The sequence below is a fragment of the Acinetobacter sp. YH12094 genome (assembly GCF_013419295.1).
Lineage (GTDB): Bacteria > Pseudomonadota > Gammaproteobacteria > Pseudomonadales > Moraxellaceae > Acinetobacter > Acinetobacter amyesii.
This window is the reverse complement of the sequence record NZ_VPAK01000009.1, coordinates 1-57,671: the sequence shown is the minus strand read 5'-3', so window position 1 is coordinate 57,671 and position 57,671 is coordinate 1. Positions and strand designations below refer to the sequence as shown.

53 protein-coding genes and 1 other RNA gene (1 of these 54 running past the window's edge) are annotated in these 57,671 nt (G+C 40.4%); 33 read left to right on the top strand and 21 right to left on the bottom strand.

Annotated features, from left to right (window positions below):
• The 4 genes from FTU34_RS08770 to groL form a co-directional block, all read left to right on the top strand.
• On the top strand, positions 1 to 143 hold the 3' portion of the coding sequence (locus FTU34_RS08770; RefSeq protein WP_078192968.1) for a diacylglycerol kinase family protein. The gene continues 796 nt to the left of window position 1, outside the view; the window shows 143 of its 939 coding nt (coding positions 797–939); its start codon lies beyond the left edge, outside the window; the stop codon is at positions 141 to 143.
• Complete coding sequence (locus FTU34_RS08765) at positions 124 to 909, top strand: metallophosphoesterase (protein ID WP_180035378.1); 786 nt, start codon at positions 124 to 126, stop codon at positions 907 to 909. The genes FTU34_RS08770 and FTU34_RS08765 overlap by 20 nt, the downstream gene beginning before the upstream one ends.
• Before the next feature lie 183 nt (positions 910 to 1,092).
• Positions 1,093 to 1,383, top strand: coding sequence for a co-chaperone GroES (gene groES, locus FTU34_RS08760; protein ID WP_078192966.1), 291 nt, complete (start codon positions 1,093 to 1,095; stop codon positions 1,381 to 1,383).
• A gap of 73 nt (positions 1,384 to 1,456) precedes the next feature.
• Positions 1,457 to 3,091: a chaperonin GroEL gene (gene groL / locus FTU34_RS08755; RefSeq protein WP_078192965.1), complete on the top strand. Its 1,635-nt coding sequence runs from the start codon at positions 1,457 to 1,459 to the stop codon at positions 3,089 to 3,091.
• 79 nt (positions 3,092 to 3,170) lie between these two features.
• Here groL and FTU34_RS08750 read toward each other — a convergent pair whose 3' ends face one another.
• Positions 3,171 to 3,653, bottom strand: coding sequence for a copper resistance protein NlpE (locus FTU34_RS08750; RefSeq protein WP_180007485.1), 483 nt, complete (start codon positions 3,651 to 3,653; stop codon positions 3,171 to 3,173).
• A 280-nt stretch (positions 3,654 to 3,933) separates the two neighbouring features.
• On the opposite strand from FTU34_RS08750, the gene FTU34_RS08745 reads away from it, so the two are divergent.
• Entirely contained in the window at positions 3,934 to 4,512 is a 579-nt protein-coding gene (locus FTU34_RS08745; RefSeq protein ID WP_171262613.1) for a 1-acyl-sn-glycerol-3-phosphate acyltransferase, read from the top strand.
• Between the two features lie 81 nt (positions 4,513 to 4,593).
• Here FTU34_RS08745 and FTU34_RS08740 read toward each other — a convergent pair whose 3' ends face one another.
• Both FTU34_RS08740 and FTU34_RS08735 read right to left on the bottom strand, forming a co-directional pair.
• The gene (locus tag FTU34_RS08740; RefSeq protein ID WP_180024138.1) at positions 4,594 to 4,923 is read right to left on the bottom strand and encodes a hypothetical protein; all 330 of its coding nucleotides are present in this window, start codon (positions 4,921 to 4,923) and stop codon (positions 4,594 to 4,596) included.
• Between the two features lie 190 nt (positions 4,924 to 5,113).
• Positions 5,114 to 5,851 carry a sulfite exporter TauE/SafE family protein gene (locus FTU34_RS08735; protein ID WP_180035379.1) on the bottom strand — a complete coding sequence of 246 codons (738 nt, stop codon included), beginning with the start codon at positions 5,849 to 5,851 and terminating at the stop codon, positions 5,114 to 5,116.
• A 199-nt stretch (positions 5,852 to 6,050) separates the two neighbouring features.
• Here FTU34_RS08735 and FTU34_RS08730 point away from each other — a divergent pair, with 199 nt between their 5' ends.
• Positions 6,051 to 6,533, top strand: coding sequence for a hypothetical protein (locus FTU34_RS08730; RefSeq protein WP_180035380.1), 483 nt, complete (start codon positions 6,051 to 6,053; stop codon positions 6,531 to 6,533).
• A 56-nt stretch (positions 6,534 to 6,589) separates the two neighbouring features.
• Here the strand turns inward: FTU34_RS08730 and rsmD are convergent, their stop codons facing one another.
• On the bottom strand, positions 6,590 to 7,141 hold the full coding sequence (gene rsmD / locus FTU34_RS08725) for a 16S rRNA (guanine(966)-N(2))-methyltransferase RsmD (RefSeq protein ID WP_168378319.1): 552 nt from the start codon (positions 7,139 to 7,141) through the stop codon (positions 6,590 to 6,592).
• A gap of 3 nt (positions 7,142 to 7,144) precedes the next feature.
• Positions 7,145 to 9,187 (bottom strand): penicillin-binding protein 2, encoded by a 2,043-nt coding sequence (gene mrdA / locus FTU34_RS08720; RefSeq protein ID WP_180011847.1) that lies wholly within the window; start codon positions 9,185 to 9,187, stop codon positions 7,145 to 7,147.
• A gap of 234 nt (positions 9,188 to 9,421) precedes the next feature.
• On the opposite strand from mrdA, the gene FTU34_RS08715 reads away from it, so the two are divergent.
• From FTU34_RS08715 to FTU34_RS08700, 4 genes are all read left to right on the top strand, one after another.
• Positions 9,422 to 9,940 carry a hypothetical protein gene (locus tag FTU34_RS08715; RefSeq protein WP_078192958.1) on the top strand — a complete coding sequence of 173 codons (519 nt, stop codon included), beginning with the start codon at positions 9,422 to 9,424 and terminating at the stop codon, positions 9,938 to 9,940.
• A 64-nt stretch (positions 9,941 to 10,004) separates the two neighbouring features.
• Positions 10,005 to 11,321: a hypothetical protein gene (locus tag FTU34_RS08710; protein WP_218948322.1), complete on the top strand. Its 1,317-nt coding sequence runs from the start codon at positions 10,005 to 10,007 to the stop codon at positions 11,319 to 11,321.
• A gap of 84 nt (positions 11,322 to 11,405) precedes the next feature.
• Positions 11,406 to 12,065, top strand: a complete 660-nt coding sequence (gene adk / locus FTU34_RS08705; protein WP_078189866.1) for an adenylate kinase — start codon at positions 11,406 to 11,408, stop codon at positions 12,063 to 12,065.
• A gap of 85 nt (positions 12,066 to 12,150) precedes the next feature.
• On the top strand, positions 12,151 to 12,348 hold the full coding sequence (locus FTU34_RS08700) for a hypothetical protein (protein ID WP_111885664.1): 198 nt from the start codon (positions 12,151 to 12,153) through the stop codon (positions 12,346 to 12,348).
• A gap of 56 nt (positions 12,349 to 12,404) precedes the next feature.
• Here FTU34_RS08700 and nth read toward each other — a convergent pair whose 3' ends face one another.
• Together nth and FTU34_RS08690 are read right to left on the bottom strand one after the other, a co-directional pair.
• Positions 12,405 to 13,094 carry an endonuclease III gene (gene nth, locus FTU34_RS08695; RefSeq protein ID WP_180035381.1) on the bottom strand — a complete coding sequence of 230 codons (690 nt, stop codon included), beginning with the start codon at positions 13,092 to 13,094 and terminating at the stop codon, positions 12,405 to 12,407.
• 2 nt (positions 13,095 to 13,096) lie between these two features.
• Positions 13,097 to 13,891, bottom strand: a complete 795-nt coding sequence (locus tag FTU34_RS08690) for an RnfABCDGE type electron transport complex subunit B (protein WP_180035382.1) — start codon at positions 13,889 to 13,891, stop codon at positions 13,097 to 13,099.
• Between the two features lie 330 nt (positions 13,892 to 14,221).
• Between FTU34_RS08690 and gdhA the strand changes: the two genes are divergently transcribed.
• The gene (gene gdhA, locus FTU34_RS08685; protein WP_227591817.1) at positions 14,222 to 15,568 is read left to right on the top strand and encodes an NADP-specific glutamate dehydrogenase; all 1,347 of its coding nucleotides are present in this window, start codon (positions 14,222 to 14,224) and stop codon (positions 15,566 to 15,568) included.
• 584 nt (positions 15,569 to 16,152) lie between these two features.
• On the opposite strand, the gene FTU34_RS08680 is transcribed toward gdhA, so the two are convergent.
• The 3 genes from FTU34_RS08680 to rlmH form a co-directional block, all read right to left on the bottom strand.
• Positions 16,153 to 16,929, bottom strand: a complete 777-nt coding sequence (locus FTU34_RS08680; RefSeq protein ID WP_180035383.1) for an META and DUF4377 domain-containing protein — start codon at positions 16,927 to 16,929, stop codon at positions 16,153 to 16,155.
• A gap of 167 nt (positions 16,930 to 17,096) precedes the next feature.
• Entirely contained in the window at positions 17,097 to 17,873 is a 777-nt protein-coding gene (locus FTU34_RS08675; RefSeq protein ID WP_078192951.1) for a dioxygenase, read from the bottom strand.
• 137 nt (positions 17,874 to 18,010) lie between these two features.
• A complete protein-coding gene (rlmH, locus tag FTU34_RS08670) occupies positions 18,011 to 18,493 on the bottom strand; it encodes a 23S rRNA (pseudouridine(1915)-N(3))-methyltransferase RlmH (RefSeq protein WP_078189858.1) in 483 nt (160 codons plus the stop codon).
• Between the two features lie 152 nt (positions 18,494 to 18,645).
• On the opposite strand from rlmH, the gene FTU34_RS08665 reads away from it, so the two are divergent.
• Positions 18,646 to 19,608, top strand: a complete 963-nt coding sequence (locus tag FTU34_RS08665; protein WP_180035384.1) for a M20/M25/M40 family metallo-hydrolase — start codon at positions 18,646 to 18,648, stop codon at positions 19,606 to 19,608.
• A gap of 415 nt (positions 19,609 to 20,023) precedes the next feature.
• Here FTU34_RS08665 and lon read toward each other — a convergent pair whose 3' ends face one another.
• From lon to FTU34_RS08650, 3 genes are all read right to left on the bottom strand, one after another.
• A complete protein-coding gene (gene lon, locus FTU34_RS08660) occupies positions 20,024 to 22,450 on the bottom strand; it encodes an endopeptidase La (protein ID WP_180035385.1) in 2,427 nt (808 codons plus the stop codon).
• 147 nt (positions 22,451 to 22,597) lie between these two features.
• Positions 22,598 to 23,185: a 5-formyltetrahydrofolate cyclo-ligase gene (locus FTU34_RS08655; protein ID WP_180035386.1), complete on the bottom strand. Its 588-nt coding sequence runs from the start codon at positions 23,183 to 23,185 to the stop codon at positions 22,598 to 22,600.
• 137 nt (positions 23,186 to 23,322) lie between these two features.
• A complete protein-coding gene (locus tag FTU34_RS08650; RefSeq protein WP_180035387.1) occupies positions 23,323 to 23,850 on the bottom strand; it encodes an OmpA family protein in 528 nt (175 codons plus the stop codon).
• A gap of 337 nt (positions 23,851 to 24,187) precedes the next feature.
• Here FTU34_RS08650 and FTU34_RS08645 point away from each other — a divergent pair, with 337 nt between their 5' ends.
• From FTU34_RS08645 to FTU34_RS08625, 5 genes are all read left to right on the top strand, one after another.
• Positions 24,188 to 24,640: a hypothetical protein gene (locus FTU34_RS08645; protein ID WP_180035388.1), complete on the top strand. Its 453-nt coding sequence runs from the start codon at positions 24,188 to 24,190 to the stop codon at positions 24,638 to 24,640.
• On the top strand, positions 24,637 to 26,862 hold the full coding sequence (locus tag FTU34_RS08640) for a cadherin-like domain-containing protein (protein WP_180035389.1): 2,226 nt from the start codon (positions 24,637 to 24,639) through the stop codon (positions 26,860 to 26,862). The genes FTU34_RS08645 and FTU34_RS08640 overlap by 4 nt, the downstream gene beginning before the upstream one ends.
• Positions 26,863 to 26,931: 69 nt before the next feature.
• Entirely contained in the window at positions 26,932 to 27,816 is an 885-nt protein-coding gene (locus FTU34_RS08635; RefSeq protein ID WP_180035390.1) for a type I secretion C-terminal target domain-containing protein, read from the top strand.
• Between the two features lie 261 nt (positions 27,817 to 28,077).
• Complete coding sequence (locus FTU34_RS08630; protein WP_257226254.1) at positions 28,078 to 29,277, top strand: YncE family protein; 1,200 nt, start codon at positions 28,078 to 28,080, stop codon at positions 29,275 to 29,277.
• Between the two features lie 85 nt (positions 29,278 to 29,362).
• Complete coding sequence (locus tag FTU34_RS08625; protein WP_180035392.1) at positions 29,363 to 29,830, top strand: hypothetical protein; 468 nt, start codon at positions 29,363 to 29,365, stop codon at positions 29,828 to 29,830.
• Between the two features lie 145 nt (positions 29,831 to 29,975).
• Here FTU34_RS08625 and ssrS read toward each other — a convergent pair.
• From ssrS to FTU34_RS08610, 3 genes are all read right to left on the bottom strand, one after another.
• Positions 29,976 to 30,158: non-coding RNA, 6S RNA (gene ssrS, locus FTU34_RS08620), on the bottom strand.
• Between the two features lie 99 nt (positions 30,159 to 30,257).
• On the bottom strand, positions 30,258 to 30,545 hold the full coding sequence (locus FTU34_RS08615) for a cell division protein ZapA (protein WP_078192941.1): 288 nt from the start codon (positions 30,543 to 30,545) through the stop codon (positions 30,258 to 30,260).
• A 2-nt stretch (positions 30,546 to 30,547) separates the two neighbouring features.
• A complete protein-coding gene (locus FTU34_RS08610; protein ID WP_078192940.1) occupies positions 30,548 to 31,099 on the bottom strand; it encodes a hypothetical protein in 552 nt (183 codons plus the stop codon).
• A gap of 64 nt (positions 31,100 to 31,163) precedes the next feature.
• Here FTU34_RS08610 and FTU34_RS08605 point away from each other — a divergent pair, with 64 nt between their 5' ends.
• From FTU34_RS08605 to FTU34_RS08580, 6 genes are all read left to right on the top strand, one after another.
• Positions 31,164 to 31,781 carry a UPF0149 family protein gene (locus FTU34_RS08605; protein WP_078192939.1) on the top strand — a complete coding sequence of 206 codons (618 nt, stop codon included), beginning with the start codon at positions 31,164 to 31,166 and terminating at the stop codon, positions 31,779 to 31,781.
• Between the two features lie 131 nt (positions 31,782 to 31,912).
• Positions 31,913 to 33,247 carry a Xaa-Pro aminopeptidase gene (pepP, locus tag FTU34_RS08600; protein ID WP_180035393.1) on the top strand — a complete coding sequence of 445 codons (1,335 nt, stop codon included), beginning with the start codon at positions 31,913 to 31,915 and terminating at the stop codon, positions 33,245 to 33,247.
• 188 nt (positions 33,248 to 33,435) lie between these two features.
• Complete coding sequence (locus FTU34_RS08595) at positions 33,436 to 34,611, top strand: tetratricopeptide repeat protein (protein ID WP_180035394.1); 1,176 nt, start codon at positions 33,436 to 33,438, stop codon at positions 34,609 to 34,611.
• Between the two features lie 1,080 nt (positions 34,612 to 35,691).
• Entirely contained in the window at positions 35,692 to 36,900 is a 1,209-nt protein-coding gene (locus FTU34_RS08590; RefSeq protein ID WP_180035395.1) for an FAD-dependent monooxygenase, read from the top strand.
• Positions 36,897 to 38,141 carry an FAD-dependent monooxygenase gene (locus FTU34_RS08585; protein WP_180035396.1) on the top strand — a complete coding sequence of 415 codons (1,245 nt, stop codon included), beginning with the start codon at positions 36,897 to 36,899 and terminating at the stop codon, positions 38,139 to 38,141. Before FTU34_RS08590 ends, FTU34_RS08585 begins: the two co-directional genes overlap by 4 nt.
• A 174-nt stretch (positions 38,142 to 38,315) precedes the next feature.
• Positions 38,316 to 38,564: a hypothetical protein gene (locus FTU34_RS08580; RefSeq protein WP_078192934.1), complete on the top strand. Its 249-nt coding sequence runs from the start codon at positions 38,316 to 38,318 to the stop codon at positions 38,562 to 38,564.
• A gap of 260 nt (positions 38,565 to 38,824) precedes the next feature.
• Here the strand turns inward: FTU34_RS08580 and FTU34_RS08575 are convergent, their stop codons facing one another.
• A complete protein-coding gene (locus FTU34_RS08575) occupies positions 38,825 to 39,100 on the bottom strand; it encodes a hypothetical protein (protein WP_257226245.1) in 276 nt (91 codons plus the stop codon).
• 104 nt (positions 39,101 to 39,204) lie between these two features.
• Positions 39,205 to 40,047, bottom strand: a complete 843-nt coding sequence (gene rsmI / locus FTU34_RS08570) for a 16S rRNA (cytidine(1402)-2'-O)-methyltransferase (protein ID WP_180035397.1) — start codon at positions 40,045 to 40,047, stop codon at positions 39,205 to 39,207.
• A gap of 10 nt (positions 40,048 to 40,057) precedes the next feature.
• Between rsmI and FTU34_RS08565 the strand changes: the two genes are divergently transcribed.
• The 4 genes from FTU34_RS08565 to FTU34_RS08550 are packed head-to-tail and all read left to right on the top strand — an operon-like array spanning position 40,058 to position 43,113.
• Entirely contained in the window at positions 40,058 to 41,002 is a 945-nt protein-coding gene (locus tag FTU34_RS08565; RefSeq protein WP_180035398.1) for a penicillin-binding protein activator, read from the top strand.
• A gap of 46 nt (positions 41,003 to 41,048) precedes the next feature.
• Positions 41,049 to 41,456 (top strand): YraN family protein, encoded by a 408-nt coding sequence (locus FTU34_RS08560; protein ID WP_180035399.1) that lies wholly within the window; start codon positions 41,049 to 41,051, stop codon positions 41,454 to 41,456.
• A gap of 60 nt (positions 41,457 to 41,516) precedes the next feature.
• Positions 41,517 to 42,215 (top strand): BON domain-containing protein, encoded by a 699-nt coding sequence (locus FTU34_RS08555; RefSeq protein ID WP_180035400.1) that lies wholly within the window; start codon positions 41,517 to 41,519, stop codon positions 42,213 to 42,215.
• Between the two features lie 25 nt (positions 42,216 to 42,240).
• Positions 42,241 to 43,113, top strand: coding sequence for an alpha/beta hydrolase (locus FTU34_RS08550; protein ID WP_180024161.1), 873 nt, complete (start codon positions 42,241 to 42,243; stop codon positions 43,111 to 43,113).
• A gap of 82 nt (positions 43,114 to 43,195) precedes the next feature.
• Here the strand turns inward: FTU34_RS08550 and nudC are convergent, their stop codons facing one another.
• The 3 genes from nudC to dnaQ form a co-directional block, all read right to left on the bottom strand.
• Positions 43,196 to 43,969: an NAD(+) diphosphatase gene (gene nudC / locus FTU34_RS08545; RefSeq protein ID WP_180035401.1), complete on the bottom strand. Its 774-nt coding sequence runs from the start codon at positions 43,967 to 43,969 to the stop codon at positions 43,196 to 43,198.
• Positions 43,969 to 45,615, bottom strand: coding sequence for a chemotaxis protein (locus FTU34_RS08540; protein WP_180035402.1), 1,647 nt, complete (start codon positions 45,613 to 45,615; stop codon positions 43,969 to 43,971). The genes nudC and FTU34_RS08540 overlap by 1 nt, the downstream gene beginning before the upstream one ends.
• Before the next feature lie 128 nt (positions 45,616 to 45,743).
• On the bottom strand, positions 45,744 to 47,147 hold the full coding sequence (gene dnaQ, locus FTU34_RS08535) for a DNA polymerase III subunit epsilon (RefSeq protein WP_180024163.1): 1,404 nt from the start codon (positions 47,145 to 47,147) through the stop codon (positions 45,744 to 45,746).
• Positions 47,148 to 47,353: 206 nt separating this feature from the next.
• Here dnaQ and FTU34_RS08530 point away from each other — a divergent pair, with 206 nt between their 5' ends.
• The 6 genes from FTU34_RS08530 to FTU34_RS08505 all read left to right on the top strand — a co-directional run bounded on the left by FTU34_RS08530 (position 47,354) and on the right by FTU34_RS08505 (position 57,592).
• Positions 47,354 to 50,680, top strand: a complete 3,327-nt coding sequence (locus FTU34_RS08530; protein WP_180035403.1) for a LysM peptidoglycan-binding domain-containing protein — start codon at positions 47,354 to 47,356, stop codon at positions 50,678 to 50,680.
• 65 nt (positions 50,681 to 50,745) lie between these two features.
• Positions 50,746 to 52,551: an extracellular solute-binding protein gene (locus FTU34_RS08525; protein ID WP_257226252.1), complete on the top strand. Its 1,806-nt coding sequence runs from the start codon at positions 50,746 to 50,748 to the stop codon at positions 52,549 to 52,551.
• 33 nt (positions 52,552 to 52,584) lie between these two features.
• Positions 52,585 to 53,652 (top strand): microcin C ABC transporter permease YejB, encoded by a 1,068-nt coding sequence (locus tag FTU34_RS08520; protein ID WP_180035405.1) that lies wholly within the window; start codon positions 52,585 to 52,587, stop codon positions 53,650 to 53,652.
• On the top strand, positions 53,652 to 54,665 hold the full coding sequence (locus FTU34_RS08515) for an ABC transporter permease (RefSeq protein WP_180035406.1): 1,014 nt from the start codon (positions 53,652 to 53,654) through the stop codon (positions 54,663 to 54,665). The genes FTU34_RS08520 and FTU34_RS08515 overlap by 1 nt, the downstream gene beginning before the upstream one ends.
• Positions 54,640 to 56,241: an ABC transporter ATP-binding protein gene (locus tag FTU34_RS08510; RefSeq protein WP_180035411.1), complete on the top strand. Its 1,602-nt coding sequence runs from the start codon at positions 54,640 to 54,642 to the stop codon at positions 56,239 to 56,241. Before FTU34_RS08515 ends, FTU34_RS08510 begins: the two co-directional genes overlap by 26 nt.
• A gap of 112 nt (positions 56,242 to 56,353) precedes the next feature.
• Positions 56,354 to 57,592, top strand: coding sequence for an NADH:flavin oxidoreductase/NADH oxidase family protein (locus FTU34_RS08505; protein WP_180035407.1), 1,239 nt, complete (start codon positions 56,354 to 56,356; stop codon positions 57,590 to 57,592).
• Positions 57,593 to 57,671: the final 79 nt, after the last annotated feature.

Here is a 57,671-nt window from a genome sequence, read left to right as displayed (position 1 = left end):
ATGAAGTCACCATACATACCCAACGAAAAAAAATGACCGTTGCTGTGGATGGTGAGATTGTAGAAATGAAACCGCCGCTTAAAATTCGAGTGCAAAAACAAGCCTTAAAGATACGGGTGCCACATGATACTGCATCTGTCTGATCTGCATTTCGGCACTGAAAAGCCAGAGTGTATGCGCGCTATTCAGCAATTTTGTCACGAACAGCGTATCGAGGCCGTGGTTGCCAGTGGAGACTTAACCCAACGTGCGCGCTATCGTCAGTTTTATGCATGTAAGCAATTTTTAGAAAGCTTAAAGTTGCCATATATCGTTGTGCCGGGGAATCATGATATTCCGCTATATCATTTATGGAACCGTGTTTTTAGTCCTTTTGCACGTTATCAACTTTTTTTTGGTGCCATGGAAAATGTACTGGAAACCGAGCATTTTTATTTAATTGGGATCAATAGTATTCGCCGTCGTTACCATACGCGAGGGCATGTATCGCTGGAGCAAATACATCATGTCGATGAATTACTTAAACATGCGCCGCCCAATAAAGTAAAATTAATCATAGCGCATCAACCTTTTTATACGCCGCCCAATGACCCGCATGGTGTGAAAGATTGTCCTGTTCAAGGGCGTTTGGCACTCGAACAGTGGAGTCAACACGGTTTAAATGGTTTATTGCATGGACATTTACATGTTCCAGCCAGCTATGACCTCAATCAGATTTATGCTTTAGGTGCTGCGCATCCAGTTTGGGATATTCATGCTGGCACTGCAACGTCATATCGCCTACACGATAACCTTGCCAACAGTTTTAATGTCATTGATGAGCAGATGAATGTGCAGCATTATTTTTATCATTCAAAGTTAAAAATATTCGAAGAAAATCTTAGTACTCATATTTTGGATGAGCTTTAATCCTTTAAATTTAAATTTTGAAGAAAAAAAATACAAAAAAATGAAAAAAATTAAATTTTGCCCTTGAAGGGTTTTTTTCCATCCCCACAAAAGTGTCATCTAAATTATTTTTTGTCGATGGCTTATGGAAATCAAAATGTCATCGTCTTTTATCTAGTAAATAGACTTAGTCTGGAGTTAACTATGAGCAATATTCGTCCTTTGCATGACAACGTTGTGATTCGCCGTGTTGAAAAGGAAACTAAAACTGCTGGTGGTCTTATTTTAAGTACTTCAGCAGCTGAACAACCTGCTCAAGGCGAAGTAATCGCTGTAGGTAATGGCAAAGTAACTGACAATGGCGTACGTGCATTAGACGTTAAAGTTGGTGACAACGTATTGTTTGGCACTTATGCCGGTACAAAAGTAAAAGTAGCAGGCGAAGAGCTTCTTATTATGAAAGAGTCTGACATCTTAGCGGTACTTGAAGCTTAAGTTTCGTACACGCATTTAGACCCTTTTATTCATCATAAATTGTTAAAAATTTTAAAAAGATTCGGAGTTAGACATGTCAGCTAAAGACGTAAAATTTGGTGATTCAGCGCGTTCAAAAATGATCGCGGGTGTAAATGTACTTGCAGATGCTGTAAAAGTGACTTTAGGTCCTAAAGGCCGTAACGTTGTCATCGATCGTTCTTTCGGTGCACCGCACATCACTAAAGATGGTGTTTCTGTTGCTAAAGAAATCACGTTAAAAGACAAGTTTGAAAACATGGGCGCTCAGCTAGTTCGTGAAGTGTCTTCAAAAACCAACGACATCGCGGGTGACGGTACAACAACTGCAACTGTTCTTGCACAAGCAATCCTTAATGAAGGGATTAAATCAGTAACTGCGGGTATGAACCCAATGGATCTTAAACGCGGTATCGACATCGCGGTTAAAGCTGTAGTTGCTGAAATTAAAGCGACTGCAAAACCTGCATCTGACTCTAAAGCGATTGAACAAGTAGGTTCTATTTCTGCGAACTCTGACACCACTGTTGGTAAACTTATTGCTCAAGCAATGGAAAAAGTTGGTAAAGAGGGTGTAATTACAGTTGAAGAGGGTTCAGGCTTTGAAGATTCTCTAGATGTTGTAGAGGGTATGCAGTTTGACCGTGGTTACATCAGCCCGTACTTTGCAAACAAGCAAGATACACTAACAGCTGAACTTGAAAACCCATACATTCTTCTTGTTGATAAAAAAATCAGCAACATCCGCGAATTAATTGCTGTACTTGAAGCTGTTGCTAAAACAGGTAAACCGCTTCTTATCATTGCTGAAGATGTTGAAGGTGAAGCACTTGCAACTCTTGTTGTAAACAACATGCGTGGCATTATCAAAGTTTGTGCTGTTAAAGCACCTGGTTTTGGTGATCGTCGTAAAGCGATGCTTCAAGACATCGCGATTTTAACTGGCGCGACTGTAGTTTCTGAAGAGGTTGGTATGTCTTTAGACCAAACTACACTTGAGCACTTAGGTACAGCGCATAAAGTTACTGTTTCTAAAGAAAACACAGTAATTGTTGATGGTGCAGGTGTTGCAGAGCAAATTGCTGAACGTGTAACTCAAATTCGTGCTCAAATTGAAGAATCAACTTCAGAATACGACAAAGAAAAACTTCAAGAACGCGTTGCTAAATTGGCAGGCGGTGTTGCTGTAATCAAAATCGGCGCTGCAACTGAAGTTGAAATGAAAGAGAAGAAAGATCGCGTTGACGATGCACTTCATGCAACTCGTGCTGCAGTTGAAGAAGGTGTTGTAGCAGGTGGTGGTGTTGCACTTGTACGTGCTGCAAAAGCACTTGAAGGTGTGTCTGGTGCTAACGATGACCAAAATGTAGGTATTAACATTTTACGTCGTGCAATTGAAGCGCCACTTCGTCAAATCGTTGCAAACTCTGGTGATGAGCCATCAGTTGTAATCAATGCTGTGAAAAACGGTGAAGGTAACTTCGGTTATAACGCTGCGACTTCAGAGTATGGCGATATGTTAGAAATGGGTATTCTTGACCCAGCTAAAGTAACACGTTCTGCGCTTGAGCATGCTGCATCTGTTGCGGGCTTAATGCTTACAACTGAATGTATGATTACTGAAATCCCAGAAGATAAACCTGCTATGCCTGATATGGGCGGTATGGGTGGCATGGGCGGTATGATGTAATTCATACTGATCATCCGATCTAAAAAATCCCCGCTACTTGCGGGGATTTTTTTATAACAATCCTAGTTAGAGTAAAACACTAATCAAGCTTTTTGGTGAGTTTAAGATTTACTTCAGGCATTTCTAGTTTTTCACCTTTATCACCACGAAGCTCAATAAAGTTTTCACCTACAAAGTAAATTCGATTGTCGCCCTCGGCATCAAGTTGAATCATTCCAGGTTGATCTGGCAAGAACTTAAAACTGCCTTTCACTTTATTTTCAGTGTTCGCAGGTTTACCTAAAAATTCTTGGCTGAGTTCATAGCTCTTATCAAGTTTGAGTTCAAGTTCAGTTTCAATCCCTTTGCAATCATGGCAAGGCAGAATTCCTTTATATTCACCCGCCCAATCAAGTGCATTTTCGGTGTTATCACCTGTGGCAATCGGACTTTCTGAGGCTGCGTCTGTATTGGCAATGACATTATTATCTGGTGGTGTCGCAGTTTCAGATTCATTGCTGGTTTTTGAACATGCCGTTAAGGTTGCACTGACCATACAGAGAGCGAGCATTAGTTTTTTCATGAGATTTATACACCGTATGTACCCAATATAATGCTAAGCGTGACTTTTATTGCTCAAGAAAAATAGCCTATTCCTGTTAACAATTGTGTGTTTGGTTAATACATCAAAACAGACATTTGATTTTTAAAATTCGTAAATAGTGAAATATTGGTGATTTACCTAAAAGTGAACGCTAAAGGACATTTATATATTAATTGGTGAATAACTAAACAATATAGGCTTTTATAATTATTTTGCGTTGTTAAACTCTGCGGCATAGAAAAAACTGTCGGTGCAAATTGTGTTTGAAAAAACAGCGGAAAAAAGTCTGAACTTAATGGGGTGGCAAATTGATAACCATTGGGATTTAAATATCGACCAATGTGTCATGATTGCAGCGCCACATACCAGTAATTGGGATGCACTTTATGCACGCCTTGCCCTGAAAGCTTTAGGGGTAAATGTTCGTATCACGATTAAAGACAGTTATATGAAATTCCCGTTTGGGCCTTTTGTACGTGCTATGGGCGGAATAGGTATTAATCGTCGTCCAAAACAAGATGGTGAAGCACGTCAAAGTATGGTTGAGCTCATGGCTGACTTATTTAAGCATCATCCCAAATTAGTCATGTTGGTAACCCCTGAAGGGACACGCGCCAAACAAGAGAAGTGGAAAACCGGTTTTTATCATGTTGCTATGCAAGCGGGTGTGCCGATTGCTTTAGCCTATATGGACTATGCGCAGAAAAAAACGGGTGTGGGTAAAATTGTTTATCCTACAGGCGATTATGAAAAAGATATGGCTGAAATCATGGATTTTTACGCGCAAATTCATGCCAAATTTCCTGAAAAATTCAGTGTCGATACACGCTATCACTAATCCAACAAACCAATAAAAAAGGACAGCATCGGCTGTCCTTTTTTATGTTTAGATTCTTCTGTTTAGATTTTTATGTTGATTTTAATCATTAAAGTCGGGATGAATACCGCCCAGATTTTGACATGCCGCCTTATAAATAATGTATTGCTGGTCAACCACATCGATGAGCGGAATACGAAATAACTTTTCGCCTTGCTTATAGCTATCGATATAAGACACGACTTTTTGTTTGCTTGATGCTAGTTTTTCTTCATGGAAAGTTGTAATCGAGCTATGAGTCATATGTGAACTTTCAATATTATTGCATTGAAAATGGGAGAGTAGTTTTTCAGCTTTTTTAATTTCGCTGGACGTGCCAAACATACAGCCGCTAAGCAGAGTCACACCTGCAAGCAGGATGAACTTTTTCATGGTTTTATTTTAAGCAAAATTATGAGGTGCAATATTCTATTAATTTTCGACAAAAAAATTAATAACTTTTTTACCATTTGGCTAATTTTTATTTAAATGTGAACTGTGTCATTGTTACAAGATGTGAATGTCTAACTGAAAAGGCTTTTTGTTAGAACAATTTGGACAAATATCTTTAGGTTTGGAGTCATCAGGTTAAGATACTCATCGTCACCAAGAAGCAGCCTGAAGAGAATAGAAGACCTAATACAATATGTTTAAATTGGCGTTCTGAAATGCGATAAAAAAGTTTGGCACCAAAAATCACTGGAAAAGCCATAATCACCAAAAGCACGGCTAAATAGGGCAGATGTTCACGATGGATGATTCCTTGTAATAGGTAGCTAATGAGTGTGACGAGCTGAATAGCTAAATTGAAATGTCGCAAAATATAGCGTTGTTCTGCTTTGGGTGTATTTTTCAGCATGAGCCATGCAGAGGGTAATGCACCACAAAAGCCTCCAAGACCACCCAAGATTCCAGCAATATATCCGATACTAGAATCCGCCCATTTCCCTGTCTTTTGGATGAATGAAAATTTTGGATTAAAAAATAAAATTGGGCACCAAAACATTAAAAAAGCGCCCAAAACTAATTTAAATGTATCCGGATTAATGCTGTCTAATAAATAGGTACCGAGTGGCACACCTAAAATTCCTGCAATTAAATAGGGATAAATGATTTTTCTATTGATTGGAATGCTTTTACGTTCTGATGATAATGAAATGAAGTGGCTATAAACTGAAGCGCAGACCACCAAGGGTGCGGCTATTTGAGGGGGGAGTATCCAAACCCAAAATGACATTGCGATAAGGGCGAATGCAAACCCTGTTAATCCTTGTACGAATCCCGCAAAGATGGCACCAAGAATAAAAATCAGCCAAGTCATTAAATTACAGCTTTGAAATACGTGGCGCTATTGTAGTGAATTTTTCTATATAAATGTGGCTGACTGAGCAAATGTAGCAAAATTGGATGTCAAATGATGAATAAAACATGAATGTTTAAATACAGCAGATGTACACAGACTTCCGATTGAATTCATTTCGATAAGTGAAAATGCTCTTCATCAAAGAGGAGTGCTACACATGCTTAAACAAGTTGCTTTGCTATCTGTAGTTGCAGTTACATTTACAGGGTGTGTCGTGGCGCCATTTGATGATGGCCGATACCATTCGAATCAATATGGCTATGCAAATCAATATGGTTATTCAGGTCAATATAGGGGGTCATACGGACAGCGCTATGACTCAAGTCAGCGTTATGACCGTTCATATGGTCGAGTGAATAGCCCGCAACATCGACCAAACTCACCACGACCGAATTCGAATAGCCGTCCAGACGATATATATAAACCAAATGCGCATAAACCGAATGTACAGAAACCTTCATCTCAGCATCCGTCAAATGTGCATCGTCCAAGCACAAAGCCTCAGACGCCAGCTAAATCCAATACAAGCAAGCCTCAGCTGCAAAAAACACAGCAACAACGTCCAAAAGTGACGCTCGTGGATAAAGTTAAAACCCCGGGTGGATTTAACAGCCAGCGTCCACTTCGACCACAGGTTTAATGATTTTCAAGTAATAAAAAAGGACGCATTGACGTCCTTTTTTGTGTGCATTTACATTAAGCCTTTTTATATAAGCCTGCACGCACCGTCCCAGCTTTGGTTTGTTTGATTTGCTGCCAACTGCTCGGGAGTTTTAACTGAGCAAGATCACGATCAGCTTCGATATAAATTAAACCATTGTCTGCAATGCACGGATCGACCAACTCAGCAAGTTCCTGCCATAAATCAAGACTATAAGGGGGATCTAAGAAAATCAGATCAAATTGGTCTTTCAAGTTAGGAATGGCTTGTTGTGCCGTCATGTTTTTAAGTTGTACGCGTTGTTTACTGACTCTTAAAAGTTCTAAATTGTCCATGAGGAATTTCGCTTGGGTGCGATCAGGTTCAATTAAAACAGCTTCTGCTGCACCACGCGAGAGTGCTTCAAATGACAAAGCACCTGAACCTGTACAGAGGTCGAGGACTTTGGCATTTTGAACATCCCACATGAGCCAGTTAAATAATGTCTCGCGGACACGGTCAGGTGTAGGGCGTAAACCGTCAATACTGGCAAAAGGTAATTGACGACGCTTCCATTCACCACCAATGATTCTTAATTGATTTTTCATGAATTATTCCTCATCGGTTGCATGTGCGGCACTGGCAGCACGAGGTGTTGTATTTGCACTATTCGGTTGTTGAGTTGCACTATTGTTCTGCTGTGCAGTTGGGCTTGCATTTGGATCGGCAGATAAAATATTCGAGCCGCTTGGTAATTCACTCGGTTTTAGACCTGCAGTCATGAGACCACCGCTAATTTGATGGCCTGCAGGACGAATTGGATTCTTTTTACGTGTTAATAACCAGTAGTCAAACATTGGTTTAGCAATTTGAGCAGCAGAACCACCGTGACGACCATTTTCCCAAACGACGGCAATCGCAATTTCAGGTTTTTCCGCAGGGGCAAAACCAACAAATAAACCATGGTCAAGCTGACGTTCTGTCAATAAAGATTCGTTATAGCGTTTACCTTGGGCAATACTTTTAACCTGTGCGGTGCCTGTTTTACCTGCGATTTGATACATTGGGGTACGAATACCACGACCGGTCCCTGTTTGAACCACATCAATCATGGCATCACGCATTTTGATCCAATCATCTGGCTTACCATTAAATTGAATGCGACCATTCGGGGCGTTATGGACTTTGTGGACTTTAGCGCCTTTACTTTCACGCAAAACGTGAGGTGTAACATGAGAGCCTTGATTGGCGGTAATAGCAGTCGCCATCGCCAGTTGTAATGGTGTTGCTGTAAATGCACCTTGACCAATACTGACAGAAATGGTTTCACCTTTAAGCCAGTTGGACTTCCGTGTGCGGAGCTTCCATTCAGGATTTGGATATAGCCCCGTACTTTCACTTGGTAAATCTACACCGGTTTTTTCACCGAAACCAAACTGACGCATCCAAGTATTCATTTTTTCAATGCCCATGCGATAGGACAAGACATAGAAGTAGGTATCGCAGGAAATGACTTGAGCTTTGTGTAAATTAACTGAGCCATGACCAGTTTTTTTGTGGTCACGGAAACGATGGCTGTCACCCGGAAGCGTGAAATAGCCCGGATCTGAAATGGCAGTACTCCAGTCCACTAGACCATAATGAATACCACCTAGACCAAACATCGGTTTGATCGTTGAACCTGGAGGATAAGCCCCTTGCACAGCACGGTTATATAATGGCTGATCGAGGCTATCACGTAGTTCAGAATAATCTTTGCTGCTAATGCCAGTAACAAATAAATTGGGGTTAAAACTAGGACTGGACACAAGAGCAAGAATTTCCCCAGTACGTGGGTCAATCGCCACAATTGCACCACGTCGATCTGCAAGCTGCTCTGAAGCGACCATTTGCAGTCCATAATCTAGGGATAAATATAAGTCATTACCACGAATCGGATCTTTACGACCTAGATGTCGTAACACATTACCAAAGGCATCGGCTTCAACCGACTCATTTCCTGGCATACCATGTAAAAGTTCTTCGTATGATTTTTCAACGCCAATTTTACCGATCAGGTTTGAGCCAGCGTATAAATCTTTATCAATCGTTTTTAGTTCTTTGTCATTAATACGACCTACGTAGCCAATCACATGGGCAAACAGTTCACCATGTGGATAGTAGCGAGTCATTTGGGTCTCTATATTGACACCTGGGAATTGATATTTCACCTCACTAAAACGGGCGATATCATTTTCATTTAAATTCAGTTTAATCGAAACGCGTTCAGTCTTTTTAGAGGTTTTAATCCGACTTTTGAAACGTTCGATGTCTTCATCAGTCAGTTCTAACAGAGGCGTTAGGCGCTCTACCGTATCATCAATGTCTTCAACATCCGCACGGCTCATGGTTGCCGAGAAAACCGGATAATTATCCGCTAATAACACACCATTACGGTCATAGATATAACCACGAGAAGGTGCAAGTGGTTGCAATCGAATTCGGTTTTGATCGGCAGCAGTCGAAAAGGTCTCATAACTTTTGATTTGCAAATATGCATATCGTGCCACAAGCAACAGCATAAAGAAGGAGACAATCCCTATCGAAATCACCACGCGATTACGATAAATCCGCTTTTCTTGCTGGACATTTTTTAAAGGATAATGCTGCTTCATACGCGATCGACTTAAAGACTGAGAGCTAAAATAACGGAAGAGGCATATTCTAGCGCAACTGACATTTTTTTGATAAATAAAAACGACTCTGCTGTGATTGCAGTCTATATTTTGACTTTGCAGACATGAAAAATATGGGGCTTTGTGTATAACAGTTCATATTATTCTGCTAAAGTCGAAACGTATAAAAAAGGAATATTCCAAAAAATAATACTAAGGAAGTTTGTGAAAACAATGAATAAATTATATCCATTGCTTGCATTTATGATGCTCGGAAGCATCGCACATGCCAATGACAATTCATTTTTACCTGAGGCAAAGTTAACAGGTAAGGGTTATCAACCATGGAATGTTGGAGCAGGTTTTACTCAAAAAATTATTCACGTGAATGGTGAGTGGGTAAACCCATATGGCATTGCCTATGCAAAAGCTGGTGTTTTCTTGAACGATGATAAAACACCTGGTGGGCAAGTCGGCTTTCGTTACCCAGTTCATTTCACTGGCAAAGATAAAAATGGTTATTATATCGGAGCTTATGCGGGCCACATCGACTCCAAGAAAGTAGATGGTGAAGATGAAGCGCGTTTAGGTGGTGGTATCGATCTTGCTTATGTGATGTTGAGTGCCGAGCGTATTAGTACGTTTAGTGTAGGCTTGGGTGCGGGTGAAAAATTAGAAGACAAATCAGGTAATGTGATTGTGGAAACCGAACCGAGACTACAAATCTCATATACTTTAAGTTTCGGTTTGTAGTGAAAATAATCAACTTTATTTTATAACCGCACTCACTGAATAAAATTAAATATGGAAGTTATGCATGCTTGAGTACGTTAACGAATTGTGGCAAACCTTTTTGCAACGTCCCGATTTTTGGGCTGTGCTGAGTATTATCCCCGTTACCGCATTCGTTACCTGGGCACACGTTTGGATGGCACTGAAAATGGTGTTTTACCCGATTAATTTCTGGGGATTCCATTTAGGTCCATTACCCGTGGGATGGCAGGGGATTGTGCCAAGAAAAGCTGGACGTATTTCTGGCATTATTACGGATAACACATTGTCTAAATTGGGTTCCTTGCGCGAGTTTTTGGATGCAATGGATCCTGAGGATATGGCGCGCATCATTGGTGAACAAGTTGGCTTTGAACTTGAACATTTGATTGATGAAGTCATGCTAGACCGAAATGCGGTGCTTTGGGAAAACTTACCGTATTCGATTAAACGCCGTATTTATGCCCAAGCACATAAACAGCTGCCAAATACCTTAAAAGAACTCGTGACCGAACTGACCATGAACGTAGAGTCACTTGTTGACATGCGTGAAATGGTGGTGAGTCAAATGGAAGCGGATCGTCTCTTGATGGTGCGGATGTTCCTTAAAGTTGGCCAAAAAGAAATCAACTTTATTTGGCATATCAGTGCCTTGATTGGGATGTTCTTTGGTATCTTCCAAATGATCGTTTGGTTTGTGGTGCCTTGGCATTGGACGGTTCCATTTTGGGCAGCAATCTGGGGATTTTTGACCAACTGGATTGCCATCTGGATGGTATTTAATCCCATTGAGCCGCACCCCGTAAAGTATTTGCAATTGTTTGAATTAACTAAAGATCGTAAATTCCCTTGGATTAAACCTGTGATTCCACGTATTGGAACGTACAATGTTCAAGGGGCGTTTATGAAACGCCAAGAAGAAGTTTCGGATGTATTCGCAAGTGTAGTCACAGAAGACCTAATTACGTTAAAATCCATCATGACCGAAATGATGTATGGCGGGAAGAAAGATAAGACCCGTCGCATTGTGAAACGTCATATTAATGAAATTATGGAATCTCCACTGGTTCGTACCTCATTACAGTTGTCTTTAGGTCCAAAAGAGTACGCAAAACTCAAGACAGACTTGATCGATCGCTCAATTGAAATTACGATGGTGCCTGTATGCGACCCTGCGTTTAATGCGAGCCGTGCACAGAAAATCTTTCAAATGTTTAGAGACCGTATTCGTGAGCTAACACCGAAAGAATTTCAAAATCTATTACGTCCTGCATTTCAGGAAGACGAATGGATTTTAATTGTCTTGGGTGGTGTAACCGGTTTTATCGCGGGTACAATACATTTGTTTGTGGCTTTCTTATAATTAGATGCTGGAAGATGATCTGAATCTTGGGTTTAGATCACTACATAGCGTCATATACAATGTTTAAAATGAGGATGTTTTTTTATGCGCATTATATTACTCGGACCACCTGGAGCAGGTAAAGGGACACAAGCTCAGTTGATCTGTAAGCGCTACGATATCCCACAAATTTCAACCGGTGATATGCTCCGTGCTGCGATTCGTGAAGGTACTGAATTAGGTCTACAAGCTAAAAGCGTCATGGACAATGGCGGCCTTGTATCTGATGAGCTTATTATTGGTCTTGTAAAAGAACGCATTGCTCAACCTGACTGTGTCAACGGCTGCATTTTCGACGGTTTCCCGCGTACGATTCCACAAGCTGAAGCGCTTGAAAACGAAGGAATCAGCATCGATCACGTAATTGAAATCGATGTACCTGACGAAGAAATCGTTCAACGTTTATCTGGTCGTCGTCAACACCCAGCATCTGGTCGTGTATATCACACCGTTTACAACCCACCAAAAGTGGAAGGTAAAGATGACGAAACTGGTGAAGACCTTGTTCAACGTCCGGATGACCAAGAAGCAACAATTCGTAAGCGTTTAGGTTCTTACCACGCTGAAACTGAGCAATTGGTTGGTTTCTACCAAGGTCGTGCAGCTTCTGGAGAAAACGCACCAACTTATGACAAATTAAATGGTCTTCGTCCAATCGATCAAGTTCAAACTGATTTGTTCGCGATTTTAGATCAGTCTAAATAATTCAGTTTTTTTGAATTTTTGACAATCAAAGAGTCCTACTGCATAGTGGGGCTCTTTTTTATGTGGCTTTTAGGGCGAATCTGTTATGAAATTTGCTTTGGTTATAATGGTCATCATCGCTGTAGCGGTGTTATTGGGCTTATTATTTGTCAGCTTTAAAATGTTGCGTAAAGTGCAAGTGGAAGAAGTAGAGCAAGCTAAACTGAACCCGAAGCAATATCGCTTACATCCAAAGCTGCAGCAAGAGCTTAATAAAAAACACAAAAAACAAGATAAAAATTAAGCATCGACTCGATAAATTAATTCTTACAAATTTCATCAACTCCCAAATTGAAGAGATTAATCATCAATTTGGGTAGTTTTAATCGGTCTTAATGCGCCAAAGTCAAAACGGTCAGGCCAATTACATACATCAGACACGATACATTCATGACATTTGGGTTTGCGGGCAATGCAGCAATAGCGTCCATGTAAAATCAGCCAATGATGTGAATCAACAATAAACTCTTTGGGGATGACTTTGACGAGTCGGTGTTCGACTTCCAAAACATTTTTGCCGACAGCCAATCCTGTACGATTACCTAAACGAAAAATATGCGTATCAACGGCCATGGTTGGTTGTCCAAAAGCAGTATTCAGCACCACATTTGCAGTTTTACGACCGACACCGGGTAAGGCTTCCAAATCTGCACGATTATTCGGAACGATGCTGTTGTGCTTCTCAATGAGCATCTTGCAGGCTTTAATGACATTTTCCGCTTTTGAGTTATACAGGCCAATGGTCTTGATATATTCCTTCAGTCCGTCAACACCTAACGCATAAATAGCTTCAGGAGTATTTGCTACTGGAAAAAGTTTATCTGTGGCTTTGTTGACACTGACATCTGTGGCCTGAGCAGATAGGGTAACAGCCACTAAAAGTTCAAATGGACTACTATAATTGAGTTCAGTTTTCGGGTTGGGGCGTTGCTCACGTAAGCGTTCAAAAAAAGTTTGAATTTGCTTCTTAGTCATGTTTTTAACAGCCATGATTAAGCCCCTTGCAGTTGTGTTAGTTGTAGCGTGAGCGTATGGAGTAATTCACGTTTTTTTGCATCGTCTCGAACACTCAGTTGTTTTTCTAACTTTTTGATTTGTGTTCGAATTTTTGCAAGTTCAATGGTGGTTTTTGCATCGAGTTGAACGACTGGCGTAGCAGGTTTTTCCACGACTTCAATGACCGGTACTGAGTCTGTCTGGGTCGAAAATTGGGCAAAAAGTTCCGTATCAATTTCAGCACGTACGACTGGGCCTTTACGATGAATTCTGCGCTTTTCCTCACGTTGAATATGTGCATAGTAGCGGCGACGTAAATCATTCTGTTCTGCGATTCGAACGACTTCAGATGGCACTTGATCAAGCTCTTCGACAAGGTCGATACAATCCACTGGACAAGGTGGAATGCAGAGTTCGCAGCCCGTACATAAATCCGTCAAGACGGTATGCATCAATTTGCCTGAGCCAATAATGGCATCAACAGGGCAGGCACTAATACATTTGGTACAACCAATACATTCATCCTCACGAATCACAGCTTTAACCCGTTGCGGGCGTCCATCACTTTGGATTGGCCAAATGCTGGCTTCTGCTGTTAAGTGTGGACGATTTAATAACGCTGCTAGTGAATCTGCCACAGGTTGACCACCGGGTATACATTTATTGGCTTCTTCTCCTTCACTGATGGCTTTGGCATAGGGTAAGCAGCCGTCTCGGTGTCCACAAAGTCCACATTGAGTTTGTGGCAATAGGGCATCAATTTGTTGGATGAGGGAAATTTCAGAAGTCATGGGTAGTCGCGAGTACAAATGAAGGCAGAGAAAAACCAAAGAGGACGTTGAATTCTAGCATGTTTCAGTATGAATTGCTGTGCGCAAAAATGGGTCTATAGATGCATCATAAATGAGCAAAATAATTCATTAAAATATTCCTAAAAGTAATAGTATTTATAACTAAAATAACTGATTAATCAATTTAAATCGCTGTTCTATAAAGAATTTAAAGATTTTTTAAAAAAACTATTGCTGATTAGTTACAAAAGATATTTAATATTTTGCGCCAAAATATATCTTTGATCAAAATTGTGATCAATTTTGATCCATACATCTGCTGAGGATTAAGTGTTGAAATATAACAGCCTTAACGACTTCCTAGACTACGTTAAAACACGTGATGAACATCAACCTGAATTTCTTCAAGCTGTTGAAGAAGTGATGACGAGCCTTTGGCCATTCATCGAAAAGAACCCACAATATGCTGACTACGGTTTGCTAGAACGTCTTGTTGAGCCTGAGCGTGCAATTCAGTTCCGTGTTTCATGGGTAGATGACAAAGGTCAAACTCAAGTTAACCGTGCTTTCCGTGTTCAATACAACTCAGCAATTGGTCCATTCAAAGGTGGTATGCGTTTCCACCCATCAGTGAACCTTTCAATTCTTAAATTCTTAGGTTTTGAACAAACTTTCAAAAATGCCTTAACTACACTTCCTATGGGTGGTGGTAAAGGTGGTTCAGATTTTGACCCTAAAGGTAAATCTGAAGGCGAAATTATGCGTTTCTGTCAAGCATTAATGATCGAATTATACCGTCATCTTGGTTCTAACACTGACATCCCTGCGGGCGACATCGGTGTAGGTGGCCGTGAAGTGGGCTACATGGCTGGTATGATGAAAAAATTAAGCAACGACACAGCATGTGTGTTCACTGGTAAAGGTTTAACTTTCGGTGGTTCACTTGCACGTCCTGAAGCAACTGGTTACGGTACTGTGTATTTCGCTGAGGAAATGCTGAAAACTCGTGGCGACAGCTTTAAAGATAAAGTTGTAACGATTTCGGGTTCTGGTAACGTTGCACAATACGCTGCTGAAAAAGCAATGTACTTGGGTGCGAAAGTGGTTTCACTTTCAGACTCAGCAGGTACTGTATACGTAAAAGACGGTTTCACAACTGAACTTCTTGCTGAAGTAATGGAATTGAAAAACGTTAAGCGTGGCCGTATTTCTGAATTTGCATCTAAGCACGGTTTTGAATATTTAGAAGGTCAACGCCCTTGGTCAATCAAATGTGATATCGCGCTGCCATGTGCAACTCAAAATGAATTAGATGAAGCTGATGCCGAAGCTCTTCTTGCTAATGGCGTAATCTGTGTTGCTGAAGGCGCAAACATGCCATCTACTTTGGCTGCAGTTGAGAAATTCGTTGAAGCGAAAATTCTTTATGCACCAGGTAAAGCATCTAATGCGGGTGGTGTTGCAACTTCTGGTCTTGAAATGTCTCAAAACGCAATTCGTTTGGGTTGGACTTTCGAAGAAGTTGACGAGCGTCTACACGCGATCATGAAAGAAATTCACCGCAACTGCGTGAAATACGGTACTGAAGAAGATGGTACTGTGAACTATGTAAACGGTGCGAACATTGCAGGCTTCGTAAAAGTTGCTGACGCAATGCTTGCTCAAGGCGTTTACTAAGTTCTCCGTTAGTTTAACTGAAAACCGAGGCTCAAGCCTCGGTTTTTTTATGGCTGAATGGTTTGGAATATATTGGATTGTTAATTAGTGCTCATCAGGGTAAGTTGGATTTCGCTATCCATAACGTTGAAGTGAAAATTTAAGGGTTGGCTGAGCAAACGTTTAATATGAAGCTCTTGCTGATGTAATTGTGGGTAGAACTTCATTGTACTCCCTACATCATAATTGCGGCCAATGTGATTACAGCTGCTAAAAAATGTCACAGGGGTATTGTTGAATGTGAGTGTGGTTTGGGAGGTTAGAGCGTTATTCTCTACGAGAACCCACGTCTTTTGAGTTAATTGTTCTGCTTCAAAATCGTGTCAATGGGTAATTCGCTGTATGCTTAAAAATATCTGTCCGTTGATTGCGATTCGTCAGGATGAATTCAGTAATTTGCAAGAAGGAGCTTTAGATTAACATCGCTAAAGCGTTGGCTGAACAGTACATCGTGATTTCAATACTATGCATATCCAATCAGCGTTTGCGGTTGTGTAGATATAAAAAAACCGAGGCGATGACCTCGGTTTTTTATCGGCTGTAACTTACAAGGTACCTTTTACGGCTTCACGTTCGACTGACATATCAAAAATATAGGCATATTTTGATTGGTCAGCAGCAGGGTTTTTACGTTCAAAACGTTTTACGCGAATAATTTGGCGTTCTGCAGGAGTGTGCTTAAAGCCTTCAATTTGATCGTAAAATAAGGTCCAGTCTTTATCAACTTGTGTTTTTAGGCCTTTTTCATCGTACTTCACTTCACGTACTTGCAAACAAGTTTGTGGAGCAACGCCTGTACATTGTTTCGTTTCAGGACTGACTTCTAGGAAAATCGTTTCGCCTTGTGAGTTATATTGGGTTTCAGGTGTTAATTTTCCAGTGAACACCAGTTTCTCACCTGTTGCAGAGATAATGGTTAACGTTGGATTTTGTGGATCTGTGGTATTTAAAACAAAAGGTGCTTTACGGTCACTAAAGAGTGAAGATGCAAGTCCTTCTTGTTTCATCGCATTATCAGGACACGCCATCATGGTAGATGCAATGTTGCCTGTTACAAGTGTATTGTGTTCAACTTTCCATTGGGTTGACATGCTGTTACAGCTGGTTGAAATACCCAAAGTGCCATTTTCTAGAAAATTTAAAACTAAAGGTTTTGGTGCATTTTCAGTGGTGGTGCTCCATTGATATGAAGCTAAAGTTTTATCAGCATTTTGTTGTTGTAATACGCTCACGGCTAAATCTCCAGCTTTTTGGATATCGCTTGATTGACATGCTGCAAGGGCTAAAGGGAAGAGGGCGATTGCTAAATATTTTAATTTCATTACGCTAACTGTTCTAAGTGAATTTCAGCCTGTAGCATAACCCATTCATTTTAAAAAAATATGAATACATTCAGCTCAAATAAGTAGCAAAATGTATCCATAAATAATAATTTGTTAACTTATTAATATAGATTATGAATAAGTCAATCTATCTCATTTTTCCACGTTTAATCAAAACGATAAATATCCATACCCAGTGAACCCATACTAAAACTACTGTGAACAATAGAGAAGCGGGGGCCTGCACCCATCGCGAAGAAGATAGGTGCAAAATGTTCAATGGTCGGATGGTTGCGTTGTACAAACGGAATATTTTGCCAATCGAGAACTGCATCAAAATCTTGATGAGTGAGCTTATTGACCACAAAATTACGGAATGTAGACGCCCATTCAGGCACGGCTGCTGCACGTCCATCCCAAGCCAATTCACGTAAGTTATGAGTAATACTGCCCGATCCAATCAACAGGATTTGCTTGTCACGTAAAGGTGCAAGCGTTTGTCCAATTTTATAGATCTCTTGCGCAGACATGGTCATCGGCAGTGATATTTCAATTACAGGAATGTCGGCATCAGGATACATATGCAATAACGGCATCCAAACGCCATGATCGCGTGGACGGGTGCTGTTGGCATGTGCAGATAATCCTGCATTGGCAAGCAAATGAAGGATTTCTTCAGCAAGCGCTGGGTTACCCGGTGCTGGATAACGAATATCATAAAGTTCCGCAGGGAAACCACGGAAGTCATGCCAAGTTTCAGGACGGGCACTGGTACTTACTTCTAGTGCGTTACTTTCCCAATGTGCTGACATGATAACAATGGCTTCAGGTTTTGGAAGATTCAGGCTTAAACGTTCCAACGCAGGACCGACTTGCTCAGGATTGATGGCAAGCATAGGTGAGCCATGGGAAATAAATAAACCTGGAAGTGTTTGTAAATTCATCGCGGTCGCCGTTGGTTGTTTAAAGGAATATGATGATCATGCACTAAATTATTCAGCGTAACAATTCGGATAATTTCAACGGTTTGTTTCATTGTTGCAACGCTGTAATTGCTGTATACGCTGGATGTCATTTCGGATTAACCCGCACGATGGTAAGGGTGATTATGGTTAATACTCATTGCACGGTATAGCTGTTCGATGAGCATGACACGAACCATTGGATGCGGCAAAGTTAGTTTAGACAAAGACCAATGCCATGCTGCAGCTTTACGTACTGCTTCAGAATGTCCATCTGGCCCACCAATGGCTAAAACCACATCATTGCCTTCAAGCATCCAACCTTTCATGGTTTCAGCTAGTTTTTCCGTACTGAACTCTCGACCACCGACTTCTAAGGCGATCAGCACTTCATTCGATTTCATGGCATTTAAAATGCTGTCACCTTCAATTTGACGGTATTTTAAAATGTCGGCTTCTGAGTCGTTCTTGCCACGTTTAGCCATAGGCAGTTCAATGATCTGCGTTTGAACAAATGGCTGAATACGTTTGAAATAATCTTCAAAACCCGTCAGAACCCATGCTGGCATTTTTTGACCGATTGTCAGAATACGAATTTTCATACAGCGCCTGAAAGTATACAAAAGAGCATTATAACGGTTCGCTTGCGCTTTGTATGTTCAGACACAATTTGCAATTGAAATCGTGTTCTGCTTGCTGTTTAAATACGCAGCATAAACAGATTTGATCAAAGATGAAAATTGGAATAATAACAATGAAAAAAACATGGCAGGACGGTAAATTATTTTTGCTCAAGCAAGCAGCAATGCTTTCAATTTTTGCATTGTGTTCATTTGCGGCGTATGCCAACAATATTAGAACGGCTGAACCAGATAATTTAAAAGTCTATTTAGAACAAATTATTGGTAATGAAGCTGAATATCGTAACTATAAGAACATTCAAGAGTTAAACCGGGTGTCTGCTTGGATTCGTGAGCAGATGCGTTTATTTGGTGTGAATTGTCGTTTTCAAACCTATACCGTAAACAGCCAGCCATACCGTAATGTGGTCTGTCCCTTAAATGCAGGGCATAGCAACCGAGTGATCGTTGGTGCGCACTACGATGTATTTGAGGAGCAGCATGGCGCCGATGATAATGCTTCTGGCGTTGCAGGTGTACTCGAAGCTGCTCGGATTCTTTCGGCTGAAAAAGCGCGTTTAAAACAAAATATTGAGTTTGTATTTTATACCCTCGAAGAACCGCCATATTTTAGAACAGAGTCGATGGGCAGTTTTATCCATGCAAAATCGGTAGCAAAGGAAAAGGATAAAATTTCAGGTGTGTATATTCTGGAAATGATTGGTTATTTTGATCCCAAAGTCACTCAAGATTATCCAGTTGGACTGAAATGGATTTATCCATCTCATACGAATTTTATTGCATCGGTGGGGAATATTCAGTCTCGTGACTTAACCTCATCGTATTGTGCGGCGATGGAGTCTTTGAAGCAACTACAATGTGAACGCTTGATTTCACCGTCATTTATTCAGGGTGTGGATTTTTCAGACCATATGAATTATTGGCAATTTGATATGCCGGCGATGATGATCACCGATACTGCATTTTATCGTAATAAGCACTATCACACCGAGCAAGATACTATGGATAAATTAAACTTAGACAAGATGGCTCAAGTGATCGATGGTTTAGTGAAAACCATTTTAAATTTGAAATAGCATGTCTTTAAACACATGACATAAAAAACGCAGCCCCGAAAGCCTGTGGACTGCGATAAAAGGTCATCTACCTGGAGATGTAGATGACCATCTTGTTCCAATGATCATCACGCTTTTAGACGTGATTGGAACCAATAAAGAAACATACAGCGCGTATATCTCTCTACTATATATGTGGGATAGAGGGCGATATTTCAAGTAATAGCATTCAAATTTTGTAAGACTTTCTTATTGGCTATTCTTGATCTTGATGTCGAATTAGAAATAGTAATCCAATCAAAAGTTGTAGCTGTTTTCTTGAGTCTTATCATAGCGAAGGATTTGAATGAAATTTTTCGAATATTTAGTTGAAAGCATGAATAAAAAAAGCCCTGTCGAAACAGGGCTTTTTTCTTTTATTGCGAGTTGCTAGCGCTTAGTGACGAGCAGCTTTGCCACCTTCAGTTGCTTTGACAATCGGTGTCTTTGCAAGAGGTTTAGGCATATCAACCAAGGCTAGTGGTAAAATCTCATCAATCGATTTCACTGGTTTAATTTCTAGACCTTCTTTGACATTGTCTGGAATCTCAGTCAAGTCACGAACGTTATCTTGTGGGATAAAGACAAGCTTGATGCCACCACGGTGAGCAGCGAGAAGTTTCTCTTTTAAACCACCAATGCGCATTGCACGGCCACCAAGACTGGTTTCACCGGTCATCGCAATATCTGGACGAATCGCAATGCCTGTAAACGCTGAAACAAGTGCGGTAGTTAGGGCTAGACCAGCAGATGGGCCATCTTTCGGTGTTGCACCTTCTGGTAAATGCACGTGTACATCAGTTTCTTCAAAGCGAATCGCTTCAATACCTAGTTCATCTGCACGGGTACGTACAACAGTCATCGCTGCTGTGATCGATTCTTTCATAACATCGCCAAGAGAACCAGTGGTAATGAACTTGCCTTTACCTTTCACTGCTGCAACTTCAATCGTCAGTAGTTCACCACCAACAGATGTCCAAGCCAAGCCGTTTACACGACCCACTTCAGCTTCTTCTTCGGCCATACCGAAGTCGAATTTGTGTGGACCTAAGTAGTCAGGAAGATTTTTCGAATTCACTTCAATTTGAAGATTTTTCGCTTTCTTGCTCACCGCTTCTTTTACCACTTTACGCGCAATTTTCGACACTTCACGCTCTAAGCTACGGACACCGGCTTCACGTGTATAACGTTGTACGATATCGCGAATGGCTTCTTCGTGAACGGTTAATTCTTTTGCGCGTAGACCATTATTCTTGATGGCTTTTGGAACAAGGTAACGTTCAGCAATATTCACTTTTTCATCTTCGGTGTAACCCGGTAGACGAATCACTTCCATACGGTCAAGCAAAGCTTCTGGAATATTCATGCTGTTTGCAGTACAGATGAACATCACTTCAGAAAGGTCTAGATCAAGATCTAAGTAGTGATCATTGAACTTGCTGTTTTGTGATGGATCTAGGACTTCAAGCAATGCTGAAGCAGGGTCGCCACGATAGTCTTGCGCCATTTTGTCAATTTCATCGAGTAAGAACAGTGGGTTCTTTACTCCAACTTTAGTCAAAGACTGCACAATTTTACCCGGCATCGCACCGATATATGTACGACGGTGACCACGGATTTCAGCTTCGTCGCGCACGCCGCCAAGCGCCATACGGACAAATTCACGACCAGTTGCTTTGGCAACAGATTCACCGAGTGAAGTTTTACCTACACCTGGAGGACCAACTAAGCACAGGATTGGGCCACGAAGCTTTTTCACACGTGATTGAACAGCAAGGTATTCCACGATGCGGTCTTTCACGTCGTCTAAACCATAGTGATCGGCATCAAGAATATCTTGAGCTTTCGCAAGGTTAATGCTGACTTTGCTGGCTTTGTTCCAAGGCGTATCTAAAATAACTTCTAGATAGTTACGCACGACAGCAGCTTCGCTCGAAGCAGGTTGCATTGCTTTTAGCTTACGGAACTCATTTTCAGCTTTCTTGCGTACATGTTCAGGTAAATCGGCTTCAGCTAGACGTTTTTCAATTTCTGCAACGTCATCCTCACCACCGCCATTCATGTCAGAAAGTTCGCGTTGAATGACCTTCATTTTTTCATTTAAGAAGTATTCACGCTGATTCTTTTCCATTTGGCGTTTTACAGAATCATGTAAGGTTTGCTCAATTTGCTGTTCTTCTGACTGTTGTAATAAATACGTCATGAGCTCAGCTAAATGTGCTTCAAATTCATCATGCTCTAAGAATTTTTGCTTTACATCAATATTCAAAGGCACGCGTGTTGCTATGAAGAATAATAATTGTAGCAAATCATCAATTTTATTGGCTGCTGCAATCAATTCACGTGCGTTACGCAATTTTGCTTCTGCATATTGAGCAAATAAGGTGCGTAATTCTTCCACACGATTATTCTGAGTTTCTGAGTCAACAGAAACCGTCATTGGGCTTAATGAATGCTCGGCAGTCAGGTAATCATCGGTATCGATAATTTTTTCTAACTTGGCACGATATAAGCCTTCAATCAGTACTTTTATACAGTTTTCATCATTCTCATGATTCACAACTTGCACAATCTTCGCGACAGTACCGTATTGATATAAATTGTCGTGATCAATTTCTTCTGTAAGCGAATCTTTTTGTGCAACTACGAATACAAGATTGTCACTGTCACGTGCGACATTGACTGCATTGATCGACTTTTCACGACCCACAAACAGTGCAATTTGCATGTGAGGATATACAACCACATCTCGTAGCGCTAAGAGCGGTAATACGCTCGGAATTGTAGTTTCCAAGCTTTCTTCATTCATAATAATCTCAGACATGGGCACTCCTAATGAGTGACAACGGTGTTGCCATGTTTTTTATAGTGATGTGTATTTTTTAAATTACAAGGGTCATGCCAATTAAAATGTGTAAAAAATGACTAAATATGTGATTTTTAAGTGTAACTCAGTGTCAAAAATATCAAATTAACGCTTAAAACGTAAAAAATGGGAGGGGGTTAAAAGTGCATCTAAAGGCTGATCCCATGATTCTCTTTTTAGTGTTTCATTGATTAATTGAAAGTCATGTGCAAGACCTAGTCGGTAGGGCTTTGTTGGTGCAGTCGCGAGGGTTTTATCGTAAAAACCTCCACCCATCCCAATGCGCGTGCCGAAGTGATCACAAGCAAGTAAAGGTAAAATAAGTAGATCTAAATGGGCGACATGTTGACCACGACTGGCCATCGGTTCTTTCATGCCCAGTGGGTGATGGGAAAATCGTTGGTTGCAATATTGGTTGCGTGTAATTTCGACCCACACCAATTGTTGATTCATGTTGCAAATCATGGGTAAATACACGTGTTTTTGATGCGCAAAACAGTAGTGGATGATCTTTTGAGTGTGAATTTCACCGAATGCATGTAAATACACGCCTATATGCTGACTGCGCTGAAAATGACTGAGTCTGACTAAACGCTGTAGGACTTGTTGTTCAGCTTGTCGTTGGGTCCATAGGTTTAGGCTACGACGCTGCTTGCGGAGTTGTTTACGAAGGCTGGTGGTGCTGAAAGTCATGATTCATTTCAAAGTAGCACAAAATTCTCAAAGGCATTTTAACGCGTTCAAGCTTAAAAGTCCGAAGAAATAGATTTTATCTTTTTTATATAAAGCGTTCCTTAAAACACTAGTCGGCTTAAGGAACGCGGACTTATTTAAGGCTTTTTAATACCAAGAATTTGGACGTCAACACGACGATCTGCTTGTAAGCAAGCTTTTAAGGTATTTCGATCTTGAACATCAAAACAACTATTGGTTACAGGCTGAGTTTCACCTGCTGAAGCGAAACTTAATTTGTCAGCAGCAATCCCTTGGTTCATTAAGTAATTTTTGACAGTTAGTGCACGTTGCAATGCAAGTTGCTGATTATATTTTTCACTGCCTAAACGGTCGGTATGTCCGGTAAGCTTAATCATATCAATACGTGCATATTGGTTATTAAGTTTAGTTGCTAGTTCATTCAAACTTGATTTACCTGCAGGAAGTAAATCGGTTAATTTGCCACCATTAAATTTAAATAAAGAATCGGCAGCTAAGTTTATATTATCTAAAATCGGTTCAATTGGTTTTATCACATTTTTTAGAGCATTTTCTCTAATCGAGCAATTATTAATCGTAGTGCCATCATTATTTAATATAATGGTTTTTCCGTTATTATCAACTGTAAGAAATAAGTTATTCAAAAGTGACTTTTCGTTTACATAATAGCTAACTGAATAATTTTCACAATGATTTGTACAATTTTTCACCTTAAATTGGTATTCACCTTCTTTTAAATAAAAATCAGCAGAATTATTAATATAAAAATCACCGGCTTTAAAGTCATCTATATAGAGCTTAGTTGCACATTTTTGGTTCTTAGCTTAATCATCTGCGCATAATTTTTCATCACGTTGAACATGTATTTTATATGCATCAATCATATTGTTTTGAAACAATAAATTATCTGGTTTTGCATATTTATTTACGCCAGGAAAAGTTGAACATGCGACAACTGAGCGTCCACAAGTTGAAGTGACTGTGACACCGAATGGTGACATCGTACAGACTTACCCTGATGACACCGATCCATCCACAATTACGCCTGACCAAATTACGGTTAAAGATCCAAATGGCAAAGACATCGTGGTTGAGTTTGGTACACCTGAGACTCAACCAGACGGTTCAATTACGGTAACGGGTAAAGTGCCAGAGGACGTTGAAGGCAAAGTTACGGTTAATGTACCAGAAGGTTCATATGAAGACACTTCGGGTAACCTGGGTCTACCAGGTACAGGCAACGAAAACATCAATATGGTTCCGCTTGTAGCAGAAGTGACGATTACACCAGATGGTAAGATCACTGTGACTTATCCTGATGATGTTGATCCATCGACAATTACAGAAGATAAAATCATTGTTGAAGGTCCAAATGCTCCAATCGAAGTACCATTTACGCCGCCAGTGGAACAACCAGATGGCTCATATGTGTGACTGGTGAAGTACCTCCGGGTGTTGATGGTGACATTACAGTAACTGTCCCAACAGAAAGCTATGAAGATAAATCAGGTAATCCGGGTGAGGAAGTAGATAAAACTGTCCCAGTGGACAATATCGCTCCTGAAGTTGAAACAACCCAAGTGGTTACGACAGAAGATCAAAGTGTGACATTAACATGGGCGCATTTTGGTATTTCAGATGCAAATACAGCAAATGATCAGCTTGTTATTACGGTAACAAATCTGCCAAAAGACGGTGTATTGACAATCGTAGATGCTGCTGGGAATAAAACACCAATCATCGTGGGTCAAACACTATCTTATGCTGATATTAATGCCGGAAAAGTTGTATTTGCGCCAGATTTTAACGAAGCTTCAGTAACTGACGGCGGAGTATATGCAGGCCTAGAATTTAATGTTTCTGATGGTAAACATGTGACTTCAGGTGAATTGGAAATTGTTGTTGATGCAGTGGCAGATAAGCCTTCTTTAACATTAGATTTATTAGATTGGAGCCCAACGGCAGTTAATTTAAATATTCAAACTTGGAATAATCTTAAAACTGTTACTGTTGATGGAAAATCTTATAATTTATTGCAAGGTAATGGTAATGGCATGCCAGCAGATACCTTGAGAACGGTTTTTGAATACTTAACCAGTTCGAAAAATACAACTCTTCCACCTGCAAGCACTAGTGAAACTACAAGTTTGGTTGATTCAAGTGTAGCAACCTATGAAGACGTTGCAATTACAGGTTATGTGTATTTGGAAGCTGGGCATACTTATAGCTATAAAGGTAAAGCAGATGATAGTGGTATGTTGATTATTGGAAACCAAGATCCTGTATTTGTGAGTTGGGGAGGCTTGAGCCAATCGGTAGACCTTAGCTTTACCGCTAAAGAGTCAGGGTTCTATACCTTTGATTTCTACATGCATAACCAAGCAGGTCAGGGTAATTATGATTTCCAATTAATCGATCAGTCACATGGTGATAAGATAAGTTATTATCCTAGTCTTGATGCTGCTGTATCAGATCTGAATAATTTTTATCAACAGACTAATCCTTCTGTGGAATGGCAAGTATCTGACTTGATTCAAGGAAGTAGTACCGATAAAGATCAAAATGGTTTCCATAGACCATATTTCAACCTAAGTGGTGAAGTTGGACAGGATATTTCTCTTGGTCTACTTAATACTAGTTTGAATGATCTCGATAGTTCTGAAAGCTTAACACTGAATTTCTCTGGTTTAGTTGAAGGTATGAAAATTTATGGTATTACAGAGGACGGAACTCGAGTATTGCTTGGAACTGCGGATACAAATGGCAATTTAAGTTTTGTCGCTGATGGCATGAGTATCGAAGGTTCAAGCTTAGTGGCGATTGCACCACCAAGTTTGGCTGTTACGGGTAATTCTTTACAGTTGAACGTGAAGCTTGAATCTCTTGCAACTGAAAAATCGAATGGTTCAACTGCAAGTTCAGAATTAGAGTTCGGTGTAATTTTGTATCCTGCTTCTGTAACAAACGCTGCACCTGAAATTGAAATTGAACCAGAAGTAGTCACTATTGGTGCAGCTGTTGCCGGTCAAAAAATTGCTGCTTATGCTGCATCGGATGCAGATAATGATAGTCTGACTGTGACATTTGCTAATGGCTCGACAGTTAGTGCCGACGGTTTCTATCAATTATCAGTGGCTGATCAATCTGTAACCTTAACTCAGAAAGGTGCGGATCAGTTAAATTCAGGTGCTGCACTACCTTCGATAAGTCTTCAAGTTACTGATGGTAAGGTTACAACTCCTGTAACTGGCAATGCTGAACTCATTGAGTTAAAAGCAACATTAACAAGTGAAATTTCGGTATCAACTTCAACATCAGGTGGAACAAGTGGTGGTTCATCAAGTTCAGTGATTAAAGTTCCAAACCTAGGTACGATTTATAAAGATGCACAAGGTAATTATGTTTCTGATGATCTTGTTGCGGGTGCGAAAATTGTAGATATTGCTGCACAGATGCAAGCTATTATCAATGATCCACAGTATGGTAATGATTTCAATAAAATTAACAATGCGCTAAGAATCTTTACTAATTTGAAAAGTGAAATTAACGTTTCTGAAATTATTATTATCAATTGGGAGAAAATTAACAAAGTTCTGACTCAGAAAGAGCTTGGGCTTAATTTCTCAAATAGTTTCCCTAAAGACTTTGGAGGTTAAAAAGGTACTCCGAGTGATTGGATTGTATTTGATGAAGCGTATTCAGGTGAAAAATATCCTGTCAATTCAATGATTTTAAACAACTCTGATACAACCAACTATATTGATGGTTTTAACTTAAGTATTACGGGTTTCCAAAATGTAAGTGGTTTCCAAATTAATATGTTGGAAGGTGTACTATTTACGGATGGAACTCAAATTGCTAAGACAGGTGAGAAAAATCAAAATGGACAGGATCAACTTGGTGTATTAGCTCCGGAAGCAGACGCTCCAGAGAAAGTTTTACAATTTACTTTACATGCAGAAGTTCTAAATGATGCAGAGGAAAATGTGAATGTAAATGGTGTGAAATTTAAATCTGCTGCTCTTGATGCTTTAGTTGATGCCAAAGTTTCGGTAAATGGTATATCAGTAAGCAAAGATTCAGATGGGTATTATACTTATCAAGGCACTTCAAGTAGTCAAGTTGAAGATTTTGTAGTGAAAGTTACAGTCCCTGAAACCTCAATTCAAGATGTAAATGTACTTACAACCCAGCTCGAAACAGAGTTAGGAAACAGTAACAATGTGCTTCCTATTCAGGATACAGTGACTGCGACAGCATCGTTTGCGATGTTCTCATTAGAAAGTGAAAGTTTACTTATTGGTGATATTGTTTTCGACCTTCTCGCAAACGACAATTTGGGCGGTAATACATTAACAACAGTAAATGATTTTTCTATTGCTGACCAAATCGATATATCTTCATTACTTTCTGACGATGCAACTGAAGCAAATCTCGCAGAGTTTGTAACAGTAGAATATGACGAAGAAACTGATTCAGCTGTGATTTCAATTGACCGTGATGGCACATCAGGTACGGAATATGAATCACAAGATCTCGTGGTCTTGCTCAATCAAACCAGCAAAGTCGAACTAGATGACCTAATCAATAATAATCAAATTATTTACTAATAATTTGATGAACTAAAAAAGCACCTTCGGGTGCTTTTTTTTGCTTCCCAAAAAGTGAATGCAGATTGAAGACTTGGTTTTAATCAACAACTCATCGGAATTAAAACAAATACGCTATATCTACACTTGTATATTGAATAAGCTTTCTTTGCGCTTAAAAAGCGACACTTATCTGATGACGTAGCTCAAAAGGTATGCATAAAAACAAATCAATGGACAATAAAAATGAAAAAGAATCTCTGGATCAGGACACTTCTTTGTATGACGGTTGCGGTGTCGCCACTTACTTTCGCAGCGACAACCACTGCACCCGTTCCACCCAATAGCCAGCAAGTCTTTTTTGTCGGCAATAACTGGGATGGTACGGTTACAGTCATCAATCCTGCAAAAAACTATCAGAAAGTTGGTGTCATCAATATGGTGCCCGACAAAAAAGAACGGCTCACTGAAATTTACCTTAACCCAGTAAAATTGATCGCCTATAGCTATATTCGTAATACAGCAGGAGAGGGAAATGATCAATTGGTCGATGACATGTATTCCACACCAGATGGCAAATCGGTAGTTGCATCACGCCCAAGTTATGCAGATGTAGTCTCGATTAACATAGCAACAGGAAAAATCAATTGGCGCACACCAGTTGAAGGATTTCGCGCAGACCATATGGCGGTTTCACCCGATGGGCAACAAGTTGCTGTTTCAGCATCTTCAGGGAATGTTGTACATATAATTGATATCAACACGGGCAAAGAGCTAGGACGTTTTGCGACGGGCGATAAACCACATGAAAATATCTATTTTGCCAACGGTACTAAAATCTTAAATTCAGCCATTGGTAATGTCGAAACAGCCATGGATGCATCTTGGCAAGACTTTACCAAAGGCAAACGCTATATCACCATTGCCGATGCTAATAATTTTAAAGTCTTGAAGAAAATTGATTTTCGTCCTGCATTGGATGCCTTTGGTCGTAAAGACCTATCAAACGCTGTGCGTCCAATTGTGTTTAGCAAAGATGAATCCAAAATCTATGCGCAAGTCTCATTTTTTAATGGCTTGGTCGAATATGATCTCAATCAAGGCAAAGTCACGCGCATTGCACAGCTTCCGGGAAGTACAACTATTCCCTCTGATCGCACGAAATGGGTAAATGACTCACGCCATCATGGGCTTTCGATCAGTGGAGATGGTGAAAAACTATGTGTTGCAGGAACGATGGATGATTATGCCACCATCGTCGATCGTAAAACTTTGACCGTGGCGAAATTGATTGCTGCAGGCAAACCGTATTGGGCAACGCAAAGTCCAGATGGTAAACGCTGTGTCATTTCTGAAAGTGCCACAGATGCAGTAACCGTGATTGATTTTGCAACAGGTGAAAAAGTCATCACAGTTCCAGTTGGCAATCACCCACAGCGTGTTCGTTTAGGTTATGCACCAGCAGGATGGGGCAGTCAGTAAAACAGTTTAAATCAAAAGAAAATGGAAAAATCAGAGTCAAATCGGCTCTGAATTTTTTAATTAAAGAACATTTAGAGACTGCATCATGAATAAAAAATTGATAGCTTTAGGATTAACGTTTAGCTTGTTTTTAGGGTTGATAATTCTATTTTTAAAGCCAAAGCAAGAGCACGTAGAGCAGCAACAGACTCAACTGGATACACAAAAAGTTCTTAGCCCGCTTACAGTGCAAACCACTAATAATGCTTTAAATGATCAAAGTTCAAAACAAAAACAAGAAAGACAAGATAAGGAAATGCACACCCAGTTATTACAGCAACGTGAACAGGTATATCAACAATTTCAGCAAATAAACACGCTGATGAGTCAGGGACAGCAGCCGAATCAAAATCAAGTACTCGCTCTACTCGAGCAACAATATAACTTGGTTAAAAAAGGCGTCGTGAAATTGGATGAAGCCATTTCATCAATTCAATATTTACGACAAATACTTCCTGAAATGGACAGAGCTTTGGATAGACAGTTAGCTAAACTGGAACAACTCAAAAAATGAATTAACTTGAGTAAATAAACTTTTAAACTAAACAAATGAAATAATTAAGGGGGAGAACAAAAGTAGAGTGGCGCGGAAATAGAATAGTAAATTAAAAATGTTTTTAAATCAAATACTTATAATTTAAATAAGGATTTGGAAAATAAACACTCCGAAGATGCCGCTGCAAATGTCGTGACCCTGAACCCGATGAGTTCAAGGTGGACGCGACGTACACTCGCTGGGTTTCCCACTCGAGGAGGGCATACGCTCAGAATATACAGAACACATCCATAAGTTTAAGTATCGGCAGGGGATTAGACCTAGCTGGCGAACACCTCAGAGATGTGCTCAGTATAACGAATTCAGCGTTATTGGCAAATCACCAAACACTGACAAAGTGTTTAAAATGAAGCAATCGGGCAAAGTATAATCACTAAACCACCGATTAATCAGTCAATTCTTCAACTTGTTCCAAAATATTTTGCAACAAAAGTTCGCAGTTTGCATATTCTTGCAAACTCTTATTCATTGACAAGACTTCTTGCATTAATTCAAGTGCGACCATAATGATCAGCTTACTCGGTTCCATACGTGGTGCTTTACGACGAAATTCATCGTATTTGTCATTCAGTAATTGTGCTGCGCGTTCTAAATCGGTTTGTTGGTCAGAAGTCGTTGCTAAACGGAAACTATGACCTAGAACTTTTAAATCAACTGCAATTTGTTCACTCATGATCAAACTTCCTCATTACTTTCAGTCGGATGTGCCAATTGTTGAATTTCTTGCGCATGTTGATCTTGAGCTGTACCTAAAATAGCTAAACGTTGAATAATCGCTTCAACTTTTGCTTTGGCATGTTCATTTTTTTGCAATAAACGTTCACGTTCTTGCTGCAAACCTTGAATTTCTTGTTGAGCATGACGCTGTTCATTTTGCATCTTTTCTTTAACGATACGTAGCTCATTACGTTCTGCCAAAATTTCTTGAAAACGATTTTTTAGATCAGTACAGCTTTTTTCAAGACGGCTATATCGGTCAGCCAAAGCAGTTGCATCAGTATTCAGCTGTTGAAGTTGAGCACGTGAATCAGTTAATTGCTCATTCAGCGTATCAATTTCTTCTTGTTTGGAGGTGATAATACCGTTCTTATGTACAATTTGAGCATGATGGTGCTCATCAGACGAGTTTTTCTCATCTTGTAGGGCATTATTTTCGCTTTCAAATTGCGCCAGTCGCTTTTTTAAAACGCTAATATGCGCTTGGAGACGCTGTAATTCTTCTAACATAACGTAGTCGCACAGTCTTGCAAACAAAGGTAATATATACGAAGTATAGAGATTGGATAAGCGAATGCAAGACGATATTTCAGGTTGGTCAGATTGGTCCCAGAATTTTTCTAAAATTGAAGAAATTTCAAGCCCAAGTGAGTTACATGGTCTACTCACTGGTATAGTTTGTGTGTCACAACCCCCGACTCGTGAAGAGTGGCAACAAATTTTAGCAACGCTTGATGTAGCTGAATTAGACGAAGATGCGGTGGCATTGTTGACTGAAGAAGCAGAAGATGTAGCTCATTCACTTTCAGATGATGAACTCGACTATCTTCCTTTATTACCAGATGATGATCACTTGCTAGGTGAGCGTGTGCAAGCCTTGGCAGATTGGTGTGCAGGTGTTGTTCTTGGTTTTGGTTTGGCGGCAGGTCATCTGCGCACCAATGAACAAGAATTGATTGAGCATTTACAGGATGTCGCTTCAGTAGAATTTGAAGATTCAGATGATGATGAAGAAGGTGAAGAAAGCTATCAGGAATTATACGAATTTGTTCGTTTAATCCCAGTGAGCCTGTCTATGGGACGTACCAAAGTTGATGTTTCAGAAACACCGTTGCTACAACTGAGCGCTAAAAATTCATCGGCTCAAGTGGGTAATGTGGTTGAAATGTTCACCCCACATCGTCCAAGCTAAGGCATTAATTTTGCTTATATCTATGTGAGGTATTACGTGTTTTTATACATGCCTCACATAGATTGAGAGATTCATATTCAATTGAATCAAAATTTAAACAATATCAGCCAGCAGGTATAAGAAGTATTTAAATGAAGAAATTAACTCAAGCGGATTTTCAAGAACGTCGAGACATCCTTGCGGGTGAAATGGGACTACGTAGTATTGCAATTATTGCCACGAGCAAAGAAGCCATGCGTAATCGCGACGCAGATTATAAATTTCGAGCTGATAGTAGTTTCTTTTATTTAACAGGTTTTGCTGAACCTGAAGCGGTTGCAGTGATTGAAACTTTTGATACGGAAGAAGAAGGTTATAGCTACAGTTTATTCTGCCGTGAACGTGACCGTGAAATGGAAATTTGGAATGGCTACCGTGCGGGTGTAGATGGGGCAGTAGATGATTATGAAGCCGATGAAGCTTATGCAATTGATTTGCTTGATGAAGAAATTTTAGAAAAATTACAAAATAAAGATAAATTATTCTATCGAATAGGTCAGCAAGCTGATTTCGATGCACGTGTGGCGCAGTGGATTGCAACAGCGAGTGGTGAATCACGCAAAGGTGCGAGTGCGCCTGCACAAGTGATTCAGCTTGATCGTATTATTGATGAAATGCGTCTGCACAAGTCTGATGATGAACTTGAATTGATGCAGATTGCTTCGGATATTTCAGCAGAAGCGCATACTCGTGCCATGCAAACGGTTAAACCGGGCATGATGGAATATGCACTAGAAGCAGAACTGAATTATGTCTTTGGTAAAAATGGCTGTGTGCCTTCCTATAACAGCATTGTCGGCGGCGGTGAAAATGGCTGTATTTTGCACTATGTGGAAAATGACAAAGAACTCAAAGATGGTGATTTGGTACTGATTGATGCAGCATGTGAATATCAGCTGTATGCCTCAGACATTACCCGTACTTTCCCAGTCAACGGTAAATTCAGCCCTGAACAAAAAGCACTTTATAATATCGTACTCGATGCGCAAATTGCGGCGATTGATGCGGTGCGTATCGGCAACTCTTATAAAGAACCACATAACGTTGCAGTGCGTATTTTAGTTCAAGGTTTATTGGATCTTGGCATTATGCAAGGAGATATTGACGAAATCATCGCAAAAGAAAGTTACCGCCAATTCTATATGCATGGTACGGGTCATTGGCTTGGTATGGATGTGCATGACGTCGGTTCATACAAACAAGAGGGTGAATGGCGTGCCTATGAGGAAGGTATGGTTGTGACTGTTGAGCCAGGTCTTTATATTGCGCCAGATGATGAAAGCGTTGATGCGAAATGGCGTGGTATCGGTATTCGTATTGAAGATGATGTTGTAGCGACTAAAAATGGTCCACGTGTTTTAACAGCTGCAGTGGTGAAATCTGTAGAAGACATTGAAGCGCTGATGGCGAAAGCGAAAGCCGCTTAAGTTAATATAGTAATTAAAAAAGCCGGTCAGATGATCGGCTTTTTTATCTACAAGCAGTCTTATAAATACTAGTCATATAGACAAGGTTAATTAGCAATGTAGTTGATTTTATTATGTTAAGTTTTTACAAAAATTAGATATAAGTCTTTTTAAATTAATCGTATAAATTTTTTATTTTAATCATAATTATGGGCGTTAGAAAAGCTGGGGTGGTTATTCCCTTTAATGGCAATCAACAGGATATTGAAAGACTGGTAAATGATTGGCTGGTTTATTTTGAAGAAAACTCAAAATCTGCATTAGATATAGAGTGGCTGACGGATCATATTGTTTGTATCAATAGTGCCGGATTAGCACATTTTGCTTTTACTGAACCTGAAAAATGGAGCAGTTTGCTAAGCAGTCAGTTGCCGATGAAATGGATGATCTTCTTTGATTTTGCAGACACAAATTCAAGCTATAGCTATGCGCTTTATAAAGAGGGTGTAGAAATCAGATGTGTCATTCAAGCGGAAGAAGAGGAACTTTACATGGATGGAGAAAGACAAGATTTTGAAAAGGAATGGTTAAACTTTTCAACAAGGTATTTATACGAATATGTTGAAAATGGCAAAGTTCAAAAAAAATGGACGACTGATTTAAACAGTTTAAAAGAAGAAATCAATCAAGATTTGGAAAGCTATTATCAGTATTATTATTTTAGCGAAAAGGATCATTTAATTTATCATACTCAATTGGTTCGGCAGTTATTGATTGAACTCTTTAAAAACTATGTCGGTTTTGAAATCTTTGATAGTGATTATAATCCAGTAAAGAAAATAAAGTTTAAGTATAACAATCAGCGTACTTATGATGATTATTTGAGTTTAGCCTCAAGAGGGGATATTGCAGCCCAAATTAAATTGGGTGAAATGTATGAAACGGGATGCGGCGTCGAAAAAAATGATGTTACAGCACAAGGATGGTATCAAAAAGCGGCTGATCAGGGTGATGATGCAGCGATGCTGAAGTTAGCCGTGCTGTTGTTCAAAAAGCCATTTAAAACACATATTCATATCGCTTTAGATCTACTGAATCAGTCAGTGGAAAAGGGAAATATAAACGCAAGAACGACTCTTGCTGAAATATATGAAAAGGGCGAAATTCTTGATCAAGATTATAATGTAGCAATGAGCTTGTACAAGCAATCGGCAAAACAAGGCTGTGCAATTGCTCCCTATAAAATTGGCTTAATGTATGAGCTAGGCAATGGCGCAGCTCAAGATTTAAAGATGGCGAAACGCTGGTATCACCAAGCGGCGAATGCTTTTAATCAAGATGCAGAAATTCGATTGAAGAAATTAATCCAGCATTTTAATACTTAAGCCATTCATTTAAATTATTCCGTATTAAGGAGATCATTTCTGTCTTTTGTGTTCTATATCTTTATCTATTGCTATGAAAATAAATTGAATACATGAGCGCAATATTTTGACCAAATCATGGAAAATATTAAATAAATATAAAAAAAGCCGATCTATTGATCGGCTTTTTAGCTTCACTTTGCGATTAAGACTTTTGTAAAAATTCTGTCGCTAATTTTAAAAACTCTTCCGGTTTTTCATATACGGCCAAATGTCCGGTTGCCGGTTCAGCATGTGAAATCAGATCTATAGCATATTTGACCATACACTCGGGTGCATATAATCATAATTACAGCCATTCACTAATGTTTGTTTGTTGATTTTTTTTTTCGCTGTCTCAGTCATATCGGTATGAATCTACAACTCAGCTTGGTGGGTAAATCTTTCTCAATTATTGGTTTGCAGCGTATTTTCTAAGGTTTGCGCCATAGTATTTTCACACCATGCCAAGGTAAAGTTGGCGCTAAAACCTGTTTGAATAATAGTGCTCGACATCGCTTTAGAGTTGCTCTGTACCTAACTCAAATTAAAGCTTGGTACGTGCATCAACTTTAGGATAAGGCGCCAATAACACAACAAAAATTACATTTTCTGGATATATTCTGCTGCGGAATATATCCAGAAAATGTTGTGTAATGAAAAGCTCATTAAACCGAATGGTGTAACATAAGTGGTTTCTGCAGCTGCAATCACTTATTCAACTAATTGAGCAATGGCTAAAGGCTAATCATCAGGTTGTTAGCTTGATATCATCCTTTTGAATGCATCAAAACATGACATGTTCAAATGACGCTGATTTACGCAAATGATGGTTGATTCTGATGGACTTAGCCATTTTTATTGTGATTTTCTCTTTTTTAAAGATCAATATTTACGGTAAGAGATGATTAATTTTGTATTTAATCAGTGCAAATACCTGCAACTAATTTGTATTTCATTATAAAAAATCATGCCCTTGATGTAAGATAAAATTCATTACAGATTATATGTATTTCGAGTGAATGTCCTAAATTCGAATACTTGATAAAAAAGGAAACAAGCATGCAGCAAGAAGTCATCATAGTTGGTGGTGGTATGGTCGGTTTAAGTCTGGCACTCATGTTGGCCAAAGACAAAATTGGCGTAAAACTTTTAGAAGCCATTAAATACCACAATTATGATGATGCAAACCTTGAGCCTTATCACTCGAGTTTTGATGCACGAAACAGCGCATTGTCACGCCGTACGGTGCAAATTTATCAAGAACTAGGTCTCTGGGATGCTTTGCAGGAACACGCCACACCTATTTTAGAAGTGAATATTACAGAGCAAGGCAGTTTTGGTAAGGCAAGACTCAAAGCAGAACAAGAAAAAGTCGAAAGCTTTGGACAAGTTATTGAAAATGCATGGTTAGGCCGTGTGCTGCTCACAGAAGTCAAAAAACAACAATTCATTGAATTAATTGACGGCGTACAAGTGACTTCGCTGACGCAGGATGCAGACCATGCCTATATTGAAGCAAAGCGTGCTGAAGAACAGCTCAAACTACAATCTAAAATTGTGATTGCCGCCGATGGCCGTGATTCATTCTGCCGTAAAGCCTTAGGTATTGGCGCATCGGTGCATGATTATGACCAAGTGGCGATTGTCACTACAGTACAAACCTCTAAACCGCATGGTCATGTCGGTTTCGAGCGTTTTAGTCCGCTTGGTCCGCTAGCGCTGCTACCACTTCCAGGTGAATACCGTCGCTCAGTGGTTTGGCCTGTTCCTAAAGGAACTGAAGGCGAGTGGATGGGTGATGAAAATGATCAGCACTTCTTAGATGCTTTACAAGAAACCTATGGCGACCGTGCAGGTAAATTCCAAAAAACTGGTAAACGTTTCAGCTTCCCATTGTCGCAAGTACTTGCAGAGAAACAAGCTGTAGGTCGTGTAGTGCTCATGGGAAATGCTGCCCATACCATTCACCCAGTTGCTGGTCAGGGCTTTAACTTATGTATGCGCGATGCCTATGTACTACGCCGTTATTTAAAAGAGCAAGTTGAAAAAAATGCAGATCTGGGTGATGCAGCTATGTTGCTTGATTATGAAAAATCGCGCCTGACCGATCAGCAGCGGGTGATTAAATTCTGTGATTCAGTTGTTCGTGGTTTTAGCAACCAGAACCCATTTTTAAAATTGATTCGCAATACTGGATTAGTTGCCTTTGACACCATTCCGGGGATTAAGCCTTTAGTCGCGAATTATGCAATGGGGCTAAAAGCATGAGTTTAAATCATACAGATGTACTGGATGCCGTGATTGTCGGAGGTGGCTTGGTCGGTGGCTTAACGGCATTGCTGTTGGCGCAAGGCGGTGTGCAGGCTACGGTATTGGATGCGGCACCTATTTTGGATGTAGAAAAAACCAAAAGTGTTGCGAATCCTCGGGTTTTGGCGCTCAGTCAAGCCACCATTCATTTACTCAAGACTGTGGGCGTTTGGGAAAAACTTGCCCGTCAACAGCCTTATACAGGCATGCAGGTGTGGAATAAAAATGGCTATGGAGAAATCAATTTTGGTCATGTTGCAGAGCAAACACCATCAGTTGAGCAAGCTTTAGGTTCAATGGTTGAACCAAGCGTATTGAATTTAGCCATTCAACAAAAAATGCTAGAAAAACTCGAAGACTACCGAACCCAGGTTAAGGTCAGTCGAGTTGAGCGCGGCGTTGGTGTGTGGATCATTCACCTCGCAGATGGTACCCAGCTCAAAACAAAACTGGTGATAGGTGCAGATGGTGCAAACTCATTTGTTCGTGAGCAAGCTTTCATCGATCTAGATGTGCTGGACTATAAACAAGCCGGTGTGAGCTGTGCAATTAAAACCGCCCAACCGCATCAGCATGTAGCGCGTCAAATTTTCTTAGAAACTGGGCCTTTGGCATTTTTGCCGATGGCGAGTCTGAAAAAAGAAGAAAGTGGTTATTGGCAATCCATTGTGTGGACCTTACCAGATGATTATGCCGATGAATATGTGGCTTTATCCGATGTTGAATTTACTGCGTTGCTCACTCGAGAAAGTCATCACATGCTCGGTGAAGTCTTAGAAGCAACGCCACGTGCTAAATTTCCATTGAAGGCACGAGCGGCACAGCAATACGTTCATGATGGTCTGGCGCTGATTGGAGATGCGGCCCATGTGATTCATCCGCTTGCAGGACAAGGCGTGAATATTGGCTGTTTAGATGCAGCAGTGCTTTGCGATGTGCTTTTGACCGATAAAAAACGTGGTGTGTGGGCACATGAACAAAGTTTGAAGCGCTATGAACACCGCCGTAAAGGGCAAAACGATGCCATGATGCATAGTATGTCCGCGATTGGTTGGTTAGAAACCACAACTTTTTCTCCTGTGGTGTGGGCGCGAAACTTTGGTTTAAAACAAGTGGAAAATCAGACTGTTCTTAAAGATGCATTTATGGCTCAAGCCAATGGTCTGAGTATTTTAAAAGATACAATCTACGCAGCTTAGGTCAAAGTCAGATATTTTTTAGACAGTCGTATAAACAAGGTTACGATTTTGATTAAAAAAGATACGATTTTTTGATTATGGGTACTAGTCGAAATGCTCAGACATTGCTAAATTTCTGTTAATTTAAAACCAGCCATTCGCTGGCAAACAGAAGTCATTCGCGGGGAGAACACAATGACTGATATGAACGATTATGATGATCCAGAAGATTCAGTAGTTGATGAAGATGAAGCACAAGCAGCTGAAAAAGGTGCAGGTGACGCAGCTGATTCTGCCTCTGATGATGACACCTCTGAAGCTGAAACATTAACAGTGACTGCAAAACTAAAACAACGTCAGGCGCTTGAAGATGAAGTTGCTGCGTTCTTAGCGCGTGGTGGTCGTATTACCGAAGTCCCTCCAGACGAATCGGCAAAAGATTAAAATGAAAAAACACCACGTCATGTGGTGTTTTTTTTGCTTCATTCGCTTGTGCGATGATGCACGTCATTCATTTTTTAACTAAGCATGTTTAGTTATGACGTTGTGAAGTTATTTTAAGCCGTCTTTGGCTTCATATATTTACGACTGATCGCGTAAATAGGATAGAACACAAAATGCAGTAAAAGCAAAAACATACAATTAATAATAAATGCAGCAATATACAGCGGTGCATGCATGGCCGCCACAGCAGCGACAAAAGATTAAAAAAGTAATACCGCACTCAAAACGACATAAGCCCAATAACGATGCCTATCCCAAAATTGGCTCAGTTTCAGTAAATTACCGACTACAAAATAGAGGGAATAATATCCACAGACCATCGCAATCGCGCTATGATAGGCCGTCATTTGCTCGCCACTAATATAGTGCGGATAGGGTTGAATGCCAGTATAAATAATATATGCAAGGGCCGTGAGCCAAACCAGATTAAAGAGAATGAACACCAGCGGTTTTTTGACAGACAGATTTATGGACATGTAATAAACAACTTTTTTCATTCTATTTAAATTGTTGTAAGGAATAGCTTATGGAGCCCGAAGATCCCATAAGCGGTTCAAATTAAAAATAAAAAAAATTAAGCTTAATCGTTCGCTTGGGTTAACTCTAAAGCACGTTGATAGGCCACTTTCTTTTTAATCCCAGTTAAATCTGCAGCCAACTGAGAGGCAGCTTTAACGGACAAATCTTGAAGTAAACGTGTCAGCAATTTGTCTAACTTTTCTTGCTCTAGGTCTTTTTCTTCGGTCGCACCACCAATAACCAAAACGATTTCGCCTTTTTGCTGATTATGATCAGATTCGACAAAATGAACCAATTCACCCAATGACATTTTTTTAATGGTTTCAAATGTTTTGGTAATTTCACGTGCAAAGCCCACAGGACGATCTGCACCAAAGACATTCGACATATCTTTTAAGCAGTCCACAATACGGTGCGGCGCTTCATAGATAATCATGGTTTGAGTTTCATTTTTCAATTTTTCCAGTGCTAAAAGACGTTGTGACTGTTTAGACGGTAAAAAGCCTTCGAAACTAAAACGGTCACTGGGTAGGCCGACAGCACTGAGAGCTGCAATGGCAGCACAGGCACCCGGCACAGGAATGACACGAATATTTTTTTCTTGTGCAGCACGAACCAGTTTAAAGCCGGGGTCACTGATCAATGGTGTGCCTGCATCACTGATCAGCGCCATATTTTCACCCTTTTCTAGGCGTTCAATCAGCTGGTCGATTTTGTTGCTTTCGTTATGGTCGTGGCAGGCAGTTAAAGGCGTATTGATACTAAAATGTTTAAGTAATTGTGCGGAAGTTCGTGTATCCTCGGCGGCAATAATTTTAACCGACTTCAATACCTCAATTGCACGATAACTAATATCATCTAAGTGCCCGATTGGAGTTGCAACAACAAATAACTGAGCACTCATAGGTTTCTCCATGTTGGATAATAAGAACAAAATTTTGGGTCTTTGCCTTTTAAGCAGTCTGTTTACTGCTGCACAGGCAGACGTCTTGGTCATTCTACCTGAATCTGGCCCTATGGCGCGAGCCGCATCCAGTATTAAGCAAGGTTTCAATAGCGCATATCAATCGTCAGACTACAAAGTACCCATTAAGTTTGTGGATTCAAATCAAAAGCAAATTGCTGCGATATTGAAGCAACAGGTAAATAAAAAAACTCAATTGGTGATTGGCCCTTTAGCACGTCAAGATGTTGAAGCACTTGTAAAAGCAAAGCCTAAAGTCCGCGTGTTGGCTTTAAATGAAACGACAAGCCAAATTCCAAACGTCTGGCAGTACAGTTTATCGAAACGGGATGATGCTTTAGCACTCCAAAAAGTTTTTGAAAAAGACAAATTAGCGCAAGTGTTAGTGTTACGTCAGCCCGCAACTGAGGCAGAACATGAATTATTGCTCATGTCCTTAATCAGCCAAAGTTCAGTGCCGACTCAAGTGGTTGAACAGCTCCCAACGAAGCTGGACAAAAATCAAGGGGTGCTGTTGCTGGGCAATAATGAATGGTTAAACAGTCAAAAAAAACTACCTAAAGCAAAACTATATACCGTTGCCAATGCGATTGAAGCCACAAAGCCCATTCCTGTAGGGCTGAAATTTTGTGATGCACCTGCATTGCATGACGCACGTTGGCCTGACCTGATCCGAGCTTATGAGGAAAACCCAGTAGATATGCCATATCAACGTCTTTTAGCTTTTGGAGGAGACACATGGCATATCGCCAAACAATATTTGCAAGAACCGAAATTAAAAAGCATTGAGTTTCAGGGGCGAACAGGGCTAATCAAAATTAGTCAAAATAATATTCAGCGTGTTCCCCACTGCTATGAGCGAAGTAAAAAAGGCATCGTGGCGATCTCACTTTAGGGATGAAACGATGCAGCTAAACTTAGAGTAGATGAATTTGGGACAGATGAATCTGGGACAGTGGGCAGAACAGCAAGCGCTACGTTTGGTTGAGCAGCAAGGCTATGTACAGGTGCAACAGAATTATCATAGTCGTTATGGTGAAATTGATTTGATCGTCACACGTGGTCAAGAATTGGTGTTTATCGAAGTTAAAGCTCGTTCGCATACCCGTTATGCCCAAGCCATCGAAAGTATCTCAATTCACAAACAACGTAAGATGATGAAGACTGCGTTGCATTTTTTAAATGAACAGTCACATTTTCCAAATTATTATTGTCGCTTTGATGCAATTTGTTTTGATTTTTATCAACACTTTGCAAAAACACTACAGCAAGACTTTTCTAAATACCCGTATCATCAGCAATGGATTGAAAATGCTTTTACTTTTGATCAAGAGTTGATTAATCTTTGATAAAACAAACTGTGTAAACGCATAGAAAAATACGTGTGGAAATTTGAGGAGTCGTGCTGAGTGGTTAAGCGTATTGCAATAACGATGCTTTGTGTCGCAAGTTTATCTGGCTGTGCGAGTTTTATTTCGAATGGAACAGGATCAGCACCTGTAGGAACTGAAAGCGGCGCACGCTCATTGGGACAAGTTTTTATTGACTCTTCCATTGTTCGAACAGCAAAAATTAACTTATATAAATTAGATACTCGTTTTAAACAGTCACGTGTCAATATTGAAAGTTTTCATGGCAATGTCTTATTGACTGGGCAAGTGCCAGATAATCATTTAAAAGAATTGGCAGAAGAAAATGTCCGTTCAATGAGTGATGTCAAAACTGTACATAACTATATTACAGTGGGTAATCAGATCAGCTATAGCACCATCATGCAAGATACTGCGGTCACTGCGAATACCCGTGGTTTGATTATGAAAGCGCCTGTGGTATCTGACAGCAAAGTACACATTCATACTGAAGATGCTGTTCTTTATGTGATGGGCCGTTTAAACAGTGCGGAAATCACAGACTTAAATCAAATCTTGCAACAAGTGGGTAATGTAACGCGAATTGTCACTTTAATCGATAATATTGATCAGAACGCAAATCCACAGGCACGTTCAATTAACTCAAGTTACACCACACCTGCTGTAGGTAATGTGCAACCTGAAGTACAAACGCCTGTAGCGATAGATCCGGATGCTGTCGATCCAAATGCTCAATAAAATGTCGGAAATGATGCTGTAAAATATGAATCAATGGTCTCTGCGGCTTCAGCAAAAAATGGATTTGGCTAAATCTTTATACCGCAATTTTCGGTTATATGATTTTGGCAGTTATGCATTAAATCGACTGACACCCAAACAAGGATATCATGTTCAAAATAATATTCCTTATGGTCTAAAAGCGCGCCATCGCCTAGATTTGTATCGCACGTCAGCACCTCGTCAGCAACGTCCACTCATCGTGTTTGTACATGGTGGAGCGTGGATGCATGGTGACAAAAAGGATTATGGATTCATTGGTGAAGCTTTTGCAAAAGAAGGCTTCGATGTTGCGGTCATCAATTACCATCTCGCACCTGAATATATTTTTCCTGCTTCAATTGATGATCTTAGCCTTGCATTAAACTATTTGACGCAGTCTCAGCATAAGTTGCAGATTGAAGTGGAAAATGTGGTGTTAATGGGACATTCGGCAGGGGCATTTAATGTCATGTCTGCACTGTATCATCCGACGCCTTATCAGCTACAAGTGAAAGAGAATATTCGTGCAATCGTGGGTTTGGCAGGGCCATATCATTTTGATTATAAAGGTGATCCGATTTGTGCAGATGCCTTTGATCAAAATGTACCGTATCAACAAGTGATGCCGTATTATTTTGTTGAGCACAATCAAGTGAAGCATTATCTATTCACTGCGGATAAAGACAATATCGTTGGCCATAGCAATAGTGAAGATTTTGATCGTCGATTAAAAGCCTCAGGCAACCATAGTCAATTGATTCAAATCCCTCGTGTTGGGCACATCACGATGATTGGTTCAGTTTCGAGTCTATTTAGTCGCTTCTTTAAAACCAAAGCTGAAATCATGCGTGTACTCGATGAAATTAGTCCACCTTAATGTCTTTGGTTAAATGATTGAAAATAAATAACCGCCAAGTATGGCGGTTTTTATTTAATGCTTTTTTATTAAAAATAGCTGTTTACAACCATGCTTGGGTATCATCTGCAACCGCAGAACCATGGATGACATGCATAATCATCGAATGGGCGATACTTCCTTTGAACGGAATTTCAGGTAATGCATCAAATTTAAAGAAAGCCGCATCACTTATTTCTTCTTCTTGTAATTGAAGCTCACCTGAAGCATATTCTGCTTTAAAGGCGATCATCAAATTACTCGGGAAGGGCCAAGGTTGGCTTGCCAGATATTGAATATTTTTGACCTTTAAACCCACTTCTTCTTCAGTTTCACGACGAACCGCTTCTTCTAAAGTTTCACCGACTTCAACAAAACCTGCGATCAGCCCATACATGGCACGGACATTTTTTGCATTTTTTGCCAATAAAATTTCATCTTCACCACGGGTAATGACGGTAATGACACAAGGATTGACACGAGGGTATTGGTGATAACCGCAAGCAGGGCAAACCATAGCATATTCTGTGGCGTGGACTTGAGTTGCAGTACCGCAGTGGCTACAAAATTTATGATTACGGCGCCATTCTAAAAGTTGAATAGCACGGCTGGCTTGTTCAAATTGCTGAACATTCCAAAGTTGTAAAAGCTGACGAATAGGGATGAGTTGTAAGCCTTCAGGAATTGGCTCATTTTCAAGTAGATCACGGGCAATCACTCGATCACCCGTGCCAATATTTAAATCACTTGCGAGTTGTTCAACTTCGGGAAGTTGAAAGTTTTCATCGACCAGCAATTGCTGTTGTTTGAAGATATACGCAAGTGATAATTTAGACATTAGGCTGCTGCTGATTTCAGTTTTTCGCTACTGTCCAATGCTACCTTAAACATGCCCTGTAAAACAGGTTGTTTGTTCTTTAAATTGTCAATCAACATATCTGCGCTTGCCAATGAATCTAATGCTTGATTCACTTCATTTGCATCAATCGCTGTTGATGATTCAACTCGTTTCAAAATGAATTGAGCTGTTGAATTCAGCGCATTTTGAGCTGCATCTGCATTGAGGAACAACATTGCACCACCAATTTCGCGGAATTGAGTTGCAGTCGCTTCAAGTTGTGTCAAATCTTGGTTTTGTAAATACTGAACCAAAGATTGGCTAGCAACATCAATTAAAACCTTGGTCTCATTTAACAGAGCAGCGTGTGCTTCATCTAAACGGTCGAGTGAAATATTCATATTATTCACACGAAGTTGTAAGCGGCTAGAAGTGTGATGACGCTCAAGCACACCAATCGAGTTCATGGCAGACAAGATATTGTTCATCAACTGCTGGGCAAAGCTTTCATCTTGTAAAATCTCAGCATTACCTAATGACGCAGCTTGACGCGACAGGTCGTTATACGCTTCATTTAAGTTCAAGACTTTGAAAATATTTGCCAATTCGTTTAATTTCGCTTGAAGTTCTTGGGTTTTTTCAGGCGTCATATTTTGATAGTTAAATTCAATATCATTACGAATTTGCGTCATTTCAGTCGTAACCAATTCACCAATGGTATGCATGGTGTCGAAGTCAGGACCATATAAATGACGACTGAAAACTTGCAATTGGGTGTCGGTAAGAAGGTCTTCACCGATATTTAATTTGCCACGAATATGATGAGAAATGTCATCTTCTTGGCTAATGTTTAGACTTAAGACATTGGCTAAATCAGAAATGGATGCTTTAAAGCGCTCAGTTCCTGCAAAATATTGAGCCATATTGCGCTCAATGCTCACCAAGGTACGTAAGCGAGCATCGGTAATTAAGATTTGATCAATTTGATTAAACGCAACAAAAACCAAGTTCCAATATTGTTTGCTTGGATGTTTGTCTGAAAGACCTGCTAAATACGCACCGACCAATTTAATCGCTTGCAGATCCAGCTCAGTTTCTTCTTGTTTAATCAATTTATTCAACGCCAACTTATACAGACGGTGAACGTATTTTGATTTTTCAAGTGCAGGAGCTTGAGGTAAGTCAAAGTCAGGGGTAATACAATCGAGTAGGGACTCAATGTGTTGGCCTTCCGACGTTAAAGGTTTACCTAAAGACAGTTCTAGACGATTCAGACTGTCGAGTAGGAACTGTGGAATTTTAACTTCACGTAGGCAGATAAATTCGATATAGCGTTTCAGCATGGTCGTGCCTTCGCTCAGTGCGATGACCTCTTGAGTGTTAATTTGCGCAGGATTCCCCATGATCTTGCGCATTAACTCTGCTGAATATTGAGCGATTTTTGCCAAACTTGGCATATCAACTAAAGCTAGTACTTGAGCACATTGTTCAAATTGAATCAGTGCATCATCAATCCCGAAAGGTAAAGTTTGATCTTCAACTAAGGTGCTGACTGCTGATTCGACTAACTTGATTGAGTTATCAACCTCATTTTTTATTATCAGCAAAGCCGTTGGATCAAAATGGATAGAGGTTTGGTAAGACATGTATCTGCACCTTTCCTAGATGTTTTATCTTGTTTATTAACCGCCCCTTAAGGCGGTCCATGTTTATGGTTTTACTATAGCGTATGTAAGAATTGTTTATATACAAAAAGTAACACGAAATTTAGATTTTATTTCGCAAAAAGGCAAGGTGTACCATGTTTTTCTTCAAATTGTTTGACCCATGTCTCATGGGCTTCAAGTTCATCTGCTGAAGGTAAAATCACAGGTAATTCTATTTCAACAGCGGCGCGGGTTTGCGAACCATCTTCATTTTGCGAGTGGGTCAGGGCATCGATATCAAAGGAAACCTGACCGCCCGTCATTGCTAGGTATACGTCAGACAGAATTTCCGCATCGAGTAACGCACCATGGAAGGTACGGTCACGTTGTGGAATTTCGTAACGACGCACTAATGCATCGAGTGAGTTTTTCTGGCCTGGATGCTTGGCTTTGGCCATAGCCAAGGTATCGGTAACTTCGCAAACTTCAGATAAGGCCACAAAACCGGCACGTTTGAACTCCATATCAAGGAAGTTCATATCGAAGGTTGCGTTATGCGCAATGATTTCTGCGCCTTTTAGATAGTCAAATAATACATCAGCAATTTCAGCATACAGTGGTTTGTCTTTTAGAAAGTCATCACTGATTCCGTGAATATTTTCAGATTCACCGACAGGTTTTTGCGGGTTGATATAAATATGAATTGAGCTACCGGTCAGTTTGCGGTTAATCATTTCCACTGCACCGACTTCAATAATACGGTCGCCATCTTGGAAATAGAAACCTGTGGTTTCCGTATCCAAAATTAATTGTCGTGGGCCAGATACATCGACGGTTGCTGGTGTAATGACAATCATTGGATGGATTTCAGCAGCTTGCTTAGACTGTATAGGGGCAGCTTCATTCAACGTTGATGCCGTGTTTGTTGCTTGTTGTTCTATCGTAATGTCATCAATCTGCTCTGCGTCAATAGCTGACTCGGCTGAGATTTCTTCTGCTTCATCCTCGCTATCAGCAAATTCAAGTCCAAATGGATCATTTAATAGCCAGTCAGGTTCAGCTTTTTTTTTAGGTACTTCAGCTGTAGATGATGCCGCTTGTTTGATGTGTTCGAGGGTTTTTTCTGCGCCTAGATTGGCCAATTGATCGGCCATTTCATTTCCCGGATGGCCTGCATGCCCTTTAATCCAGTTCCATTCAATTTCCCGACCCTGACAAGTTGCATCCAGTAATTTCCACAGATCAGGATTTTTAACATCTTTCCAGTTTTTCTTTTTCCAACCATGTATCCACTCGGTAATGCCTTGTTTGACATAGTTAGAGTCTGTCCAAATGATCAGTTTTGCATCGGTCGGACAGTGTTGAATGCCTTCAATTGCCGCAGTCAATTCCATACGGTTATTGGTGGTTTCAGCTTCGCCGCCGCAGAGTTTTTCTTCTCCAGTTTCACGGATGATATAGGCCCCCCAACCCCCTAAGCCAGGGTTGCCTTTACATGCACCATCAACATAAAGCGTGATTGTTTGAGACATAAATCAAATCCGGAGAAAAACAAGCATTCAGAACCGTATATTGTATAACGCAAATGACAGAGAGAAATCCATTTCTGGCGATTTTTTTAATTTCTTGTAACATTTATACTGAAATAGCGTTAAATTAACGCCTTGTGTCTGTGTTCTGCTTCACTACAATGGCATATCTAAAAAATAAATTTTATATGAGTTGTCTGGATTTTTTTATGTATAAATCAACTGCGACTGTCTGGCAGCCTACGTTACCACAAATTTTTAAATTTACAGTCTTGGGTTCTGCGCTCGCAGCTCTTGGTCTGACGGGCTGTTCTTCATCGCAAACGACTAAGCAGAACTCAGCAAGTAAACAAGTCGGCTCAAACTTTCTCGATGCCAATAGTTTAGATTCACTCGAAGATTTACTTTCTGCAACAGACATGCGTGCCGTAGAAGGCGATCGCCTTTTAGTACTTAAGCATGGTGATGTCTGGAAGCGTATGACCGTGGGTTTCAAAATGGATTTGAACCACTGGGATACGCGAATTGAAGCGCAGCGTGGTTGGTTTATTTCACGTCAACCATATATTGATCGTTTAAGTGCGCGTGCGTCCCGTTATTTATATCACACGGTTAAAGAAGCAGAACGTCGTGGTTTGCCGACTGAGTTGGCGTTATTACCAGTGATTGAAAGTTCTTATGACCCAGCAGCAACCTCAAGTGCAGCCGCAGCGGGCTTATGGCAATTTATTCCAAGTACTGGACGTATTTACGGCTTAAAACAAACCTCAATGTATGATGGTCGTCGTGACGTAGTGGAATCAACGCGTGCAGCTTATGAGTTTTTAGGTGCGCTACATAACCAGTTCGGTTCGTGGGAATTGGCTTTGGCTGCATATAATGCAGGGCCGGGCCGCATTCAACAGGCGATTAACCGTAACCGTGCGGCAGGTTTGCCAACGGATTATTGGTCACTAAAACTGCCCCAAGAAACCATGAACTATGTCCCACGTTTCTTGGCTGTTGCTCAAATTATTAAAAATCCAAGTGCTTATGGCGTAAGTTTACCGCCAATTGCCAACCGTCCACACTTTCGTGAAGTGGCTGTAGGGCCTGCAAATTTAAATGAAATTGCATCTATTACCGGTTTAAGCCGTGCAGAACTCTATGCACTAAATCCCGGGCATCGTGGCGATGTGATTGACAGCAGTAGCCCAATGCGGATTTTAATTCCTGCGGATGTGAGTCCATCAGTCGATGCACGTTTGAAGAAATTACAATCAGGTGGTTCATCAGGTTATTGGGCAAGTAATTCAACTTATAACTTACCAAAAAATAATGTTGAAATAACACCGTCACGTGTTACTCCGCCGGAATTAAATAGTAAAACTATTCAGCCCGCTAAAGTGACGCCACCTACGCTCAAAACTCAGCCGACAGTGACAGCTTCTGCCAAACCACCTGTAGTCGCTGCAACGGTAACGCCGAGTGTTCCATCAGGAACGAAAGGCAAAACGCCAATAGGATCATCTGCTTTGGCTGCTTTTGCATCGAATAGTGATATTCCAAGTGCGCCGCGTATACCAGTCGCTGTAACACCTTCGACGCCTGTGAAAGCCGTGTCTGTCGAGCCACCACTCAGCGCAAATGAGCGTGAGCAAATCATGGCGGCTATTAAAGCTGAAGGTGAGACCAAAACAGTCGATGAGGTATTAAAACCAGTAGCGACTAAAGCAGAACAAGAAGAAGTCGTTCAGGAAATTAAAGCTATTGCGCCGAAGGGCACTGAAATTGTCGATCCTTACGATGGCAAAATTAAGTTAACTGCGATTCAGACCAGTCAGTCGATTGCGGATCAACAAGGAAAAGAACTGACGAAAGGGTTCTCTTACCCGAAAAGCGTGGCTGAAAATACAGGTGCAGATTCCGAAGAAGCCAAACGCAACCAAGGTAAAAATGTCATTCGTACAGATTCTGAAATTGTAGTTGTACCACCTAAAGGTAAACGCAGTACTTATACAGTTTTGGCGGGCGACACATTAGCATTGATCGCGATGAAAAATGGCGTGAATTGGCGCGATATTGCAGCTTGGAACCAAATTTCGCCAGATTCGACCTTGTATGTCGGTACGACCATCTATTTATATGATGCGAAACCGATTGTGCAAAATAATGAAGAATCGAAAGCTAAGCCTATCGCAGATAGCTATGTGGTGAAAGCAAATGATAGTCTTACAGCTGTTGCGAGCCAATTTGGTTTAAGTACGAAGCAACTCGCCGACTACAATGGTTTAACCACCACGAGTGGTTTATATGTTGGACAGAAATTATCCCTAAAAGAAACGCCTGCATCGAAAGCAAAATTGGAAGCTGATAAGAAAGCCGCTCAAGTTGTCGAAAAACCTGCAAAAGTTCAAACCAAATCCTACACGGTAAAACGTGGTGAATATCTAAAACTCATTGCAGATCGTTATGCGCTGTCAAATCAAGAGTTGGCAGATTTAACAACTGGCTTAACAGCTGGCAGTAGCTTGATGGTGGGGCAAAAAATTAATGTGCCATTACAAGCTGTAGCAGAAGTTGAGAAGCTCGAAAGCAAAGTCGTGAATCGCATTGAAAATGTCAAAGTTGATCCTGCGTATAAAGTTGAAAGCTATAAAGTGCAGCGTGGTGATACGCTTTACAGCATTGCGACGCAGTCAAAAATCAGTTTGTCAGAATTGGCGAGTCTAAATGATATGTCGGTAAATAGTGGGCTGAGGGCTGGGCAAAGCATTAAAGTTCCTGCAAGTTCAACTGTTCCGGATACATATGTGGTGCAGTCTGGCGATACACTGACAGGCATTGCTAGTCGCTATGATTTAGGCATGGACTATGTCGCAAATTTAAATGGTATAGAGCGTAGTTCTGGTCTACGCGTTGGGCAGAAATTAAAATTAACAGGTGATGTCGCACCGGTTAAAGTAGAAACCAAAGCTGAGGCGACCAAAATTGAAAGCAAAACCAATACACGAACGAATTCCGTTGATGCGACCGATATTCATGTGGTGAAATCAGGTGAAACATTAGGTGTGATTGCGAAGAAATATCATCTTCAATTACGTTATTTAGCTGAATTAAATGGCCTAAATACCAATAGTGCGATTCGTGTAGGGCAGCGTCTAAAAGTAGATGGTGAACTACCTGCTGATGTAGCTAGTAAAGCAACTGAAACCAAAAAAACGGAAGCTAAATCCTCTACGAGCAATGTGAAACCAACAAATACTGAAAGCTATACTGTGAAATCAGGCGAGTCTTTAAATTCGATTGCTAGTCGGACAGGTTTAACTGTGGCAGCATTGGCTGAATTAAATAACTTGAACCCCCGTGCAGGACTGCGTGTCGGTCAAAATTTACAAGTCCCTAAAACTATCAGTGAATACCGTATTAAACGCGGCGATACATTGATTGGTTTAGCAAGCCGTTATGGACTTGATACATCAAAACTTGCTGAAATGAATGATATACAACCGTCTGCTCAGTTACGTATTGGTGACGTGATTAAAGTACCGAATTAAGCAACGACTACAGGGAGTTGTCATTGATGTTGGTGTCGTTCAAATCAGCACATCAAGCTATTGGGATGTGTGTGCTTAGTCTGTTCGGTCAAAGTGTGTGGTCTGCGATACAGACCACGCCTTATATTGCGATTCATAGCACACCCAAATATGATTCTGTCAAAGTCATGCCTTATGCCAATGCTTCTGCACCCAAAGGTGGATATTTAAGTACTTCATCAAATGGGACATTTGACAATTTAAACAGTATGAATGGTAAGGGCAGTGCGGCTGAGGGGGTAAATTATTTATTTGACTCCCTTATGGATAGCTCTTTAGATGAACCCGGCGTGATGTATCCATTATTAGCTGAGAAGGTAACGTTCGATCCCGATCATACGAGTTTTGTCATTTATCACTTAAATCCAAAAGCACGATTTAGTGATGGTTCAGAACTCACTGCTGAAGATGTTAAATTTAGTTTTGATACTTTTCAGACCAAGTCAAACCCAGGTTTACAAATGTATTTGGCAGATTTAGATAAAACCCAAGTGTTATCTAAATATGAAGTCAAAATGACCTTTAAATCGGGTAATAACGCTGAAATGCCATTAATATTGGCGCAAATGCCAATTTATTCCAAAAAAGATTGGGCAAAAAAAGACTTTACTAAAATTACTATGCAGCCGATTTTAGGTTCTGGCCCGTATTTACTTGATCGAATTGATTCTGGCCGTAGTATTAGTTTTAAGCGCAATCCTAATTATTGGGGACGTAATTTAGTGATTAATCGCGGGCGATATAATTTTGATCGTTTGAAATATGTCTATTACCGAAATTTAGATGTTGCTTTTGAAGGCTTTAAGTCTGGCCAATATACTTTGCATGAGGAATTTACAGCACGAAAATGGGTGACGGAATATAAATTTCCGTCAATCACTGCTGGAATGGTAGTGAAGTATCGTGATAAGCATGAAAATCCAATTGCAACTCAAAGTTTTGTATTTAATACGCGTCGATCGCCTTTTAATGATATTCGTTTTCGGCAAGCTTTAACTTATGCGTATGATTTTGAGTGGCAAAATAAAGCTCTGTTTTATGGTCAATACCAGCGCTTACAAAGCTATTTTTCAAATAGTGAGTTAGAAGCAAAAGGGGTGCCATCAGATGCTGAAATGCAAATTTTAAAACCATTGTTAAAGAAATTAACCCCTTTAGAGCGTAAAGGGGTGTTATCAAACTGGAAATATCCCGTTTCGGATGCTAGTGGATTTAATCGAAATAATTTATTGACTGCTCGTCAGCTATTAATAAATGCTGGTTATCGATTTAAAAATGGTCAATTATTAGACCGACATGGTCAAGCCATTCGTATTGAATTTCTCATTCACCAAGATGGCTTACAGCGAACATTAATGCCTTTTGTGCGCAATATGAAACGTTTAGGTGTGACTGTAAACATTCGCCAAGTGGACGTGCCTCAATATATAGAACGGATGCGTTCGAAAGACTTTGATATGACAACAAATGTTATGCCACAGTCGCTCAATCCGGGTAATGAGCAAGCGCAATTTTGGGGAAGTGCATCGGCGGATCAGCCTGGCAATTACAACTATGCTGGCATTAAAAGTCCGATCATTGATGAAGTCATACAACAAGTGATTTGGGCACCAAATCGTGAACAATTGGTGGTGCGTACCAAAGTATTGGATCGATTATTAAGAGCTGGGTATTATCAAATTCCAACCTATGGTAAAGGTGAAAAATGGTTTGCGTATTGGAATATGTATCAACAGCCAAAAGTAAAACCAAAATTATCAACAGGTATTGATTATTGGTGGAGTAATGAAGCGCAATCGAAAAAAGTTGCAAACTATTTGCGCCAACAATAAATACTAATGAATGACAGGGAATGTTAAAGCAACATGGGCACATATATTTTAAAAAGATTGCTCCTGATTATTCCAACATTGTTTTTCATTTTACTGATTAACTTTGTCGTGATTCAGATTGCACCGGGAGGACCTGTTGAACAAGCCATACAGCAAGCTGAGTCCTTTCAAGGTATGGGAAACACAGGTGGTGGTGAAACTGCGACGACAGGCAGTAAATACCAAGGTGCTAAAGGCCTCAGTGAAGAAATGGTGGCAAAAATCGAAGCGCAATATGGTTTCGATAAACCATTATTCGAACGTTTTTGGCTCATGTTAAAGGGGTATGTGACGCTAGATTTTGGTACCAGTTTTTTTAAAGATAAGCCTGTGACTCAGCTGCTTTGGGAAAAGCTGCCTGTATCCTTATCCCTTGGCTTGTGGAGTACCTTGCTGATCTATATGGTGTCTATTCCATTAGGCATTAAAAAAGCCCGTCAACATGGTTTGTTATTTGATAAAAGTACGTCTATTTTATTGGCTATCGGCTATGCCATTCCTGCTTTTGCCTTTGCCATTTTACTCATTGTCTTTTTTGCAGGTGGTTCATATTTTCAGTGGTTTCCTCTGCAAGGTTTAGTTTCAGAGAATTTTGGTGAGTTAAGTGTGTTTGGCAAAATTGCAGATTATTTTTGGCATATGGCGTTGCCTTTGTTTGCTATGGTAATTGGTGGTTTTGCAGGCTTAACTTATCTGACCAAATACTCTTTTATGGAAGAACTGAATAAGCAATATGTTCTTGCTGCTCGTTCTAAAGGTTTGACTGAATCACGTGTGCTGTATGGGCATGTATTTCGTAATGCAATGCTCATAGTCATTGCGGGTCTACCAGAAGCATTGATTGGGATCTTCTTTGTGGGAAATCTATTTATTGAAATTATTTTCAATTTAGATGGTCTGGGATTGTTGGGATTTGAAGCCATCGTACAGCGTGATTATCCAGTGATTTTTGGCACCTTGTTTATTTTTACCTTGATGGGGCTGATATTAAGATTAATCAGTGATGTCATGTATCAAATGATTGATCCACGAATTAATTTTGATTCGCAGGGGGCAAAATAATGTCTCCGATCATGCAAGCACGTTTTCAACGTTTTAAAGAAAATAAATTAGGCTTTACATGCTTTATCAGTTTTGCCTTGATTTTTATGTTGTCTCTAGCTGTCGAGTTTATTGCCAATGATAAGCCGCTCTTGGTCAAATACGATGATTCTTTATATGTGCCGGTACTAAAAAGTTATCCAGAAACCGCTTTCGGTGGGGTATTTGAAACTGAGGCAGATTATAAAGATCCTGTGGTGCAGCAACTGATTGAAGATAAAGGTTGGGCTGTATGGCCACTGATTCAATTTTCCTATCAAACACCGAATTTAGAGTTGGCTGTGCCTGTGCCATCTGCACCGACTGCACAAAATTGGCTCGGTACCGATGACCAAGGACGTGATGTGCTGGCGCGTATTTTATATGGACTACGTGTGTCGCTCCTGTTTGGCTTTGCATTAACCTTCGCTTCAGCCATATTGGGCATCATCGTTGGGGCGATACAGGGCTATTATGGTGGCTGGGTAGACCTCATTGGTCAACGGATTTTAGAAGTCTGGGGTGGACTCCCGATGCTATTCATGGTGATGATTTTGGTCAGCATGTTTACGCCGAGTGTGTATTGGCTCTTTGTCATTATGCTGTTGTTTGGCTGGCCCACTTTAGTCGGCTTGGTTCGTGCAGAGTTTTTACGGGCGCGTAATTTTGACTATGTACGTGCAGCACGGAGTCTTGGTGTTACAGATAGCACCATTATGTTTCGGCATATCTTACCAAATGCGATGAGTTCCAGTCTTTCACAGCTACCTTTTATGCTTACGGCAAATATTACGGCACTAACAGCCCTAGATTTCTTAGGTTATGGCTTACCGCCTGATGCAGCGTCCTTAGGTGAGTTATTGCTTCAAGGGAAAAACAATCTGAATGCACCATGGCTTGCCTTATCGGGGTTCTTTACATTAGCGATCGTGCTGTCTTTATTGATTTACATTGGGGAGGCGACACGTGATGCATTCGATCCTAGACGTCAATAATCATCAAGTTAATGTACCTCCCATCGTATTAGCGGTTGAACATTTACATATTTCACATGCAGCACAGGTCTTGGTTGAAGACCTGAATTTTAAATTGCATGCAGGTGAAACGATAGCCATTGTTGGAGAAAGCGGTTCAGGTAAATCGATTAGCAGCCTAGCTATACTCGGTTTGTTGCCAAGTGATCTGCAGGTCACAGGCAGCGTCAGCCTGAATGGACAAAATATTCTTGGACTGAGTCCTGAGCAGCACCGAAACATTCGTGGACAGAAAATTGCCATGATTTTTCAAGAGCCGATGACGGCCTTAAATCCCTTACATCGTGTGGAAAAGATTGTTGGTGAGTCACTGTTGTTACAGGGATGGTCGAAGGCAAAAACACAACAGCGGGTTATAGAATTATTAAATGATGTGGGTATTCCGGATGCTGAAGATAAGTTACGGCGCTATCCACATGAGTTATCAGGCGGGCAGCGACAACGTGTCATGATTGCCATGGCATTGGCCTTAGATCCAGATATTTTAATTGCTGATGAGCCAACCACGGCTTTAGATGTCACTTTGCAAGCGCAAATCTTAAATTTATTAAAGTCGCTACAACAGCAGCGTAATATGGCGATGATCTTAATCAGCCATGACCTGAATTTGGTCAAGCGCTATGCAGAACATGTGATTGTGATGAGTCGTGGGCAAGTGGTGGAGCAAGGTGGTGTTCAGGAAATTTTTGGGCAGCCGAAGCAGGCGTATACCAAAAATCTGTTAGACCATGATTTTGGAGTAGCGATACAAGTTTCGCAAACTCAAAAACTTTTAGAATTACGCCAGTTAGGAGTGAAATTCCCAGTCAAACAAGGCTTATTGAACCGCATCAAAAATTATGTCGTTGCTGTAGAAGCTTTGGATTTAACAGTGGCTGAAGGTGAGTCGATCGGTATTGTTGGTGAGAGTGGTTCAGGGAAAAGCTCTTTAGCACTGGCTATTGCTCGGCTCATAGAAAGTGATGGTGAAATTATGTTAAATCAACACGCCATCAATCAACTTTCAGAAAAACAGCTCAGACCTTTACGTCGTGAATTTCAAATCGTCTTTCAAGATCCATTCAGTAGTTTAAATCCACGGCTCAATGTAGAGCAAACCATTGGCGAAGGTCTGGCCTTACAGCATTTATCTGCAAATGAAATTGTACAGCGTATAGATGAAGCTTTGCAGAAAGTCGAATTAGCCAGCTCATTTAAGCAGCGTTATCCACATGAGTTATCCGGTGGGCAACGGCAGAGAGTCGCCTTAGCACGTGCGTTGGTATTACGTCCTAAATTATTGATACTCGATGAACCCACATCTGCACTAGATCGGACGACACAAAAAGCCATCGTGAAGCTACTACGTCGCTTGCAGCAAGAATATAATATGAGTTATTTATTTATCAGTCATGATTTACACGTGGTCAAAGCCTTGTGTCAAAAAGTGTTGGTACTGCGACATGCCAAAGTCATGGAGTTTCAAGACACCGCAGATCTATTTACGCGACCACAAACGGGCTATACCCGTAAATTAATTGAAGCCAGCCAATACTAAAATCAAACTTATGGATATTTTGACAAGTGTCATTGTCAAAATATCCTTGACCTTTAGAAAATAATAATTAGAGTAAATACTCAGGACTTATTATTTCATTTTGGACATTGCCATGAGCCATTTAGCTGAAAGCTTTAAAATTCGTAATACCACATTTAAAAATCGCATCATTAAAGGTGCAATGAGTGAAGCATTGGCCAATACTGCAGGCCAACCCAATCACTTACATTTTGGATTATATGAAGCTTGGGCGAAGGGTGGTTTAGGCTGTGCCATAACCGGTAATGTCATGGTGGATTTTCGTGCTAAAAATGAGCCGGGGGTTGTTGTCGCTGAAACAGAGCGAGATTTGGCGCAGTTAACACAGTGGGCTGAGTTAGGTAAGAAGCACGGCATGGTGCAATTGGTTCAACTTTCACATCCGGGTCGTCAATGTCCTAAAGGTTTAAATAAGGAAACGGTTGCGCCGTCCGCTGTACCATTTAGTCCGATGTTAGCTACAACTTTTGGAACACCGCGCGAACTTCGTGAAGATGAAATTTTAGATATCATTCAGCGTTTTGCACGTGCCGCACACATTTGTGAAAAGGCAGGCTTCGAAGGCGTGCAATTGCATGGTGCGCATGGTTATTTAATTAGTCAGTTTTTGTCGCCACTGACCAATAAACGTCAAGATCAGTGGGGCGGTTCAAATGAAAATCGCATGCGCTTTTTGCTTGAAATCTATAAGGCAGTTCGTGCAGCGACGACCGATGATTTTATCATTTCGGTCAAACTGAATTCTGCTGATTTCCAAAGCGGCGGAATTAGCGAAGCAGATGTGATTGAGGTCTTTAAAGCAATAGATGCCGCAGGGATTGATATGATTGAAATCTCGGGCGGTTCCTATGAAGCGCCAGCGATGGCGGGGGCCAAAGAAGAAAAACGTAAAGCCAGTACCATTGCTCGTGAAGCTTATTTCCTCGATTTTGCGGACAATATCCGTAAAGAGGTAAAGTGTGCATTGATGGTTACAGGTGGGTTTAGAACCGTACAAGGCATGAATGCTGCACTAGACAGTGGAGCTTGTGATTTCATTGGTATTGCACGTCCATTCGCTGTTGAAGTCGATTTGGCTGATCGCTTATTGGCGGGGCAGGATGTTCGTTACGGTGTGGACAAAATTAAAACTGGCATACCAATGATTGATAAAATGGCGATTATGGAAATTATTTGGTATGCCGCTCAGTTTAAATCGATTGGTGAAGGCAAACAGCCAAATCCTAAACTTTCACCGTTAAAAGTGTTTTTTAAGTATCTTAAAGAAACCTTTGCACGAACAGATACACAAAAGTTCGTTAAAATGATATAATGCTTTATAATCAACCACATAACAAAAGACACCGACATGGCATGGAAACAAACAGGGCAGCTGTCCCTAGCAGACAGTC

Excerpts from the sequence above, each read along its gene's own strand:
- FTU34_RS08710 (WP_218948322.1), top strand. The coding sequence starts at position 10,005 with ATGCTTGAGTACGTTAACGAATTGTGGCAAACCTTTTTGCAACGTCCC.
- nudC (WP_180035401.1), bottom strand. The coding sequence starts at position 43,969 with ATGTCTAAATTATCACTTGCGTATATCTTCAAACAACAGCAATTGCTG.
- FTU34_RS08730 (WP_180035380.1), top strand. The coding sequence starts at position 6,051 with ATGCTTAAACAAGTTGCTTTGCTATCTGTAGTTGCAGTTACATTTACA.
- rlmH (WP_078189858.1), bottom strand. The coding sequence starts at position 18,493 with ATGAAAATTCGTATTCTGACAATCGGTCAAAAAATGCCAGCATGGGTT.
- FTU34_RS08630 (WP_257226254.1), top strand. The coding sequence starts at position 28,078 with ATGACGGTTGCGGTGTCGCCACTTACTTTCGCAGCGACAACCACTGCA.
- FTU34_RS08635 (WP_180035390.1), top strand. The coding sequence starts at position 26,932 with ATGATTTTAAACAACTCTGATACAACCAACTATATTGATGGTTTTAAC.
- FTU34_RS08575 (WP_257226245.1), bottom strand. The coding sequence starts at position 39,100 with ATGTCCATAAATCTGTCTGTCAAAAAACCGCTGGTGTTCATTCTCTTT.
- rsmI (WP_180035397.1), bottom strand. The coding sequence starts at position 40,047 with ATGAGTGCTCAGTTATTTGTTGTTGCAACTCCAATCGGGCACTTAGAT.
- FTU34_RS08690 (WP_180035382.1), bottom strand. The coding sequence starts at position 13,891 with ATGACTTCTGAAATTTCCCTCATCCAACAAATTGATGCCCTATTGCCA.
- FTU34_RS08700 (WP_111885664.1), top strand. The coding sequence starts at position 12,151 with ATGAAATTTGCTTTGGTTATAATGGTCATCATCGCTGTAGCGGTGTTA.
- rsmD (WP_168378319.1), bottom strand. The coding sequence starts at position 7,141 with ATGAAAAATCAATTAAGAATCATTGGTGGTGAATGGAAGCGTCGTCAA.
- pepP (WP_180035393.1), top strand. The coding sequence starts at position 31,913 with ATGAAGAAATTAACTCAAGCGGATTTTCAAGAACGTCGAGACATCCTT.
- FTU34_RS08530 (WP_180035403.1), top strand. The coding sequence starts at position 47,354 with ATGTATAAATCAACTGCGACTGTCTGGCAGCCTACGTTACCACAAATT.
- FTU34_RS08515 (WP_180035406.1), top strand. The coding sequence starts at position 53,652 with ATGTCTCCGATCATGCAAGCACGTTTTCAACGTTTTAAAGAAAATAAA.
- FTU34_RS08675 (WP_078192951.1), bottom strand. The coding sequence starts at position 17,873 with ATGAATTTACAAACACTTCCAGGTTTATTTATTTCCCATGGCTCACCT.
- mrdA (WP_180011847.1), bottom strand. The coding sequence starts at position 9,187 with ATGAAGCAGCATTATCCTTTAAAAAATGTCCAGCAAGAAAAGCGGATT.
- FTU34_RS08625 (WP_180035392.1), top strand. The coding sequence starts at position 29,363 with ATGAATAAAAAATTGATAGCTTTAGGATTAACGTTTAGCTTGTTTTTA.
- FTU34_RS08665 (WP_180035384.1), top strand. The coding sequence starts at position 18,646 with ATGAAAAAAACATGGCAGGACGGTAAATTATTTTTGCTCAAGCAAGCA.
- FTU34_RS08505 (WP_180035407.1), top strand. The coding sequence starts at position 56,354 with ATGAGCCATTTAGCTGAAAGCTTTAAAATTCGTAATACCACATTTAAA.
- nth (WP_180035381.1), bottom strand. The coding sequence starts at position 13,094 with ATGGCTGTTAAAAACATGACTAAGAAGCAAATTCAAACTTTTTTTGAA.
- FTU34_RS08550 (WP_180024161.1), top strand. The coding sequence starts at position 42,241 with ATGAATCAATGGTCTCTGCGGCTTCAGCAAAAAATGGATTTGGCTAAA.
- FTU34_RS08540 (WP_180035402.1), bottom strand. The coding sequence starts at position 45,615 with ATGTCTTACCAAACCTCTATCCATTTTGATCCAACGGCTTTGCTGATA.
- adk (WP_078189866.1), top strand. The coding sequence starts at position 11,406 with ATGCGCATTATATTACTCGGACCACCTGGAGCAGGTAAAGGGACACAA.
- FTU34_RS08655 (WP_180035386.1), bottom strand. The coding sequence starts at position 23,185 with ATGACTTTCAGCACCACCAGCCTTCGTAAACAACTCCGCAAGCAGCGT.
- FTU34_RS08680 (WP_180035383.1), bottom strand. The coding sequence starts at position 16,929 with ATGAAATTAAAATATTTAGCAATCGCCCTCTTCCCTTTAGCCCTTGCA.
- dnaQ (WP_180024163.1), bottom strand. The coding sequence starts at position 47,147 with ATGTCTCAAACAATCACGCTTTATGTTGATGGTGCATGTAAAGGCAAC.
- FTU34_RS08520 (WP_180035405.1), top strand. The coding sequence starts at position 52,585 with ATGGGCACATATATTTTAAAAAGATTGCTCCTGATTATTCCAACATTG.
- FTU34_RS08525 (WP_257226252.1), top strand. The coding sequence starts at position 50,746 with ATGTGTGTGCTTAGTCTGTTCGGTCAAAGTGTGTGGTCTGCGATACAG.
- FTU34_RS08560 (WP_180035399.1), top strand. The coding sequence starts at position 41,049 with ATGAATCTGGGACAGTGGGCAGAACAGCAAGCGCTACGTTTGGTTGAG.
- FTU34_RS08765 (WP_180035378.1), top strand. The coding sequence starts at position 124 with ATGATACTGCATCTGTCTGATCTGCATTTCGGCACTGAAAAGCCAGAG.
- FTU34_RS08615 (WP_078192941.1), bottom strand. The coding sequence starts at position 30,545 with ATGAGTGAACAAATTGCAGTTGATTTAAAAGTTCTAGGTCATAGTTTC.
- FTU34_RS08565 (WP_180035398.1), top strand. The coding sequence starts at position 40,058 with ATGTTGGATAATAAGAACAAAATTTTGGGTCTTTGCCTTTTAAGCAGT.
- FTU34_RS08595 (WP_180035394.1), top strand. The coding sequence starts at position 33,436 with ATGGGCGTTAGAAAAGCTGGGGTGGTTATTCCCTTTAATGGCAATCAA.
- FTU34_RS08580 (WP_078192934.1), top strand. The coding sequence starts at position 38,316 with ATGACTGATATGAACGATTATGATGATCCAGAAGATTCAGTAGTTGAT.
- FTU34_RS08510 (WP_180035411.1), top strand. The coding sequence starts at position 54,640 with ATGCATTCGATCCTAGACGTCAATAATCATCAAGTTAATGTACCTCCC.
- lon (WP_180035385.1), bottom strand. The coding sequence starts at position 22,450 with ATGTCTGAGATTATTATGAATGAAGAAAGCTTGGAAACTACAATTCCG.
- FTU34_RS08605 (WP_078192939.1), top strand. The coding sequence starts at position 31,164 with ATGCAAGACGATATTTCAGGTTGGTCAGATTGGTCCCAGAATTTTTCT.
- FTU34_RS08735 (WP_180035379.1), bottom strand. The coding sequence starts at position 5,851 with ATGACTTGGCTGATTTTTATTCTTGGTGCCATCTTTGCGGGATTCGTA.
- groL (WP_078192965.1), top strand. The coding sequence starts at position 1,457 with ATGTCAGCTAAAGACGTAAAATTTGGTGATTCAGCGCGTTCAAAAATG.
- FTU34_RS08590 (WP_180035395.1), top strand. The coding sequence starts at position 35,692 with ATGCAGCAAGAAGTCATCATAGTTGGTGGTGGTATGGTCGGTTTAAGT.
- FTU34_RS08750 (WP_180007485.1), bottom strand. The coding sequence starts at position 3,653 with ATGAAAAAACTAATGCTCGCTCTCTGTATGGTCAGTGCAACCTTAACG.
- groES (WP_078192966.1), top strand. The coding sequence starts at position 1,093 with ATGAGCAATATTCGTCCTTTGCATGACAACGTTGTGATTCGCCGTGTT.
- FTU34_RS08585 (WP_180035396.1), top strand. The coding sequence starts at position 36,897 with ATGAGTTTAAATCATACAGATGTACTGGATGCCGTGATTGTCGGAGGT.
- FTU34_RS08715 (WP_078192958.1), top strand. The coding sequence starts at position 9,422 with ATGAATAAATTATATCCATTGCTTGCATTTATGATGCTCGGAAGCATC.
- FTU34_RS08740 (WP_180024138.1), bottom strand. The coding sequence starts at position 4,923 with ATGAAAAAGTTCATCCTGCTTGCAGGTGTGACTCTGCTTAGCGGCTGT.
- FTU34_RS08610 (WP_078192940.1), bottom strand. The coding sequence starts at position 31,099 with ATGTTAGAAGAATTACAGCGTCTCCAAGCGCATATTAGCGTTTTAAAA.